Annotated in this window: 43 protein-coding genes, 1 tRNA gene and 1 pseudogene; 22 read left to right on the forward strand and 23 right to left on the reverse strand. The window is 70.6% G+C overall.

Features of this window, described 5'->3' with window-relative positions; all coding sequences use genetic code 11:
- Positions 1-353, reverse strand: a pseudogene (locus tag RR3_RS23870) (RNA-guided endonuclease TnpB family protein); the annotation flags it as partial.
- Positions 354-614: 261 nt separating this feature from the next.
- Here RR3_RS23870 and RR3_RS23875 point away from each other — a divergent pair.
- Positions 615-1,451 (forward strand): mycofactocin-coupled SDR family oxidoreductase, encoded by an 837-nt coding sequence (locus tag RR3_RS23875; protein ID WP_010596776.1) that lies wholly within the window; start codon positions 615-617, stop codon positions 1,449-1,451.
- Positions 1,452-1,491: 40 nt separating this feature from the next.
- Here the strand turns inward: RR3_RS23875 and RR3_RS23880 are convergent, their stop codons facing one another.
- The gene (locus RR3_RS23880) at positions 1,492-2,259 is read right to left on the reverse strand and encodes a L,D-transpeptidase (protein WP_010596775.1); all 768 of its coding nucleotides are present in this window, start codon (positions 2,257-2,259) and stop codon (positions 1,492-1,494) included.
- A 220-nt stretch (positions 2,260-2,479) separates the two neighbouring features.
- Complete coding sequence (locus RR3_RS23885) at positions 2,480-2,701, reverse strand: DUF3618 domain-containing protein (RefSeq protein ID WP_003938940.1); 222 nt, start codon at positions 2,699-2,701, stop codon at positions 2,480-2,482.
- Positions 2,702-2,775: 74 nt separating this feature from the next.
- Here RR3_RS23885 and bcp point away from each other — a divergent pair, with 74 nt between their 5' ends.
- On the forward strand, positions 2,776-3,252 hold the full coding sequence (bcp, locus tag RR3_RS23890; protein ID WP_010596774.1) for a thioredoxin-dependent thiol peroxidase: 477 nt from the start codon (positions 2,776-2,778) through the stop codon (positions 3,250-3,252).
- An 8-nt stretch (positions 3,253-3,260) separates the two neighbouring features.
- Here bcp and RR3_RS23895 read toward each other — a convergent pair whose 3' ends face one another.
- Positions 3,261-4,595 (reverse strand): dipeptidase, encoded by a 1,335-nt coding sequence (locus tag RR3_RS23895; protein WP_040271734.1) that lies wholly within the window; start codon positions 4,593-4,595, stop codon positions 3,261-3,263.
- A gap of 186 nt (positions 4,596-4,781) precedes the next feature.
- Here RR3_RS23895 and RR3_RS23900 point away from each other — a divergent pair, with 186 nt between their 5' ends.
- Positions 4,782-5,657 (forward strand): cyclopropane mycolic acid synthase family methyltransferase, encoded by an 876-nt coding sequence (locus RR3_RS23900; protein ID WP_010596772.1) that lies wholly within the window; start codon positions 4,782-4,784, stop codon positions 5,655-5,657.
- An 87-nt stretch (positions 5,658-5,744) separates the two neighbouring features.
- Positions 5,745-6,542 carry a TetR family transcriptional regulator gene (locus tag RR3_RS23905; protein WP_026137844.1) on the forward strand — a complete coding sequence of 266 codons (798 nt, stop codon included), beginning with the start codon at positions 5,745-5,747 and terminating at the stop codon, positions 6,540-6,542.
- Positions 6,543-6,553: 11 nt separating this feature from the next.
- Here RR3_RS23905 and acpS read toward each other — a convergent pair whose 3' ends face one another.
- Positions 6,554-6,955, reverse strand: a complete 402-nt coding sequence (acpS, locus tag RR3_RS23910; RefSeq protein WP_017681070.1) for a holo-ACP synthase AcpS — start codon at positions 6,953-6,955, stop codon at positions 6,554-6,556.
- A 40-nt stretch (positions 6,956-6,995) separates the two neighbouring features.
- Positions 6,996-16,250 (reverse strand): type I polyketide synthase, encoded by a 9,255-nt coding sequence (locus RR3_RS23915; RefSeq protein ID WP_064066573.1) that lies wholly within the window; start codon positions 16,248-16,250, stop codon positions 6,996-6,998.
- Positions 16,251-16,659: 409 nt separating this feature from the next.
- Between RR3_RS23915 and RR3_RS23920 the strand changes: the two genes are divergently transcribed.
- From RR3_RS23920 to RR3_RS23935, 4 genes are all read left to right on the forward strand, one after another.
- Positions 16,660-17,142, forward strand: coding sequence for an HNH endonuclease (locus tag RR3_RS23920; protein WP_072786585.1), 483 nt, complete (start codon positions 16,660-16,662; stop codon positions 17,140-17,142).
- A 47-nt stretch (positions 17,143-17,189) separates the two neighbouring features.
- Positions 17,190-17,274, forward strand: a tRNA-Leu gene (locus tag RR3_RS23925).
- A gap of 68 nt (positions 17,275-17,342) precedes the next feature.
- The gene (locus RR3_RS23930) at positions 17,343-17,762 is read left to right on the forward strand and encodes a hypothetical protein (protein WP_064066572.1); all 420 of its coding nucleotides are present in this window, start codon (positions 17,343-17,345) and stop codon (positions 17,760-17,762) included.
- On the forward strand, positions 17,759-18,145 hold the full coding sequence (locus tag RR3_RS23935; RefSeq protein WP_064066571.1) for a DUF3817 domain-containing protein: 387 nt from the start codon (positions 17,759-17,761) through the stop codon (positions 18,143-18,145). Before RR3_RS23930 ends, RR3_RS23935 begins: the two co-directional genes overlap by 4 nt.
- Before the next feature lie 141 nt (positions 18,146-18,286).
- On the opposite strand, the gene rdgB is transcribed toward RR3_RS23935, so the two are convergent.
- The 4 genes from rdgB to RR3_RS23955 form a co-directional block, all read right to left on the reverse strand.
- Complete coding sequence (gene rdgB / locus RR3_RS23940) at positions 18,287-18,904, reverse strand: RdgB/HAM1 family non-canonical purine NTP pyrophosphatase (RefSeq protein ID WP_064066570.1); 618 nt, start codon at positions 18,902-18,904, stop codon at positions 18,287-18,289.
- A 1-nt stretch (position 18,905) separates the two neighbouring features.
- Positions 18,906-19,694, reverse strand: a complete 789-nt coding sequence (rph, locus tag RR3_RS23945; RefSeq protein WP_010596763.1) for a ribonuclease PH — start codon at positions 19,692-19,694, stop codon at positions 18,906-18,908.
- Between the two features lie 13 nt (positions 19,695-19,707).
- Positions 19,708-20,469, reverse strand: a complete 762-nt coding sequence (locus RR3_RS23950) for a cyclic nucleotide-degrading phosphodiesterase (RefSeq protein ID WP_010596762.1) — start codon at positions 20,467-20,469, stop codon at positions 19,708-19,710.
- Positions 20,470-20,593: 124 nt separating this feature from the next.
- Positions 20,594-21,220 carry a rhomboid family intramembrane serine protease gene (locus tag RR3_RS23955; protein WP_010596761.1) on the reverse strand — a complete coding sequence of 209 codons (627 nt, stop codon included), beginning with the start codon at positions 21,218-21,220 and terminating at the stop codon, positions 20,594-20,596.
- 156 nt (positions 21,221-21,376) lie between these two features.
- Here RR3_RS23955 and RR3_RS25020 point away from each other — a divergent pair, with 156 nt between their 5' ends.
- The gene (locus RR3_RS25020; protein WP_010596760.1) at positions 21,377-21,529 is read left to right on the forward strand and encodes a hypothetical protein; all 153 of its coding nucleotides are present in this window, start codon (positions 21,377-21,379) and stop codon (positions 21,527-21,529) included.
- 5 nt (positions 21,530-21,534) lie between these two features.
- On the opposite strand, the gene RR3_RS23960 is transcribed toward RR3_RS25020, so the two are convergent.
- The 3 genes from RR3_RS23960 to clpS are packed head-to-tail and all read right to left on the reverse strand — an operon-like array spanning position 21,535 to position 23,655.
- Positions 21,535-22,641 (reverse strand): P1 family peptidase, encoded by a 1,107-nt coding sequence (locus RR3_RS23960; RefSeq protein ID WP_040271615.1) that lies wholly within the window; start codon positions 22,639-22,641, stop codon positions 21,535-21,537.
- A complete protein-coding gene (gene aosR, locus RR3_RS23965; RefSeq protein ID WP_010596757.1) occupies positions 22,638-23,216 on the reverse strand; it encodes an oxidative stress transcriptional regulator AosR in 579 nt (192 codons plus the stop codon). The genes RR3_RS23960 and aosR overlap by 4 nt, the downstream gene beginning before the upstream one ends.
- A 55-nt stretch (positions 23,217-23,271) precedes the next feature.
- Positions 23,272-23,655 carry an ATP-dependent Clp protease adapter ClpS gene (gene clpS, locus RR3_RS23970; protein ID WP_017681065.1) on the reverse strand — a complete coding sequence of 128 codons (384 nt, stop codon included), beginning with the start codon at positions 23,653-23,655 and terminating at the stop codon, positions 23,272-23,274.
- 48 nt (positions 23,656-23,703) lie between these two features.
- Here clpS and RR3_RS23975 point away from each other — a divergent pair, with 48 nt between their 5' ends.
- From RR3_RS23975 to RR3_RS23990, 4 genes are all read left to right on the forward strand, one after another.
- Positions 23,704-25,050: a nicotinate phosphoribosyltransferase gene (locus RR3_RS23975; RefSeq protein ID WP_017681064.1), complete on the forward strand. Its 1,347-nt coding sequence runs from the start codon at positions 23,704-23,706 to the stop codon at positions 25,048-25,050.
- Positions 25,051-25,055: 5 nt separating this feature from the next.
- A complete protein-coding gene (locus tag RR3_RS23980; RefSeq protein WP_017681063.1) occupies positions 25,056-25,634 on the forward strand; it encodes an isochorismatase family protein in 579 nt (192 codons plus the stop codon).
- Between the two features lie 25 nt (positions 25,635-25,659).
- A complete protein-coding gene (locus tag RR3_RS23985; protein WP_040271612.1) occupies positions 25,660-27,690 on the forward strand; it encodes an ATP-dependent DNA helicase in 2,031 nt (676 codons plus the stop codon).
- 127 nt (positions 27,691-27,817) lie between these two features.
- Entirely contained in the window at positions 27,818-28,021 is a 204-nt protein-coding gene (locus RR3_RS23990) for a cold-shock protein (RefSeq protein ID WP_064066569.1), read from the forward strand.
- Between the two features lie 29 nt (positions 28,022-28,050).
- On the opposite strand, the gene RR3_RS23995 is transcribed toward RR3_RS23990, so the two are convergent.
- Positions 28,051-28,752: a GAF and ANTAR domain-containing protein gene (locus RR3_RS23995; RefSeq protein WP_064066568.1), complete on the reverse strand. Its 702-nt coding sequence runs from the start codon at positions 28,750-28,752 to the stop codon at positions 28,051-28,053.
- Between the two features lie 273 nt (positions 28,753-29,025).
- Between RR3_RS23995 and RR3_RS24000 the strand changes: the two genes are divergently transcribed.
- A complete protein-coding gene (locus tag RR3_RS24000; protein WP_225223441.1) occupies positions 29,026-29,220 on the forward strand; it encodes a hypothetical protein in 195 nt (64 codons plus the stop codon).
- Positions 29,221-29,267: 47 nt separating this feature from the next.
- Positions 29,268-29,450, forward strand: coding sequence for a hypothetical protein (locus RR3_RS24005; RefSeq protein ID WP_040271606.1), 183 nt, complete (start codon positions 29,268-29,270; stop codon positions 29,448-29,450).
- Positions 29,451-29,623: 173 nt separating this feature from the next.
- Here RR3_RS24005 and RR3_RS24010 read toward each other — a convergent pair whose 3' ends face one another.
- From RR3_RS24010 to RR3_RS24020, 3 genes are all read right to left on the reverse strand, one after another.
- Positions 29,624-30,082: an ATP-binding protein gene (locus RR3_RS24010; RefSeq protein ID WP_010596748.1), complete on the reverse strand. Its 459-nt coding sequence runs from the start codon at positions 30,080-30,082 to the stop codon at positions 29,624-29,626.
- A gap of 115 nt (positions 30,083-30,197) precedes the next feature.
- The gene (locus RR3_RS24015) at positions 30,198-30,704 is read right to left on the reverse strand and encodes an HPP family protein (RefSeq protein ID WP_017681057.1); all 507 of its coding nucleotides are present in this window, start codon (positions 30,702-30,704) and stop codon (positions 30,198-30,200) included.
- The gene (locus RR3_RS24020; protein ID WP_040271604.1) at positions 30,685-31,608 is read right to left on the reverse strand and encodes an alpha/beta fold hydrolase; all 924 of its coding nucleotides are present in this window, start codon (positions 31,606-31,608) and stop codon (positions 30,685-30,687) included. The genes RR3_RS24015 and RR3_RS24020 overlap by 20 nt, the downstream gene beginning before the upstream one ends.
- Before the next feature lie 92 nt (positions 31,609-31,700).
- On the opposite strand from RR3_RS24020, the gene RR3_RS24025 reads away from it, so the two are divergent.
- Positions 31,701-32,270 (forward strand): TetR/AcrR family transcriptional regulator, encoded by a 570-nt coding sequence (locus tag RR3_RS24025; protein ID WP_010596745.1) that lies wholly within the window; start codon positions 31,701-31,703, stop codon positions 32,268-32,270.
- 7 nt (positions 32,271-32,277) lie between these two features.
- Here the strand turns inward: RR3_RS24025 and glgP are convergent, their stop codons facing one another.
- Positions 32,278-34,857, reverse strand: coding sequence for an alpha-glucan family phosphorylase (gene glgP / locus RR3_RS24030; protein WP_026137841.1), 2,580 nt, complete (start codon positions 34,855-34,857; stop codon positions 32,278-32,280).
- Positions 34,858-35,205: 348 nt separating this feature from the next.
- Here glgP and RR3_RS24035 point away from each other — a divergent pair, with 348 nt between their 5' ends.
- Genes RR3_RS24035 through RR3_RS24045 form a run of 3 tightly spaced genes read left to right on the forward strand, consistent with a single transcriptional unit; the run spans position 35,206 to position 40,914 of the window.
- On the forward strand, positions 35,206-37,248 hold the full coding sequence (locus tag RR3_RS24035) for an alpha-1,4-glucan--maltose-1-phosphate maltosyltransferase (RefSeq protein WP_010596742.1): 2,043 nt from the start codon (positions 35,206-35,208) through the stop codon (positions 37,246-37,248).
- Positions 37,245-39,443, forward strand: coding sequence for a 1,4-alpha-glucan branching protein GlgB (gene glgB, locus RR3_RS24040; protein WP_017681053.1), 2,199 nt, complete (start codon positions 37,245-37,247; stop codon positions 39,441-39,443). The genes RR3_RS24035 and glgB overlap by 4 nt, the downstream gene beginning before the upstream one ends.
- A 31-nt stretch (positions 39,444-39,474) precedes the next feature.
- A complete protein-coding gene (locus tag RR3_RS24045) occupies positions 39,475-40,914 on the forward strand; it encodes a neutral zinc metallopeptidase (protein ID WP_010596740.1) in 1,440 nt (479 codons plus the stop codon).
- 111 nt (positions 40,915-41,025) lie between these two features.
- Here the strand turns inward: RR3_RS24045 and RR3_RS24050 are convergent, their stop codons facing one another.
- The 3 genes from RR3_RS24050 to RR3_RS24060 all read right to left on the reverse strand — a co-directional run bounded on the left by RR3_RS24050 (position 41,026) and on the right by RR3_RS24060 (position 43,674).
- Positions 41,026-41,919 (reverse strand): tetratricopeptide repeat protein, encoded by an 894-nt coding sequence (locus tag RR3_RS24050; RefSeq protein ID WP_010596739.1) that lies wholly within the window; start codon positions 41,917-41,919, stop codon positions 41,026-41,028.
- 96 nt (positions 41,920-42,015) lie between these two features.
- Positions 42,016-42,387 carry a DUF3817 domain-containing protein gene (locus tag RR3_RS24055; protein ID WP_017681051.1) on the reverse strand — a complete coding sequence of 124 codons (372 nt, stop codon included), beginning with the start codon at positions 42,385-42,387 and terminating at the stop codon, positions 42,016-42,018.
- Between the two features lie 96 nt (positions 42,388-42,483).
- On the reverse strand, positions 42,484-43,674 hold the full coding sequence (locus RR3_RS24060; RefSeq protein WP_061064912.1) for an acetyl-CoA C-acetyltransferase: 1,191 nt from the start codon (positions 43,672-43,674) through the stop codon (positions 42,484-42,486).
- A 105-nt stretch (positions 43,675-43,779) separates the two neighbouring features.
- On the opposite strand from RR3_RS24060, the gene mce reads away from it, so the two are divergent.
- Together mce and RR3_RS24070 are read left to right on the forward strand one after the other, a co-directional pair.
- Positions 43,780-44,262, forward strand: a complete 483-nt coding sequence (gene mce / locus RR3_RS24065; protein WP_026138156.1) for a methylmalonyl-CoA epimerase — start codon at positions 43,780-43,782, stop codon at positions 44,260-44,262.
- A gap of 107 nt (positions 44,263-44,369) precedes the next feature.
- Positions 44,370-45,458, forward strand: coding sequence for a coiled-coil domain-containing protein (locus RR3_RS24070; protein ID WP_010596965.1), 1,089 nt, complete (start codon positions 44,370-44,372; stop codon positions 45,456-45,458).
- A 51-nt stretch (positions 45,459-45,509) separates the two neighbouring features.
- On the opposite strand, the gene RR3_RS25255 is transcribed toward RR3_RS24070, so the two are convergent.
- Together RR3_RS25255 and nucS are read right to left on the reverse strand one after the other, a co-directional pair.
- Complete coding sequence (locus tag RR3_RS25255; RefSeq protein ID WP_072786587.1) at positions 45,510-45,830, reverse strand: Rv1322 family protein; 321 nt, start codon at positions 45,828-45,830, stop codon at positions 45,510-45,512.
- Position 45,831: 1 nt separating this feature from the next.
- On the reverse strand, positions 45,832-46,506 hold the full coding sequence (gene nucS, locus RR3_RS24080) for an endonuclease NucS (protein ID WP_010596964.1): 675 nt from the start codon (positions 46,504-46,506) through the stop codon (positions 45,832-45,834).
- A gap of 43 nt (positions 46,507-46,549) precedes the next feature.
- Here nucS and RR3_RS24085 point away from each other — a divergent pair, with 43 nt between their 5' ends.
- Entirely contained in the window at positions 46,550-48,094 is a 1,545-nt protein-coding gene (locus RR3_RS24085) for an adenylate/guanylate cyclase domain-containing protein (protein WP_026138157.1), read from the forward strand.
- Positions 48,095-48,137 lie beyond the last annotated feature (43 nt).

Consider the following 48,137-nt stretch of genomic DNA (forward strand, 5'->3'; position numbering starts at 1 on the left):
CGGATCCGGAACCCGCGGCGGGTGTACTCGAGCGACGGCAGGGTCTTCCTCCGCGCCTTGAACCGCGGCCGGCCCCGGCCCTCGACCGTGCACGACGCGTCGAGCGCCTGCGCGTAGGTGCGCAGCATCTGCTGCTGGGCGACCTGGGAGCCGTCCCGCAACCACGACGAGCGGGCCCGCGCCTCGGTCAACTGCTTGGCCAGCTTCCCGAACGTCGGCCGGCGACCGGCCTTGTGTTGGTGCACCGCCTCGTTCCACAGGAACCGGCAGCGATGCCACTCCTGCATCAGGGCATGTTCGGCGGTGGTGCCCGGCCGCAACCGGTAGTTGTAGCGCACCACCTCGATCCCCATGCCCGGCACGCTGACCGACCCCACCGACAGGTGTGCCCGACACCACCACTACCCCCGAAAGGAGGACGGCGCTTCCTCTCCCTCGTGAACGAGGCAGTATCCGCGCCGCACATCAGATGACGACGAGGCGTGCGTGTCCGGCTCGCACCGGCATGCCGCGACGACTGAGTGTGCCGAGCCGCCTTGCGATTTCGGTCCGATGCCCGTCGAACCCACCTACTGTGGGACGAACATCACACCGAATGCCGGAGGAGTACCACCATGGGTCAGCTCGAGGGCAAGGTCGCATTCATCACCGGTGCTGCACGCGGGCAGGGCCGCAGTCACGCGGTCCGGCTGGCGGAGGAGGGCGCCGATATCATCGCGGTCGATCTCTGCGCGCAGGTCGACTCCGTGGGCTATCCCCTCGCCACGCCGGACGACCTGGCCGAGACGGTTCGGCAGGTCGAGGCGCTGGACCGGCGGATCGTCGCCGGCCAGGCCGACGTCCGCGACAGTGCCGCCCTGAAGTCGGCGGTCGACGACGGCGTGGCCCAGCTCGGCCGGCTCGACATCGTCCTCGCGAACGCCGGCATCGCCAGCTTCGCGCCCGTCGAGGACCTGACGGACGAGATGTGGGACGACATGATCGACATCAATCTCACGGGGGTGTTCAAGACGGTGCGGGCGGCCGTGCCGCACCTGAAGGCCAACGACGGTGGCGGAGCGATCGTGCTCACCAGTTCCACCGCCGGCATCAAGGGACTGGCGAACCTGGCGCACTACGTCGCGGCCAAGCACGGCGTGGTGGGATTGACGAAGACCCTCGCCAACGAGCTCGCCCCGCACATGATCCGGGTCAACTCGGTGCATCCCACGTCGGTGGACACCGACATGATCCACAACGAGCAGACCTACGCGGTCTTCAACCCGGACAAGAAGCCGTCGGAGATCACCCGGGAGGAAGCGGGCGAGTCGTTCAAGACCATGAACGCCCTGCCGATCGAATGGGTCGAACCGGTCGACATCAGCAACGCGATCCTGTTCCTGGTCAGCGACGCGGGCCGCTACGTCACCGGGGTGCAGCTGCCGATCGACGCGGGCGCAGTGATCAAGTAGCCGTCCCGGGTCCGGTGCGCCGGCGGGCGAAGCCCGCCGGTCAGCCCTCCACGATCACGGGATCGCCGATCTTCACCCGGTCGAAGTACCACTGCGCGTTCTCGGTGCTCAGGTTGATGCACCCGTGGCTGACGTTCGCATACCCCTGCGAGTCCACCGACCACGGCGCGGCATGCACGAAGATGCCGCCCCACGTGAGCCGCACGGCGTACTCGGTGTCGATGCGGTAGCCCTCCGGGGAGTCGATCGGGACGCCGTAGGTGGACGAGTCCATGACGAGGTCGCGGAACTTCTCGAGCACCGAGAACGTGCCGACCGGGGTCTCGTAGCCGGGCTTGCCCATCGACGCCGGCATCGTCCGTACCACCTCGCCGTTGAGGAGGACCGTGAACTGGTGCGTCGAGCGGTTCGCGACGGCGACGAACTCGTCGCCCACCTGGAACTGGGTGCGCGCTCCGGCGACGGCGACGGTCACGGTGGTGTGCCCCGGCCAGAGGTCGTCGGGAACCCACTGCACCCGGCGGTCGTCGAGCCACGCGAAGTGGCCGCTCACCGGCTTCGACGTGGTGATCTCGACGGCACGCTCGGCGACGGCGCGGTCGGCGACGGGGGCGCCGAACCGGATGGTCACCGGGTGCCCCACCCCCACCACCGCGCCGTTCGCCGGCTCGAGCGCCGACGTGGGCAGCCGTGTCGGCGAAGCACCGCCGAGCGTCCCAGCAGTGGCCGCAGCCCCGGAGCCGAGCAGGGCCACGGCGGTCAGGATCGAGACGAGAAGAAGTCGTGCAATCCGCTGTGCGTTCGGCATGGCCGTCAGCCCCCTCCGAGATGGCGCGGTGTGGCTCACTCTCAGTCAATCACGCCATGATCGAACTCGGAACGGTCCAAGGTCACCGATCGGCCCGCGCGCCGACGCCGCCCGGAGACGACGAAGGGCACCGCGGTCCGGTACGCCGGACGACGGTGCCCTTCGGGGCCGGAACTCGGCGCGACAGAACTCGGCGCGACAGAACTCGGCGCGACAGAATTCAGCGCAACAGCTTGCGCAGCACCAGCGCACCGACGACGGCGCCCACCGCGACGAGCGCGTACTTGACGTTGGGCTGGTTCACCTTCTCCATCACGGTCTGCTTGGTGTGCGCCATCACGTTCTTCGGGCTGGCGCGCACACTCAATTCGTCGAGGGTGCTCGCAAGCTGGTTGCGGGCGTTCTCGATGTCCCGTTCGATGGCCTCGGTGTCCCTACCCACGTGATCCTCCAGTTGGTCGCTGCACTGTGCTGCGACCACGGTAGTGGACGCACAGGTCCGTTACCCTCTCGGAGGTGACGGAAAACAGCAGCAGGCTCGCTCCCGGCGACACGGCTCCCGAATTCACCCTCCCCGACGCGGACGGCAACGAGGTATCCCTGTCGGACTACCGCGGACGCAAGGTGATCGTGTACTTCTACCCCGCGGCAAGCACTCCCGGGTGCACCAAGCAAGCCTGCGATTTCCGCGACAGCCTCGCCGACCTGAACGGCGCCGGGCTCGCCGTCGTGGGCATCTCCCCCGACAAGCCGGCCAAGCTCGCGAAGTTCCGGGACGCCGAGCAGCTGACGTTCCCGCTGCTGTCGGATCCGGACAGGACCACGCTGACGGCATGGGGTGCGTTCGGTGAGAAGAAGATGTACGGCAAGACCGTCACGGGCGTGATCCGTTCGACGTTCGTCGTCGACGAGGACGGCCGGATCGAGGTCGCGCAGTACAACGTCCGCGCCACGGGGCACGTCGCGAAACTGCGCCGCGACCTGTCGGTCTGACCTCCGGTTCACCGGCCGAGTGAGGCGAGGACCAGCGCCTCCGCGACGGCCATGTGCTCGAGTTCGGACGGGTCGACGCTCTCGTCGGGCGCGTGGATGCGGGCGCCGGGCTCCTCCACGCCGAGCAGCGCGATCTCCGCGTCCGGCAGCACCTGCTGCAGCACGGTGCACAGCGGGATCGAGCCGCCCTGCCCGACCGTGCCGACCTCGCGTCCGTAGACGGCGCCGAGCGCCCGTTGCAGCGCGGCGTATCCCGGCCCGCCGGTCGCCGCCCGGAACGGTTCGCTCACACCCTCCCGGTCGACCCGCACCCGCACGTTCCAGGGCGCGTGCGCATGCAGGTGCGCGACGAGGGCATCCTGCGCGGCGAGCGGGTCCGTCCCCGGTGGGACCCGCAGGTTCAGCCGCGCGGACGCGCGCGGCACGACCGCGGCCGCCGAGCCGACGACGGGTGGCGCGTCGATCCCGAGGATCGTCACCGCGGGCCGCGCCCACACGGCGTCGGCGACCGTCCCGGACGACAGCAACGAGACTCCCTCGAGCACACCGGCATCCGCGCGGAACGTGGTGTCCGGATAGGGTTCGCCCTCCCACGTGCCGTGGCTGTCGAGGCCGTCGATCACGGTGTCGCCGGCCTCGTCGCGCAGGCTCGACAGCAGGCGCACCAGCGCAGCGAGAGCATCGGGGGCCGCGCCGCCGAACTGCCCCGAGTGGATCTCCCCGGCCAGGGCGTCGACGTGCACGACGACGTTCGCCAGGCCGCGCAGCGACGTCGTGAGGGTCGGCCGTCCCGCCTCCGCGTTGCCGCAGTCCGCGACGAGCACCAGGTCGGCGGCGAACAGCTCGGGACGCGCCCGGGCGAGGTCCTCGAGACCACCGCCGCCGGTCTCCTCCGAGCCGTCGCCGACGATCCGGACCCCGACCGGCAGCGGCCCGAGTTCACGCAGCGCCCGCAGCGCGAGCAGATGCATCACCAGGTTGCCCTTGCAGTCCGCGGCACCGCGGCCGTACCACCGGCCGTCGCGTTCGGTGAGCTCGAACGGCGGGCTGTGCCACAGCGACTCGTCGCCCGGGGGCTGCACGTCGTAGTGGCTGTAGAGCAGCACGGTCGGCGCCCCCGGCGGTGCGGGGGTGTGCCCGAACACCGCGAGGGAGCCGTCGGAGGTCTCGATCAGCCCCGTGCCCTCGATGCCCACGGCGGTGAACGCGTCGCGCACCCATTCCGCGGCCGCGACACACTGTTCGGGCGGGAACAGACGCGGATCCGCCACCGACCGGAAGGCCACGAGTTCCGCGAGGTCCGCGCGCGCTGCCGGCAGGAGCCGGCGCACCCGCTCGCACATCTCCGCGACGTCCACGGCACCTCCCGATCGTTGTGTCTCGTTTTCGGTACGGGTACAGCCCGTCCCGATCGAAGCATGCCCGGCGCGCCGATATCCGGCGTACATTTCGCGATGTCGGGTCGCCAACGGGCGGAACGGTCCACGGGAGGCGGGGGGCCGGCCGACCCTCGAACGGAAGGCACTGCGATGCCACCCAGTCCGCAGACCGCACTCACGCCCTTCTACCGGCAGGTCCAGTCCCACTACGACCTCTCGGACGAGTTCTTCACCCTGTTCCTCGACCCGTCCATGACCTACAGCTGCGCGTACTTCGAGCGGGACGACATGACGCTCGAGCAGGCCCAGGCCGCCAAGGTCGACCTGTCGCTCGGCAAGTGCGACCTGCACCCGGGCATGACACTGCTCGACGTCGGATGCGGCTGGGGCTCGACGATGCTGCGTGCGGCCACGCACTACGACGTGGACACCATCGGGCTCACCCTCAGCCGAAACCAGTACGAGCACGTCCGCGATCTCGCCGCGCGACTGCCCGGCCCCCGCACCGTGGACGTGCGTCTGCAGGGCTGGGAGGAGTTCGACGGGCGGGTGGACCGCATCGTGAGCATCGGCGCGTTCGAGCACTTCCGGAGCGAACGCTACGACCAGTTCTTCACCAAGTGCCACGACATGCTGCCGCCCGACGGCCGGATGCTGCTGCACACCATCGTGGGGCACCGGCTCACCACCCTGCGCGAGCGGGGAATCCCGGTGACCCGCGAGAACGCGCTGTTCCACATCTTCATCAAACGGGAGATCTTCCCCGGCGGGCAGTTGCCGCAGCCGGAGACGGTGGTCGACGGCGCGGAGCGGTCGGGGTTCCGGGTCGACCGCATCCAGGCCCTGGCTCCGCACTACGTCCGCACCCTCGAACACTGGGCCGCGGCCCTGTCGGCCCGCCGCGACGAGGCGGTCGCCCTGTCGTCGGAGGAGATGTACGAGCGGTTCATGAAGTACCTGAACGGTTCCGCCGAGCACTTCCGGACGGGACACATCGACGTCATGCAGTTCACCCTCGTCAAGTGAGCCGACGGCGGCTCCGCGGTGTTAGCTGGGACTCGCCCTCACAGCTAGAAGTTCGGAATTCGGACAACCTCCGGCTAGCCTGGGCGCGTGGAGTCTGCAACGAAGCGCGGCCGTACCCCACGCCGAATCGACCCGGCGCTGGAGGTCCAGGCGGCCCCCCAGGAGCTCGTGCCGCGCCGCCGCCCGACGCAGGAGCGCAGCCGGCGCAAGTTCGACGCGCTGCTCGCCGCGTCCCGCGAACTGCTCACCGAGGTCGGCTTCGAGTCGTTCACCTGCGAAGAGGTGGCCGCCCGGGCCGACGTCCCCATCGGCACCCTCTACCAGTTCTTCGCCAACAAGTACGTCATCGTCTGTGAACTGAACCGGCAGGACCTGGTGGGCGTGCAGGACGAACTCGCCAAGTTCGACGGCGTCGTCCCGTCCGTGGACTGGCTGCGGTTCCTCAACTCCTTCGTCGACCATCTCGCCGGGCTGTGGATGTCGGACCCGTCGCGGCGGGAGGTGTGGCTGGCGATGCAGTCCACCCCGTCGACGCGGGCGACCGGCGCGATCCACGAGAAGGAGTTCGCCGAGCAGATCGCGCGGATGCTGGCTCCGCTGATGCCCGACACCCCCCGCGAGCGCCGCACTCTGATGGCCGAGGTGCTCGTGCACGTCGTGTACTCGATGCTGAACTTCTCCGTGCAGGACGACCAGAGCCACGCCGACGCGGTCGTCGAACTCAAGCGGCTGATGGGCGCATACCTGATGGTGGCCGAGAAGGAGTCGCGGACGAGCGCCAAGCGACGCAAGCGCCGTGAGGAGGCCTCCCGGGCGGAGGAGTCCCGCCGGGCCGACGACCCCGAAACGCGGCAGGCGGAGGAAGTCCGCACTTCCTCCGCCTGAAACCCGGGCCGCTACCCCTGCGGGTCCTCCTCGAGCACGACGAACGCCCCCGCCATGTCTCCGTCGTGCGTGAGCGAGACGTGGATCCGCACCCCGGTCAGGTGCGCGGCGACGTCGCCGTGCAGCCGGATCCCGGGCCGCCCCCACGCGTCGGAGACCACCTCGATCTGCCGGTGCACGGTCTCCGGCAGCACCGGCGGGCTGCCGAACAGCGACGCCGACCACGCCTTGATCAGCGCCTCCTTCGCAGCCCACCGGGCGGCGAAGTGCCGGCCGGGACGGGAGCTGCGGGTGTTCGCGTCCCGACGCTCGCCCGGCGTGAAGTTCGAGAGCATCGCCGTACCTGCGAGGCCCAGCTGCTCCTCGAACTCCGACACCGTGACCAGGTCGAACCCGATCCCCGCAACTCCCATCCGTCCCGTGACCCGCTCTCTGTGACCGTGCGGCCGGCGGCTACTTGCAGCCGGGCAGACCCGAACGGTACACGTCGCCGTCGCCCAGTCGTGCCTGCGGCGAGAGCAGCACGTCCGCTTCGAGCTGGCGTGCCGCGTCGGCTGGCACCGAGTCCCCGCCGAAGCGGCGGTCGGCGGGCCGCTGGTACAGGGCCGCACCCCCGGTCATCGCCTCCGCGAGGCGGCGCTTACCGGCGACGGCGCGGGCCTGAGCCTGCTCGACGTAGGCCTGCCGGCGCTCCGCCGGGATCGCCTCGACGAACGCCTGCGGGTGGACCACCGCGATCAGCCCCGACACGTGGCCGAACCCGAGGCTGGTCAGCAGACCGGCCTTGAGCGCGTACTGCTCGCCGAAGCGGAGCGGGGTGCGCGGCCACACCAGGTGCTCGAACCCGGCCATCTTGTCGTCGACGCAGTCCAGGCTGCGGTTCGGCGGGACGATGCCCTGGCTGAGGACCTGGCACAGGCCGATCAGCTGGAACGCCGCCGCGCCGCCCTTGGCGTGACCGGTCAGCGACTTCTGCGACACCACGAACATCGGCGCACCGTCGCTGCGGCCCAGCGACCCCGCCAGGCGCTCGTGCAGCTCCGCCTCGTTCGGATCGTTGGCCGCTGTGGAGGTGTCGTGCTTGGAGATCACCGCGATGTCGTCGGCGGTGACGCCGAGCTTGCGCAGCTCCCGCGCCAGGCCCGACTCGAGCCCGCCGCGACCCGCGCCGAGGGCACCGATGCCCGGGGCCGGGATCGAAGTGTGCACGCCGTCCGCGAAGGAACCGGCCCAGGCGACCACACCGAGGACGGGCAGGCCCATCTCCAGCGCCAGGTCGCCGCGGGCGAGCAGGACCGTGCCGCCACCGGCGGACTCGACGAACCCGCCGCGCCGGCGATCGTTGGCCCGGGAGAACCGGCGATCGCTGATGCCCTTGGCCGTCATGTCGTCCGACTTCGCGGTGGCCGACATGTCACCGAACCCGACGATCCCCTCGATGCCGAGGTCGTCGAAACCGCCGGCGACGACGAGCTGCGCCTTGCCCAGCTTGATCTTGTCGACACCCTCCTCGACCGAGACCGCGGCCGTCGCGCACGCCGCCACCGGATGCACCATCGCGCCGTAGCCACCGACGTACGACTGCACGACGTGCGCGGCGATGACGTTCGGCAGGGCCTCCTGCAGGATGTCGTTCGCGCGGGACTCGCCGAGCAGCGTGTCGATGTACAGCGACCGCATCGAGGTCATGCCGCCCATGCCGGTGCCCTGGGTGTTCGCCACATACGAGGGGTGCACCCAGCGCATCAGCTCCGACGGGGTGAAACCGCTCGAGAGGAACGCGTCGACCGTGGTCACGATGTTCCACAGGCCCACCCGGTCCACGGACTCGGCCATGTCGGCGGGGATGCCCCACTTGGTGACGTCGAACCCGGTCGGGATCTGGCCACCGACCGTGCGGGTCAGGTTCATCTTGCGGGGCACCCGGATCTCGGTGCCGGCCTTGCGGGTGACGGTCCAGTCACCGCTGTCCGGAACCGACTGCGCGACGGTGTTCTCCGGGTCGGCGTCGACGAACGCGCGGGCCTCGGCCTCGGACCCGACCACGAACGACAGGTCCTTGTCCAGGAACACCGAGGTCAGCAGCGGCGCCGCATTGTCGATCATCGCGCCGTCGTCGCCGTAGCGGCGGATGCCGCAGCGCTCGACCACCGCGTCGTGGTACCGGTCGGCGATCTCCGCCTCGGGCACCAGATCGCCGGTCTCCGCGTCGTACCAGCCCGGCGTGGGATCGTTCTCCCACGCCACCAGGCCGGTGACCCAGGCCAGCTCGAGCACACCGGCGGCCGACAGTTCCTCGTCGACCTCCATCTCGAAGCGGGTGCGGGCCGAGCCGTACGGGCCGAGCTCGCCGGCGCCGACGATGACCACCAGATCGGCGGGATCGACGTCGAGCGCCTTCCATTCCGGCGCGGGCGTCGTCGCGTCCAGGCGCGGCGGCGCGGGCAGCGCCGCAATGGTGACCTCGTCGGACTCGGTCTCGGCCGCGGCGTTCGCCTCGGCCTCCTCCTGGGCCTGCTTGGCCAGAGCCGGCAGGTCGATGTCGGCCTCGGACAGGCCCCCGGTCAGGTCCGCCACCAGCGGTGCGGACGCGGCGGACTCCTTGGACCCGGCGGTGACGAGCTTCAGCAGCTCGACGGCCATCTCGTCGGTCGACCAGGTGCGCACCCCGGCGGCCTCGGCGGCCTCGACCAGCGGATCGTTGCCGCCCATCAGGCCCGTGCCCCGGACCCAGCCGATGAGGGCGTGGGCGAGGGTGACCCGCTCGGCCCACGTGCGCTCGGCGTGCCAGCGGTTGACGATCGCGTCCAGCGCGGCCTTCGCCTCGCCGTACGCACCGTCGCCGCCGAACTTGCCGCGGTTCGGCGAACCCGGCAGCACGACGTGCAGGTGGGTGTCGACGTCGCGGTCGTAGCCGATGTCGGCCAGCCCCGCGATGAGCCGCTCCACCGACCACAGCAGGACCCGCATCTCCATCTCGGCGCGGGCACCGGCGTCGGCCATCGACCCGACCACGCGCGGCGCGGCGAACGGGAACAGCAGCGTCGGGGTCAGGGCCTCCTTGATCAGCTTCTTGGCGCCGCCCGCGGTCTCCACGGTCTCGGTGCCGAGCCACTGCACCAACGCGTCGACGTCGGAGTAGGACGCCATGTTGGCGGGGACCACCCACAGGGCCGCACCGGACCGCGCGTTGCCTGCGTACAGCTCCTTGTAGAAGCCGAGGCGGCTGTCGCTCAGGCTCGAGGTGGTGACCACGACCGTCGCGCCGCCGGCGAGCAGCTTCGCCGCGACCGCGGCCGCGATCCCGCCCTTGCTGGCGCCGGTGACGACGGCGACCTCGCCGGCGTACTCGGCGTCGCCGGTCTGCCGGGCAGCCGTCGCGATCGCCTCGAAGGTCTGCGCGAGCTCCGCGCGGCCGGCCTCGGTGGCCTTACCCGCCCAGAACGTCGCGTGCGCGGCCACCGTGGCGCCCGCACCGGCGAAGCGCTCCGCGGCGATCTCGGCACCGAGCCACACGCGGGCCAGGTCCTCACGAGCCGTCGCCCACCGGTCGTCGATCAGCACGGCCTTGCGGGCGTCGAACGCCGGGGCGACCAGCCGCGGCCAGTCGGAACCGAGCTCCGCCGAGACCAGGTCGACCAGCTCGGTGTCCGCCTTGTCCGCGAGGTCCGAGACCGCGTCGGCCAGGCCCAGCTCGGACAGGATCAGACGCGCGGTCTTGGCGAGCACACCGTTCGAGCCGGTGATGCCCTCGGCGAACTCGCCGAGCGCGGCGGCGTCGACGGTGGCGCCGCCACCGCCACCGGCGGACGGCATCGACACCGCGACGCCGCGGCGACCGGCGACCGACTGCACCGCCGCATCGATCAGCTTGTCGACGGCACCGCCGTCGGACAGCGCGCCGTCGGACAGGCCGCCGAGCGCACCGCCGCGGACGGACGAACCGTCCCGGCTGCCGAGCGCGACCTCCGCGGTCACGTGCGACGCCCAGCCCTCGCCCAGACCCCACACCTTGGTGACGCGGTCGGCGACGTACGCGGGACGCTTGCCCGACGGGCCGAACACCTTGCGCAGGTGGTCGTTGATCGAGTCCGACAGCACCGGGCCGAAGGGCCGGTAGGTGCGGGCCAGGCGATCGACCGTGGCGGCGAGCGCGCCCATGTCGGCGTCGGCCGCACCGTCGATGGCACCGAGCGACAGCTCCGAACCGAGGTCGACGAGCAGCTGGTTGCGCCGCGAGGACACCCCGTCGCACAGCGCCTCGATCGTGTCGGCGGGACCGACCTGATCCGGGCGCAGCTTCGTCCACAGGGCGATGAGCACCTTTGTGGCGTCGGCGGCCTTGAACGCGATGTCGTCCGGACGCGGTCCACCCGCCGGAGCGGCAGGTGCGGCGGCCGGAGCGGCAGCCGCGGCCGGGGCGGCAGCGGACGTCTCGGCCGAGGCCGGCTCGTCGTCCTCCACCGGCGCCGGATCGACGTCCGTCGAGTACACGACCGAGGCCTCGCGCTCGATGTTGAGCACCTCGACCGGCTGCCCGAAGCGGCCCGGCAGCTTCAGCGTCTGCGACGCCAGGTTCGCGACCGTCGGGGCGGCACCGAGGCCGACCTCGACGAACCGCTCCACGCCCAGGCCACCGTCGGCCTCGTCGGCGAACAGCAGGTCCTGCGTCTCGATCCAGCGGACCGGGGACGCGAACTGCCACGCGAGCAGCTCGGCGAGCACCACGCGGCACAGCTTCGAGCGATCGGCCGCCCAGGTGTCGAAGTCCGCGAGGACCTCGGCCAGCGGCTCGGACGGCACCAGGTCGGCGATCTCCTGGACGAACTCCCGGCCCAGGTCGAACGGCTTGGGCACCAGGTTCGGGATGTAGCGGCCGATGAGGATGTCGGGATCGATCTGCTCCGGCAGCAGGTTCAGCAGACGCTCCCGGAAGTCGTCCACGCCGCCGCGCAGGACGGTCGAGTGGAACGGCACGTCGATACCCGGAACCAGGATGAACGCCCGCTTGCCACCGAACTCGGCGACCTTGCGCTCGATCACGGACTCGAGGACCTCGAGACCGGCGACCGTGCCGGCGATCGCGTACTGCGAGCCGCGCAGGTTCAGGTTGACGATCTGCAGGAACTCCCCGGTCTCCTCCGCGACCCCGGCGACGAACGCCTCGAGATCGGCGTCGGCGACACCGAACTGCGACGGACGGATCGCGGCCATGCGGTAGTTCGAGCGGCCGTGCTCGTCGCGCGGCACGAGGGCGTGCATCGCCGAGCCACGGCTGAACACCACCTCGAGCACCGCCTCGAGCGGCAGCACCCCGGCCACCGCGGCGAGGGCGTTGTACTCGCCCACCGAGTGACCGGCCAGGAACGCGCCCTCGACGAAGGCGCCGGCCTCACGCAGTTCCGCGATCTGGGCGACACCCAGGGTCGCCATCGCGACCTGCGTGAACTGGGTCAGGTGCAGCACGCCGTCCGGGTGCTTGTGGGTGACACCGCGGGCCTTGAGCACGGTCGGGTTGTCGCGCACCACGGCCAGGATGGAAAAGCCCAGGGCCTTGCGGGTGTGCTTGTCGGCGCGATCCCAGATCTCCCGGGCGGCCTTGCTGCGGGCACGCGCGTCCAGGCCCATGCCGGGCCGCTGGATGCCCTGGCCGGGGAACGCGTACACCGTGCGCGGGGCAGCGGTGCGGCCGGTGGCGACCATCACCAGGTCGCCGTCCACGCGGCAGCCCACCTCGACGATCTCGGCGCCGCGGTCGGTCGCGATGCGGTCGACTCGCACGTCGATCTGCGCGCCGGGGCGCACCATGCCGAGGAACCGCGCGGTCCACGCCGTCAGGCGGCGGGCCGGCAGCTTGGCGTCGGCCTCGAGGGCGGTGACGACCTGCTGGGCGGCGGCCGAGAGCCACATGCCGTGCACGATCGGGGTGCCCAGGCCGGCCAGCAGGGCGGCATTGTCCGAGGTATGGATCGGGTTGTGGTCGCCCGAGACACGCGCGAAGGCGCTCATGTCGATCGGGGCGACGATCACGGCGTCGCGGCGACGACGACGCGGGGTCTCCACCGCGTCCTCGCTCACGGCACCGCCGGCGCGGACCGGATCGGCCAGCTCCGCCTTGCCGATGCGGCCACGGATCGCGAAGCGCTCGATCAGCGTCGCGACCGTGGCGTCGCCGGAACCGTTGCCGTTGTCGGCGGTGATCTCCACGTGCACCTCGACCACCCGGCCGAGGTCGGTGTCGACCACGTCCTGCACCTCGGCCTTGACACCCAGGATGGACGGATCGGTCGGCAGACCGTCCTTCACGTCCACGGCGTGGTCGAGGTGGACCAGGTCCAGCATGCCCTCGATCACCGACAGGCTGGCGTCGGTCTGCGCGGCGCCGAGCGCGGCGAACACCGCCGGCCAGCACGCGCCGACGAGGACGTCGGGGACACCGTGGGCACTGGGGGTCAGGGTCGACGGCAGTCCCGAACCCGTGACACCGGCATGGTCGGCGATCTTCTCCGGCAGCCAGCCGAGGGTGATGCGGGCCGCGCCCTTCTTCACGGCGGGCAGCTCCTGGCCCGCGGCGACACCGAGCAGCGCCGACATGGACGCCGACGCGTCCTCCGCGGTGACCACAGGAGCGCCACCGGTGTGCACGGCGGCCGGAACGGTCAGGCGGATCTCGACGGTCTTGTCCCCCGCGAGCGGCACCGTCAGGCCCACGTGCTCGGCGTCGAGGACGCTCAGGGTGGCGCCCGTCGCGGCGTGCACGGCGGCCGTGTCGGACTCGACGGACCACTCGTCCAGGTCGCCGAGGCGGTGCACCGGGTTCACGGTCTGCCGGCCGGCCCAGTTCACATCCGGAGCCGACAGCACGGCGTCGAGCAGACCGGACGCAAGGTCCTGGTGACGACGAGCCGCGATCTGCACCGGCTCGACACCGGCCGCGACCAACTCGTCGACGGTGGCCTTCTCGAACCGGTCGAGCAGCTCACCGACGGGCTCGTCGGCGCGGGTGATGCCCGCGACGGCGACGGTGCCCGGGATGATGCAGACCTGATCGGCGCTGTAGCGCGGATCGTGGGCCTGCCACAGGGAATCGGACCGCCACCAGCGACGCACGTCCTGGTCGACCACCGGCACGAAGTTCACCGGCTTGCCCGGGGTGCGGCACAGCGCGACGAAGAACGGAACGTCGGCCGGGTGCAGGACCACCGACTCGGCGTCCGGGAACTGCCCGGTCAGCGCCGCCAGCGCCGCGTACGGCCGGTCGAGGGCCGCATCGTCGGCGAACAGCGTCGGGATCGGGCCACGATCGGCCGGGTGCAGCCGGGACTCGGCGCGCTGCAGCATCTCGCGGAAACGCTCACGCCAGGTGACGTCGATCCACGGGTTCTCGGCCGCGTCGGCCACCTCCTGCGAGCCGACGGCGAGCTCGAGGTAGCGGGTGAGCCACTGTCCGTAGGTCATCTCCGCGACGTCGCCGAAGTACGGCTTCGCGGTGACGTCCAGCGCGGCGATGATCTCGTCGCGGCGTGCGGCCACGGCCTCGGCATCGCCCGCGACCTCGTCGAGCAGGCGGCCCGTGCGGGACGCCGCGTTGTCGATCTCGTGGATGTCCGCGCCCAGCTGGCTCCGGCCGGAGGCCATGCCGCCGGAGGCGGTGCCGGCGCCGACCCAGTCCGGAGTGCCGGGGGTCTCGACGAGCATCCGCTTGACCTCGGGCGACGTGGTCGCCTCGAGGGTCGCCATCGCCGCGGTGCCGACCAGGATGCCGTCGAGCGGCATCGCCGGGAAGCCGTGGGCGGTGGACCAGCGGCCGGTCAGGTAGTCGGCAGCCCGCTCGGGGGTACCGATGCCACCGCCGACGCACAGCACCAGGTTGGACCGGGTGCGCAGCTCGGCGTAGGTGGCGAGCAGCAGGTCGTCGAGGTCCTCCCACGAGTGGTGGCCACCGGCGCGGCCGCCCTCGATGTGGACGATGACCGGGTAGTTCGGCACCTCGTTCGCGATGCGGATCACCGAGCGGATCTGCGCGACGGTGCCCGGCTTGAACGCGACGTAGCTGATGCCGGCCTCGGTCAGCTCCTCGATGATCGAGACGGCTTCCTCGAGTTCGGGGATGCCGGCGGTGACGACCACACCGTCGAACGGTGCGCCCGCGGCGCGGGCCCGCGGCACGAGCCGCTTGCCGCCCACGTGCAGCTTCCACAGGTACGGGTCGAGGAACATCGAGTTGAACTGCACGGCACGGCCCGGCTCGAGCAGCCCCTTCAGCTCCTCGACGTGGTCGGCGAAGATCTGCTCGGTGACCTGACCGCCACCGGCGAGCTCGGCCCAGTGGCCGGCGTTGGCCGCGGCGGCGACGATCTTCGGATCGACGGTGGTCGGCGTCATGCCGGCCAGCAGGATCGGCGAACGGCCGGTCAGGCGCGTGAACGCCGTCTCGACACCCTGACGGCCGTCGGGCAGGGTGACCGGCTTCGGCGCGAATGCGGACCACGGCTGCGGCACCTCGGGCTCCGCGCCCGGGGTCAGCAGGTTGCGCTGACCGCCGCGGGTCGCGGCGGCGATAATGCCCACACCCTGGCCCCGCAGGCCCGAGCTGGTCATCCGCGTCAGCAGCTCACCGGGACCCAGATCCAGGATCCACGAGGCACCGGCCGCGACGGCGTCGTCGACGAGGGCGACCCAGTCGACCGGGTCGACGAGCACTTCCTGCGCCAGCGAACGGGCGAGGTCGGCGTCCAGGCCGCAGCGCGACGCCCAGTCGGCGACCTGCTCGACAGCGTCGGCCAGCGCGGGGTGGTGGAAACCGATCTCGGCCGAGACCGGCTCGAAGGTCGGGGCGAACACGGCACCGCCGCGCTTCTTCGCCTCCCGCTCGCGGGTCTCCGCGGCGGCGATCTCCTCGCAGCGCTGCTGCACGCGCGCCAGTGCGGCCGGCGGACCGGACAGCACGACGCGGCGACGGGCGTTGCGGATGGCGACGACGGCGGACCGCTGCGGATCCTGGTCGGCGAAGACCTCGGCGACGACGGCGCGCAGGCGCTCGGGGTCGACGTTGGCGACGGCGAGCATCGGGAAGCGCTCGGCGCCGGAGATGATGCCGCGGCGACGGCCGACGAGGGTGGCAGCGGAACCGATGAGCTGGGCGATCGCGAGGATCTGCCCGTCCTTGGCGCCGGCGGCCTCGGTGGCCGCGACGGCGAGCACGCCCTGGGAGTGGCCGATCACGGCGGCCGGGGCCTGCGCGGTCACGTCGAGGCCCTGGTTCGCCAGCGCGCGCAGCGCGGCCACCTGGGTCAGGAACACGCCGGGCAGCGACACCGCGGCGGAGGTCAGTGTGGTCTCGGAGGGACCGGCGACGGGCGTCTCGTCCTCGTCGGCGACTTCCTGCTCGAGCATCCAGGCGATGGGGTCGAAGCCGCTCGGGCGCACCACGACGAGGTCGTGTGCGACGGGCGCGAGCAGCGCGTCGGCCTCGTTGACCAGTTCGGTCAGGACCGGCTCGAGTCCGTTGTCGCGGCTGAGTTCCTCGAGGGAGCTGAGCCACGGGGCACCCTGGCCGCCGAAGGCGAGGGCGTACGACTCCCCGGCGAGGAGCTTGTCGACCAGCGCGCCCTTTCGGGAGGCGGGGCCGATCCCCCGGTCGCCGGTGCGTCGTGATGCCTTCGAGTTCCGTCCGTTGTCGGCTGGTGTGGTCTCGTCGATCGTCACGCGTGTAGTTCCTCTCCTGAACACCTCGAGGGCGTGGTTCTCTCGTTGGCCGCCCGCGCCGCCGTTAGCGTTCTGATGGCTCTGATCTGCTCGTTCGGGCTACCCAAGAGTGACACAAAATCATGAGGGGTTCCTCATGTTTTGTTCCGTGCGGGTTACCGGGTACGGAAGGGCGCGTGAGATCACTCACAGCAGGTCGGAGAAGTGACTCACCGGTAGGGAGAGTCGGCGCAGGCTGCGCGGCTACGAGGACGTCCATCAACCTGAGGAATCCCTCACGTTTATCGTTACACAATCGTTACCATCTTGACGGGCCGCGAAACGCGTGCATGAGGGCGTTTTCCGCGGTTTGTCAGAACCGTCGGATACAGTCTTCGTATCGAACACACATTCGATCCAGGGGGGGGCGATGGGGCGGTCGACGAAGTACACATTGGAAATCCTCGAGGAGGCGGTCCGAAACTCGACGAGCGTGGCGGGGGTCATGCGCTACCTCGGTCTCGTTCCGAGCGGGGGTTCGCACCACCACCTGAGCCGGCGGATCAAGAAGCTGGGCATCGACACGTCCCACTTCACTGGATCGGCGCACACCAGGGGTGGGCGTGCACTGAACCGTCTCGAATGGAAAGAAGTCCTGGTCCGCAAACCGATTGACGCTCCCCGACAGAAACCGCCTCTACTCCGCCGCGCCCTCGTCGAGTCCGGCCGCGCGTACAAGTGCGAGAGATGCGGCCTCGGGGATCAGTGGTGCGATTATCCGATCACGCTCCATGTCGATCACATCGATGGGAATCCGAACGACTCCCGTCCGGAGAACATCCGATTCCTGTGCCCCAACTGCCATAGTCAAACCCCGACGTGGGCCGCGAGAAAGCGCTTCGGAGCCCCCTAGGTCGAGCGAAGAAGCACCGATGTGATCGCGTAAAGTGACGCTGGTACGCGCGAGTGGCGGAACAGGCAGACGCGCGGCGCTTAGGACGCCGTGTCTTCGGACGTGGGGGTTCAAGTCCCCCCTCGCGCACCACGTGACCTCTCCCACGGCCCTCGACCGCTCTTGGCAGGTCGAGGGGCCGCTCGGGTACTTTTGATGACGTGTCCGAGAACCGTCCGCCGCGTCGCCTTGCCCTCGTCGTACTGGTGACGGTGGCCGCGGCCGGTTGTCTCGGTCTGGGCTTCTGGCAGTGGACCCGGTTCGAGGCCGTGGGCGGCACGTTCCAGAACCTCGGCTACGCACTCCAGTGGCCCGCGTTCGCCTTCTTCTGTGTCTACGCCTACCGCCGGTTCGTGAAGCTCGAGTCCGAGGACGCCGAGAGTCAGGCCACGGGGGCGCCGCGCGCGTCGGAACCGAAGGAACCCACCGAGATTCCCGAGGATCTCCTCCCCCAGCGGCCCCGCGTGCAGTTCGATCCGAACGCGGACGTCGATCCGGACGACCCGGAGGCCCGGCAGATGCTGGAGTACAACGATTACCTCGCGCAGCTGGCGCGCAGGTCCGATAGGAGCGCTCAGTGAGCACGACCCCCGAGCAGGCACCCGACCAGACGAGCGGTTCGACCACGCCGCAGTCCCGCCCGGAAGCCGACCAGAAGAAGATCGCCTCGGCCCTGACCCGGTATCGCGCGCTCGCGTGGATCACCGGCGTGTGGCTGCTCGTGCTCACCGGCGAGATGGTCGCGAAGTACATCCTGAAGGTCGAGAACGTTCCCGGCTGGATCGCCGTGGTCCACGGCTGGGTCTACGCGGTGTATCTCGTGCTCACGCTCGACCTGGCGATCAAGGTGCGCTGGCCCGCGGGCCGCACGATCGGCACCCTCCTCGCCGGGACGATCCCGTTCCTGTCGTTCTTCGTCGAGCACCAGCGCACGAAACAGGTCAAGGCCGATTTCGGCGTCTGACGCCGGCCCACATCCACGCGATCGACCGGAATCCGCCCACGCCACGGCGTGGGCGGATTCCGTTTATCCGCTCGAATCCCCAGCCCTCGAATCCCAGCCTTCGAATCCTCAGCGCTCGAATCCTCGGCTCGGTGCGGCGGTCTAGCGCGCGAGCGCGGCGAGGTCCGGCACGAGCTGTGCCAGCGCCCGCCCGCGGTGCGACGACGCGTCCTTCTCCTCGGCGCTGAGTTCGGCCGCGGTGCGGTCCTCGCCTTCCGGCCGGAACACCGGGTCGTAGCCGAACCCGTTGGCGCCTCGGGGGCTGTGGACGATGGTGCCGCGCCACTCCCCGCGCACGACGTGCACCGCGATCTCGCCGTCGTCACCGGGGACGGCGAGGGCGCAGGCGGAGACGAACGCCGCCCCGCGTCGCTCGTCGGGGACGTCCTGCAGCTGCCCGAGCAGCAGTTCGGTGTTGGCGTGGTCGTCGCCGTGCCGTCCCGACCAGCGCGCGGACAGCACCCCGGGCATCGCGTTGAGGGCATCGACTTCGAGACCGGAATCGTCTGCGACGCAAGCCATTCCGGTCGCGGCTGCGCCGTCGCGCGCCTTGGCGGCCGCGTTCTCCTCGAACGTCGCGCCGGTCTCGGGCGCCTCGTCGTAGGGCGGCACCGCGTCGAGGCCGACGAGGTCGATCCCGGCGATCCCGGCGGAGTCGAGGACGCGCTGCAGCTCGCGCAGCTTCTTCGCGTTGCGACTCGCCACGAGCACCCGCACCATCTCAGACACCGAACTTCTTCCGGGTGCGCTCGGGTGTCACGGGCTGCGGGAGCGTGCCCGGGTAGGGCGCTTCGAGCGCCTGCTTCTGGATCTCGCACAGTTCGGCGATGCCGGCGAGCGCGGAGTCGAGCATCTTGTCGAGGGTGGAGCGGGCGAACGTCGCACCTTCCCCGGTGCCCTGGACCTCGACGAGGGTGCCGGTGTCGGTGGCGATGACGTTCATATCGACCTCGGCACGCACGTCCTCCTCGTAGGGCAGGTCGAGACGGACGCGGCCGTCGACGACGCCGACGCTCACGGCGGCGATGGCACACGAGATGGGCTGCGGATCGGTGAGGCGGCCCGCGGCGCTGAGCCACGTGACGGCGTCGGCGAGCGCGACGTAGGCGCCGGTGATGGCGGCGGTGCGGGTGCCGCCGTCGGCCTGCAGGACGTCGCAGTCGATGGCGATGGTGTTCTCGCCGAGCGCGGCGAGGTCGATGCAGGCGCGCAGGGCGCGGCCGACGAGGCGGCTGATCTCCTGGGTGCGCCCGCCGAGCTTGCCTTTGACGGATTCGCGGCCGCTGCGGGTGTGTGTGGCGGCGGGGAGCATCGCGTATTCGGCGGTGAGCCAGCCGAGACCGGAACCCTTGCGCCAGCGCGGTACGCCTTCTTCGACGCTGGCCGTGCACATGACGCGGGTCTGGCCGAATTCCACGAGCACCGAGCCCGCGGGGTGGTTGGTGAATCCTCGGGTGATCCGGATGGGGCGGAGTTCGTCGTCCGCTCTGCCGTCTTCTCGTGTGGTCACCCGGACGAGCCTATTAGATGCGGTAGACGTCCCCGGCGGACACCGCGTGGACGGGCCCGGAATACTGCTCCTTGGCTTCGGCGATGACGTCCTCGCGCGAGGTCCACGGCGGGATGTGGGTGAGCAGCAACTCCCCCACCCCGGCACGCGCGGCGACCAGGCCGGCTTCGGTGCCGGAGAGGTGGATGCCGCCGGGCCGGTCGTCGGGCGCATGGGTCCAGGAGGCTTCGGACAGCAGGACGTCGGCACCGCGCGCGAGGTCGACGACCTCGTCGCACATGCCGGTGTCGCCGGTGTAGACGACGGTGCGTCCGGAGTCGCTGGTGATGCGGAATCCGTAGGCCTCGGGCGGGTGGTCGACCCGGCCGGGGCGGATGGTGAGTGCGCCGAAGCGGAAGGCTTCTCCGTCGGCGAGGGGACGCACGTCCAGGGTGTCGCTGACGTCGTCCATCTCGCCGGCGATCTCGGCGGAGGCGGCTCCGATGCGGACGCTGGTGTCCGAGGGGCCGTAGACGAGGGTGCGTCCGGTGGGGCGGTTCGGGGAGTAGCGCCGCCAGACGAGCAGGCCCGGGATGTCGAGGCAGTGGTCGGCGTGCAGGTGCGAGAGCAACAGCGAGACCTCGCCGGGATCGGCGTACCGCTGCAATGCCCCGAGGACCCCGGGGCCGAAGTCGATCACCAGGGGCGGGGTGCCCGGGGCGGTGATCAGGTAGCCCGACGCGGCGGAATCCGGACCGGCCACGCTGCCGGAACACCCCAGGACGGTCATGCGCATGGGGCTCATGCTGCCACGTCCCTGTGGTTGCGACGAAGCCAACACGGGTATTGATCGAGAGATGTCACAGTCGCGCCGACGCTGTGATCCTACCGATCGGTCAGTTGCCGGGAGGGGGTGCGTCTCACCGGTACGGCGAGGTCGGCACGGCCGGCGAACGCCGCCGGCGACGCTCGTCGGCGGAGAGCAGCCACGCGGCCAGAACGCCGCCCACGGCGCCGAAGAGGTGTCCCTGCCAGGAGACCCGCGGGTCGCTGGGCAGCACGCCCCACAGGATGCTGCCGTAGACGAACAGCACGATCACGCCGATGACGATCTGGTTCGCCTGCCGGGTGAAGATGCCGCGCGTGATCAGGTAGGTGAGCCAGCCGAAGACGAGGATCGACGCACCGATGTGCACGAAGCCGGCACCGGCGGTGAGCCAGGTACCGAGTCCCCCGACGATCCAGATGATCGCGGTGGCGGCCAGACCGCGGCCGATCCCGGAGACGAGCACGAGGAATCCGAGCACGAGCAGCGGAATGGTGTTGGCGCTCAGGTGCGCCCAGTCGGCGTGGAGCACGGGGGCGAACACCACTCCCCACAGTCCGTCGGCGCTTCTCGGTTCGATGCCCGCGGAGTCGAGTTCGGCGGGCGCGGCGGCGTCGACGGCCTCGATTGCGTAGAGCAGGGCGACGAATCCGGCGATCAGGAGCGCGGCGCGCTGCCAGACGGGCCGGAGCCCGGGACGGGAACCGTCGGGTACGGTCATGCGCTCGCCCTTCGCGTGTGTCCTGCGTGGTGTTCCTGGCCTTCGAGCCTACCGGCGTGCGCCCCGCTCGGCACCGGGCGCGAGCCCCGGGAAAGCGCAGTATTCCGGCGGTGCGGTGGCTACCGTGGAACTCACCGTCCACCCGGGGAGGCAGTCGTGCCCAGAAGCGTCGGAGATCGCTACGCCTGCGAGAAGTGCGGTGCGCAGCTCGTCTACGAGAAGTCGTGCCCGTGCAACGAGGAGATGGCGCATTCGGAGATCTGTTGCGGTGACCAGATGAAGCGTGTGCCGGAGGGTGCGCCGGGCTGAGCCCGTCAGCGCGACGTGGCGCCCCCGGTCGTGAAGGCGGACGGGAACAGGTCGCGGTAGGCGGGGATGCCCGCGACCGCGGTCGCGTGCAGCACCGCGTCGACGACGGCATGCTGGACGACCTCGGCGGCCACCTCGCACACGGCGGCCAGCACGGGTAGTTCGGGGGCGAAGGCGTCGGGGATCGGGCGCGCCGGCGCGGGCACCGTCGCGGTCCCGGTGGCCAGGGCGAAGAGGGTGTCGCCGTCGAGCGGCGAGTGCGCGGGGCGGACGGCCCGCGCGAGTCCATCGTGCCCGGCGACGGCGACGCGGCGGCAGGCGGCGGCGGTCAGGTCGGCATCGGTGGCGACGACGCCGATGGTGGTGTTGAGGGCGGTGCCCTTCGGTGTGAGGGCGTTGGCGGCGGCGATCTCGGTGGCGGCCGGGGCGACGAGTCCGAGCCGGGCGGCCCGGGTGGGCCCGAGGCCCCACGGCAGGCCCGTCTCGGGATCGAACACGGCCCCGACGGGGTTGGCGACGACGAGGGCGGCGACGGTGACGCCGGCGGCGGGGCCGTCGGTCAGGGTCAGGCTCGCGGTGCCGATGCCGCCCTTGAGGGTGCCGGCGCGTGCACCGACCCCGGCGCCGACGGTGCCGCGCGCGACGGTCGTGCCGGCCGCCGCGGCGGCCCGGTATCCGCTGTCGGCGGTGGGGCGGGCGGTCCATGCCCCCACGGGCAGGTCGAAGACGACTGCGCCGGGCACGATGGGCACGACGGCGCCCGGCGGCCCCATCGCGATGCCGCGTCCCTGTTCCTCGAGCCACCGCATCACGCCGTCGGCGGCGGCGAGACCGTAGGCGCTGCCGCCGGTGAGGAGCACGGCGTCGACGCGCTGCACGGAGTGGCTGGGGTCGAGCAGGTCGGTTTCCCGGGTGCCGGGACCGCCGCCGCGGACGTCGACGGCGGCCGTGACGGCGCGGTCGGGGACGACGACGGTGCATCCGGTGGCCCGTCCCGTGCCGTAGGTGTCGTCGGAGCCGAGGGTGACCTCGGCGTCGAGGGCGTGCCAGTGCCCCACGCGGATGCCGGCGACGTCGGTGAGCGAGTCGGTGGGTCCGGGCGCGGCCGTCACGGCATCAGCGCCTGGACGAGGGAGTCCTGCATCCAGGTCAGCCAGTGGTAGACGTCGAGGTGGGGGGCACGCGGGTCGTCTTCGTCGAGCGCCTCGGGGGTGTCGTCGTCGATGCCGAGGGTGGTGCCGAGCGCGAGCCGCAGGTCGTTGAGCCCGTACAGCCAGGCATCGGCCTGTTCGGGGGTGAGCACCACCTTCCCGCCCGATTCGGGGACGGTGCGCAGGATGACGGCTCCGGCGGCGAGCTTGGCGTCGATGATGTCGGGTTCGTGCAGGCTGCGCAGGGCGCCGTTGAGGTCGGCCGATTCGTCGTCGGGATGCACGGTGGCGTCGGCGTCGGGCCGGTGGAAGTCGGGCAGCAACCGTCGCAGGGCGGGGACGTCCGGCGGGGCGGAGTTGCCGGTGCGCAGGCCGGTGAGCGCGGCGAGGTCGTCCTGGGGTGCGCCGGCGGCGCGTTCTTCGAGCATGCCGAGTACGGATGCGACGAGCGAACGCAGCACCGACGCCTCGTGTGCGTCCATCTCGGATCGCAGCTTCACGCCTCCGAGCGAGTTCTTCCTGCTCCACTGCCGCACGTCGGTCGGCTCCTCCTGGCTCCGCGGTCGGAATTGTCGGCGAACGGGCGGCCGGTCACTCGGCCCGCTGCATCGTCGCCCACAGCCCCGCGGCGTGCAGGCGTTGCACGTCGTGTTCCATCTTGTCACGCGAACCGCTCGAGACGACCGCCTTGCCTTCGTTGTGCACCTTGAGCATCAGTTCGGTGGCTTTGGCCTTGCTGTACCCGAACAGCTTCTGGAAGATGTACGCCACGTAGTGCATCAGGTTGACCGGGTCGTCCCACACGACGGTGACCCAGGGCCGGTCGACGGCTTCGATCTCCTCGACGGCTTCGGCTTCCGCCGGCATTGCCTGCCCTGCCGCCAGGGTGACCGTGGGGAACGAAGCCACGATGACTGCGTCGGACGGATCCGTGGGGGCGGTGTCGAACGGGCTTGTCGAGGAACACATCGCCATGGCTCCAGGGTACGGCGTCCGCGCCTGCCGATACAGCGGCATCCCACCGTGCCCCTCTACAGTGATCGGGTGCCCGATTCCCTTCTCCGACCGACCGCGACGGCGAGCACCGCCCTGTTCACGGACGTCTACGAGCTGACGATGCTCGAGGCTGCCCTTGCGGACGGCACCGGTTCCCGCCCTTGCACGTTCGAGGTGTTCGCGAGGCGTCTGCCGCCCGGGCGCCGGTACGGCGTGGTCGGTGGGACCGGCCGGCTGATCGATGCGCTCGGGACGTTCCGCTTCGGCGAGGCGGAACTCGCGGTCGCGGGACGATTCCTCGACGCGTCGACCGTGGAGTGGCTGCGGGACTACCGGTTCTCCGGCGACATCGAGGGCTACCGCGAGGGCGACTTCTACTTTCCCGGTTCGCCGGTGCTCGCGGTGCGCGGCACGTTCGCCGAGTGCGTGCTGCTCGAGACGTTGATCCTGTCGATCCTCAACCACGACAGCGCGGTGGCCTCGGCGGCGGCCCGGATGGTCAGCGCCGCGGACGGCCGCACACTGATCGAGATGGGGTCGCGCCGCACCCACGAGGAGGCGGCGGTCGCGTGTGCGCGGGCCGCGTATCTGGCGGGCTTCGATGCGACGTCGAATCTCGAGGCGGTACGCCGGTACGGGGTGCCGGGCACGGGTACTGCGGCGCACGCGTTCACGTTGGTGCACACGACGGGTGCGGGTCGCGACGAGGCGGCGGCGTTCCGCAGTCAGGTCGAGACGCTCGGGGTGGGAACCACGCTCCTGGTGGACACGTACGACATCACCAACGGGGTGCGCACGGCCGTCGAGGTGGCCGGCACCGGCCTCGGGGCCGTCCGGATCGATTCGGGTGATCTCGGCGTGCTGGCCCGGCAGGTGCGCGATCAGCTCGACGAGCTGGGCGCGACGAACACGAAGATCGTGTTGTCGGGTGACCTGGACGAGTACGCGATCGCGGGTCTGCGCGCCGAGCCGGTCGACGTGTACGGCGTGGGTACGTCGCTGGTGACCGGGTCGGGCGCGCCGACGGCCGGGATGGTCTACAAGCTGGTCGAGGTCGACGGCATTCCGGTGGAGAAGCGCAGTGCCCACAAGGAGTCCCGGGGCGGCGCCAAGCGGGCGGTGCGGTTCGCGCGCCCGACCGGCACGTTGGTGGAAGAGGTGATCTACCCGGCGGACGCCCCGGTCCCGGAGGGCGACGGCGAGGTGGTGCACGAGCTGATGGTTCCTCTGATCTGTGACGGCGAGCGCGTCGACGACGTGGCTACGCTGGAGGAGAGCCGGGCGTTGCTCGCCCACGGGCTGATCAGTCTTCCCTGGGAGGGTCTGACCCTGTCGGCGGGTGACGCGGCGGTGCCGACCCGATTCGTGAGGTGAGGACGATGTCGCGGGCGTTGATCGTCGTCGACGTACAGAACGACTTCTGCGAGGGCGGGTCGCTGGCCGTGGCCGGCGGTGCCGCGGTCGCCGCCGATATCAGCCGGTATCTGACGGCGCACGCGCGGGACTACGCGCACGTGGTCGCCACCCGGGATCACCACGTCGATCCGGGTGCGCACTTCTCCGACGAGCCGGACTTCGTCGACTCGTGGCCACCGCACTGCCGCGTGGGAACGCCGGGTGCGGAGTTCCATCCGGCGCTCGACACCGCCCGCGTGGAGGCGGTCTTCTCCAAGGGGAGGTTCGAGGCCGCGTACTCGGGCTTCGAGGGCAGTCACGACACGGGTGAGTCGCTCGACGAGTGGTTGCGCCGGCACGGCGTCACCGAAGTCGACATCGTGGGCATCGCGACCGATCACTGCGTGCGGGCGACCGCGCTCGATGCGGCGGCCGCGGGGTTCGAGACCCGGGTGCTGCTGCCGTACACCGCGGGGGTGAGCGCGACGACCGTCGAGTCGGCCCTCTCGTCGCTCCAGGCGGCGGGTGTGGACCTGGTCGGACAGGTCGGCCCGCGAAGCTGACGGTGGTGCCCAGTACCCTGGCGCGGTGCCCGAACTCCCGAATGTGCCCGACCTGCTGCGCACCGCGGTGCACGCGCTGGGCGGCAAGGAACGGCGCAACCAGCTGACGATGGCGTCGGCCGTGGCGCATTCGCTGGACACCGGTGAGCACCTGGCCGTCCAGGCCGGCACCGGCACCGGTAAGTCGCTGGCCTATCTCGTGCCGGCGGTGCGGTATGCGGTGCAGACGGGCCGGACCGTGGTGGTCTCCACCGCGACGATCGCGCTGCAGCGTCAGCTGGTGGACCGGGACCTGCCGCGATTGGCCGACGCGCTGGCGACGGCGCTGGGTCGGCGTCCCCGGTTCGCGATTCTCAAGGGCCGCGGTAACTACCTGTGCCTGAACAAGATTCACACCGGTCTGGCGGAGGAGCCCCCGGCCGACGACCAGCTGTTCGATGCGTTCGCGCTGTCGCGGATCGGCCGGGAGGTGCGGCGGGTCACGGAGTGGTCGTCGACGACCGACACCGGCGACCGCGACGACCTCGTGCCGGGCGTGTCGGACCAGGCGTGGCGTCAGGTGAGTGTGAGCGCACGCGAGTGCCTGGGCAAGTCGCGGTGCCCGGTCGGTGAGGACTGCTTCGCGGAGATCGCCCGGGCCGAGGCCGGGCAGGTCGACGTGGTCGTCACCAACCACGCCCTGCTGGCGATCGACGCGATCAGCGGGCTGTCGATCCTCCCCGAGCACGACGTGGTGGTGGTCGACGAGGCGCACGAACTCGTGGACCGCGTCACCGGCGTCGCGACGGCCGAATTGTCCGGCGGCACCGTCTCGGCAGCTGCGCGGCGCTGCGTGAAATTGGTCGAGGACGCGGACGTGGACCGTCTCGAGGGGGCCGCGGAGAACTGGGAGGCGCTGCTCGAGGAGCTGCCGCCGGGACGGTGGGACGAGTTGCCCGACGGTGCGGGCGCGGCGCTGGCCGCGATCCGGGACGCGGCGTGGGCCGTGCGCACCGCACTGGGTCCGCCCAAGCCGGGGCTCGACGCCGAGGCCGCCGCCGCCCGCAACCAGGCGCTCGCGGACGTCGACGAGGTGCACGACTGCGCGGTGCGGGTGCTGACCGCCTTCGAGGAGACCGATCCCGCCGCGCGTCGGGACGTCGTCTGGCATGCCGCCGACGAGTTCCGCGGCAACACTCGGCACACGGTGCGGATGGCGCCGCTGTCCGTCGGCGGACTGCTGCGCTCCCGGCTGTTCGCCGAGGCGACGGTCGTGCTGACCTCGGCGACGTTGACGGTCGGCGGTTCGTTCGACGCGCTCGCCGTCAACTGGGGGCTGCCCCCGGAGTCTCCGGCCCGCAGCGACACGGGCGCAGCGTCGGGGACCGAACCGCCGTCCGACGACGGGGACCTGCGGTGGAACTCCCTGGATGTGGGATCACCGTTCGACCACGCCAAGTCCGGCATCCTGTACGTCGCCAGGCACCTGCCGCCGCCGGGCCGCGACGGGCTCTCCCCCGCGTACCTGGACGAGATCGCGGAGCTGGTCGCCGCGGCCGGCGGGCGCACGCTCGGACTCTTCTCGTCGATGCGCGCCGCGAAGGCGGCCGCGGAGGCGATGCGGGAGCGTCTGGACACACCCGTCCTGTGCCAGGGCGAGGACGCAACCGGCGCCTTGGTGGACAAGTTCGCGGCCGACGAACCGACGTCACTGTTCGGGACTCTGTCGCTGTGGCAGGGCGTGGACGTCCCGGGGCCGTCGCTCTCGCTCGTGATCCTGGACCGGATTCCGTTCCCGCGGCCGGACGACCCGCTGCTGGTGGCGCGGCAACGGGCCGTGGAGGCGCGCGGGGGCAACGGCTTCCTGTCGGTGGCGGCCACCCATGCGGCGTTGCTGCTCGCGCAGGGCGTCGGGCGGCTGCTGCGCAGCACGGATGACCGGGGGGTCGTGGCGGTGCTCGATCCCCGCCTGGCGACCGCCCGGTACGGCGGATACCTGCGCGCGTCGCTGCCACCGTTCTGGGAGACCGCGGACCCCGAGGTGGTGCGCAAGGCGCTCACCCGGCTGCGCGGCTGACCGAGCCGCGACGCGTCGGTTCCCGATACGTTCCCGGGATTCCCGGAATTTCCGGCTGTTTCGCGGCAGCATCGAAGCAGGCGCAGCGGCCGGATTCGAAGGCCGCAGGGACAGGGGGCTTTCGGATATGCCACAGGGCATCGTCAAGTGGTTCGACGAGGAGAAGGGGTTCGGGTTCATCGCCCAGGACGGAGGTGGTCCCGACATCTTCGTCCACTACTCGGAGATCGCCGGCACGGGCTTCCGCTCGCTGACGGAGGGCCAGCGCGTGGAGTTCGAGGTCGGGCTGGGCGTGAAGGGACCTCAGGCGGAGAACGTCCGCCCGGTGTGAGAACCGGCGCCGCCGCCGCGGCGCGGCATTCAGACCCGCAGACCTACGTCGACGATGGCCTTGGCGACCGACCGCACGGGCGCCTGATTCCTGCGGGCGTGGCCGCGGATCAGCCGGAACGCCTCGTCCGGGGTGATTTTCCGGGCCTGCGCGATGACGCCCTTCGCCTGTTCGATGACGATGCGCGAATCGAGAGCGGTCTGCAGTTGCGCGTTCAACTGCTCGTGCTGCCGAAGCTTGTTGGCGTTGACGATGTAACCGGTGGCCATGTCGGCACACACCTGCGCCGCCGCGATCTCACGATCCGCCCAGTCGCGTGGTTCGCCCGCGTACATGTCGAGGGCGCCGATCTTCTCGTCCGCGAGCTGCATCGGGATCCCGGCCACCGCCGCGATCCCGTACTCGCGCGCCTTCTCTGCGAACTCCGGCCACAGGTCCTGGCGTTGCCGCACGTCGGCGACCGCGATGGGTTGCCCACGATCGAACGCGTACCGGCACGGTCCCACGCCGGTGTCCTCCTGGCAGCGTTCCATCTTCCCTACCACCTCCGCGGCCGCGGTGACGAACTGCAGCCGGCCCTCGCACTGCAGGCTCACCCCGCAACCGAGGAGGCCCAGAACGCCGGTCACTCCGTCGACGAGTTCGTCGAGCGCTGCCCCGACGTCGTAGGAGGTGGGCAGCCGGCGCGCGAATCGAGACAGTACCGCCATGAATTCGTCCTGGTCGAACACGCTGCGGTCCCTTCATCAGTACCCACAAATAGTGACATACATCACAGTGATCGGCTGGCGCCGTTCGGGTCACATGACATATCCTGATACACAGAGCGTCCGCCCCAGATCCCGGCGACGCTCTAATCGGAGCCGCCCCGACCCCCGGTGCTCCCCCTCTCGCTCTCCACGAATCGTGTGGACAAGTTCTCGGGAGAACACCGCGACACGTCGGCTGCTCGTCGTTCCACGTCGGTGTACCTCCTGGACACGATCCGCGAAGAAGGAACACCCATGGTTCACGTCGCCCCTTCCGCCACCCCCGCCGATGGCTCGCCGCTGCTCTCGGTGCCGGCGATCGTCGCCGGCGCGGGCACCCTCTCGTGCGGGCTCGTCGTCGCAATCAGCCATTCTCTCGCCCTCGGCGCCCTGGCGGCGCTCCTCACGGTCGCGACGGTCGCGGGCGCGGCCCTGATGATCCGCCCCTGACCACCCGATCCGACCGGCTCTGCCGAGCCCACCCGAGCAAGGAACCGATGAACCACCCCGATCACCTCGCCCACCGGAGCACCATCCCGGGTTCGGCGATGAGCACGGCCGAGATCAAGGCTCGTATCGACGCGATGTTCGCGGACGACCACACACGCGTCGACCGCACACCCGCCGCGACCCGGCGGCGCCCGGGATGGGCGTCGAGCCGGCGCGGCCCCAGAAGCTGACCACCGACGTTCTCCCGGCGTCGGTGGTCTCCGACCGGATCGCCGGCTTCCGGACAGCGCCGCAGGGGGGCGCTTCCGGAAGCCGGTGATCCGTCACTGTCGGGTCACGGTGCCGCGCACTGTCGGGTCACGGTGCCGCGCACTCTCGGGTCACGGTGCCGCGCACTCTCGGGTCACGGTGCCGCGACGAGCGCGGGGTGATCCGCCACGTCCCACCTCATCGAGACCGAGGTGCCGTCGGGGACGGAGACGACATCGGTGTGCGACGTCAGAGTCCGGATCAGCGCGAGCCCATGGCCGCGGCAACTGTCGCCGGACGCCGGGGTCCGCCATCGGCCGTGATCGGTGACGACCACCTCGACGGAGTGCTCGTCGGGTCGGTACACGGCCTCCAGGTCGACCGCACCGCGGTGATCTCCGGGTCCGTCGGCGTACGCGTGCTCGACGACGTTGGCCAGCGCTTCGTAGCTGGCGAGCAGCACGTCCTGTCCGAGTTCGGCCTCGAGGTGGAGGCGGTCCAGCCACCGGTCCAGGGCCTGCCGGAGCATCGTCACCTGGCCCGGCTCGGCGCGGACCCCACGGTAGAACATCCCGGTCGATGTGAACGCCTGAGAGGCGTGTCGCGAGTGCATCCTCCTCCTCGAATTTCGATGCGTCCTCGGTCGGACGCATCCGGTGTATACCCACGGCGGCGCGGTCCCATACCTCGAAGCGAGCATGTGCGCACAGCGACGGCGACCGTCCCGGTCAGGCGGCAGGGGCGACCCGCGCCGGATAGACGAATCCGGGCAGTACCCGCCCGGCCACGGTCGCGACGCCGAGGACGACGAGGAGCGCCGGGACCAGCGTGGTTCCCACGTAGCCGATCCCCGGGTCAGTGAGCCCGATCGCGCCGGCACACACGGCGGCGGGCACGTGCGGCGCCCGCAGCAGCGCCATGGCGACGACCGCGAGGCCCGCCGAGACGGCGGCTCCGGCCTGCGACGGACCGGCAACGGCCGCGACGACGAGCGCCGCGGCCGCGGCCGCGGGGTAGGCGCGCACGATCGCTCCGGGCCGGGCGGCCGGGGTGCCGGGTGCGAGAGCGATGAGGGCTGCGGACGCGACGTACGGCAGCCCGAACACCGCCCAGTGTGCGAAATTCTCGAGGGCGGCGAGCGCGCCGGCCGCGCCGAGCGCGACCGCCCCCGGCGCGAGGGCGGCCGCCAGAGCACGGCCGGACCCGTCCGGTGCATCATCGAGCAGCGCGGGCATCCGACCAGGCTCCTTCCGCCTCGGGGGTGCGTCCGGGCAGAGTGCGTCCCAGGAATCCGCGGACGAGGTTCGCGATCTCCGGCCCGTGCGTCTCGAGGGCGAAGTGGCCTGCGTCGAGCAGGTGGATCTCCGCATCGGGGAGGTCGCGGGCGAATGCTTCCGCACCCGCGGGACCGAAGATTTCGTCGCCCCGACCCCACGTCACCAGGGTCGGCGGCCGCCAGGCGCGGAAGTACTCCTGGAACGCCGGGTACGCGTCGAGGTTGAACTGGTAGTCCCAGAACAACTGGAGCTGGATCTCCTTGTTGCCGGGTCGATCGAGGCCCATCTGGTCGAGCAGCCAGGCTTCCGGGGCGACCCGGTCGAGGCGGTCCTCGGGCACGCCGTGGACGTACTGCCACCGGGTCGCCTCCGGCTCGAGGAGGGCACGGACGGCGGGTTCGTGGGCGGTGCGGTCCTGCGCATGGGCGAAGAGGGGCTCCCAGAACGGGGTGAACCCTTCGCGGTAGGCGTTGCCGCTCTGGGTGATCAGCGCGGTGACGCGCTCGGGGTTCCCGGCCGCGATCCGCAGGCCGATCGGGGCGCCGTAGTCGTGGAGGTAGAGGGCGAAGCGGGTCAGCCCGATCCGGTCGAGCAGCGCGGCGGTGACCTGCGCGAGACGGTCGAAGCTGTAGTCGAACTCGTGGACAGGGGGCATCGCCGATCGCCCGAAGCCGATGTGGTCGGGGGCGACGAGGTGATACTCGTCGGCGAGCTCGCCGAGCAGATGCCGGAACATGTGCGAGCTGGACGGGAAGCCGTGCAGCAGAACGAGTGCGGGGGCGCCCGGGTCCCCGGCCTCGCGGTAGGAGACGTCGAGCCCGTCGATGGTTTCGGTGCGGTGACGGACGGCGGAAGCGGACATGAGTCCTCCTCGGATCGGTCGGAGAACGATCGTTCTCCAGTACGGGGTGTAGCGTAGAGAACGATGGTTCTCTACGCAAGAGGAGGGGCTCGATGGACGCGGACACCGCGCAGACCCGGCTGCTCGATGCCGCCGAGGAACTGTTCAACGAGCACGGCATCCAGGCCGTCGGCATGGACACGATCCGGTCCCGCTCCGGGGTGTCGCTCAAGCGGCTCTATCAGCTCTACCCCGCCAAGGACCGGCTCGTGGCGGCCGTACTGACCCGGCGTGATCACACCGTGCTGACGGATCTGCGCCGGTATGTCGACGCCCGCGCCGATCCGCGCGAGCGGGTTCTCGCGGTGTTCGACTTTCTCGAGGAATGGTTCGCCTGCAGCGACTTCCGCGGCTGCACGTTCATCAACACGTTCGGCGAACTCGGCGGCATCTCCGGCGACGTCGCCGAGATCGCCCGCGCGCACAAGGACGCGTTCCGGCGCTACCTGCGCGGACTCGTCGCGGACGCGGGTAGCCCCCCGGCACTGGGCGACCAGCTGGCGATCCTGGCCAACGGGGCCATGGCGACGGCGGCGATCTCCGGTTCCCCCGCCGTCGCCCGGCAGGCCCGCGACGCCGCACGCGTCCTGCTCGACGCGAGCGGCCCCCGAACCCCGAGCTGAGGACCAGCTAGGCGAGCACGACCTTGCCGAGTTCGACGTCCGACGCGAGCAGCTCGTGGTGCGGAAGCACCCGCACCGTGTAGCCGACCGACCCGGCCATCGGCAGCGCGACCTCGACCTCGAAGACCTCGCCCAGCGGATCCGTGCCCGTGTGCCGCATCGGCACCGTCACCACGTCGGACAGGGTGTCGTCGGGTCCGACCCGGCCGACGACCGCCTGCACGACCACGTCGCCGGCACGGAGACCACCGAGGTACACGTGGGCGGTCAGGGCCAGCTTGGACCCGATCTCCGGGATGTCCGGCAGTCCGGCGCTGTCGACCTGGGCCACCCGCACGGCCGGCCATGCGGCCTCGGCGCGGCGCCGGTAGTGGGCGAGCTGCCGCGCCCCGGCGAAGCCGTCGGCGACCGCCTCGCGTGCGGCGGCAGCGGCCGGCGCGTAGTACTGCACGGTGTAGTCCCGGACCATGCGGGAGGCGAGCACCTTCGGACCGAGGTTCTGGAGCGTGTGCCGCACCATTTCGATCCATCGCCTGGGTACACCGCTGCCGTCCCGGTCGTAGAACCGCGGCAGGACCGACCGCTCGAGCAACTCGTACAGGGCGCTGGCCTCGAGATCGTCCCGGCGATGTTCGTCCATCACCCCGTCCGCGGTGGGGATGGCCCAGCCGTTCTCACCGTCGTACATCTCGTCCCACCAGCCGTCGCGGATGGAGAGGTTGAGCCCGCCGTTGAGAGCCGACTTCATCCCGGACGTCCCGCATGCCTCGAGCGGACGCAGCGGATTGTTCAGCCACACGTCGCAGCCCCAGTAGAGATACCGGGCCATGGACATGTCGTAGTCCGGCAGGAAGACGATGCGGTGACGCACGTCGGCCGCATCGGCGAACCGCACCACCTGCTGGATCAGTGCCTTCCCGCCGTCGTCGGCGGGGTGACTCTTGCCGGCGACGACGAGTTGCACGGGACGGTCCTCGTCGAGCAGCAGGGCCCGCAGTCGTTCCGGGTCGCGCAGCATCAGGGTGAGCCGCTTGTAGGTCGGCACCCGGCGCGCGAACCCGACGGTGAGAACGTGCGGGTCGAACACCCCGTCCACCCAGCCGAGTTCGGCCTCGGTGGCGCCGCGCTGGAGCCAGGACCGGCGCAGCCGCCGGCGGATCTCCTCCACCAGTTGCGCACGCAACGTGTTACGGGTGACCCACAGCTCGCGCGGTTCGACCGTCTGCAGCAGTTCCCAGCCCTTGGCTTCCTCCACCCGGTCGGGACCGGCGAGGCGGTTGGCGAACTCGAGCCACTCCCGGGCGGCCCACGTGTGCGCGTGCACGCCGTTGGTCACCGACCCGATCGGGACTTCGCCTGCGTCGAAGCCGGGCCACAGGTCGACGAACATCTCGCGGCTGACCCGGCCGTGCAGCTTCGACACGCCGTTGCAGCGCTGGCCGAGCCGCAGACCGAGATGAGCCATGTTGAACACCCGCGAGTCCGATTCCCGGCCGAGGGCGAGGATGCGGTCCACTCCCAGGCCGGGCAGCAGCGCCGACTCGTTCTCGCCGTTCGGCCCGGAGAAGTAGTGCCGGACGAGTTCCGCCGGGAACCGGTCGATGCCCGCGGGCACCGGGGTGTGGGTGGTGAAGACGGTGCCGGCGCGTACGGCGGCGAGCGCCTCGTCGAAGTCCAGACCGGCGCCCGTGACCAGTTCGCGAATGCGTTCGGCACCCAGGAACCCGGCGTGTCCCTCGTTCATGTGGAACACCTCGGGATCGGGCAGTCCCGCGATGCGGGTGTAGGCCCGGACGGCGCGTACTCCGCCGACCCCGGCCAGGATCTCCTGCTTGATGCGATGGTCCTGGTCGCCGCCGTAGAGACGGTCGGTAACCCCGCGCAGTTCCTCGTCGTTCTCGGCGATGTCCGAGTCGAGCAGCAGCAACGGAACGCGACCGACCTGGGCGATCCACACTCGGGCGGTGAGGGTGCGATGGCCGGGCATCGCGGCCTGGATCAGCGCGGGGGTGCCGTCCGCCTCGGTCAGCAGCCGCAACGGCAGCCCCTGCGGGTCGTAGTTCGGGTAGTGCTCGCTCTGCCATCCGTCGGCGGTCAGGGACTGCCGGAAGTAGCCGGAACGGTAGAGCAGGCCGACACCGATGAGCGGCAGTCCGAGGTCCGAGGCCGCCTTGAGGTGGTCACCGGCCAGGATGCCGAGTCCGCCGGAGTAGTTCGGCAGGACCTCGGAAACACCGAACTCCATGGAGAAGTAGGCGATGCCGGACGGCAGCCGGGTGCCCTCGTTCTGTTCGTGCTGGTACCAGCGCGGTCTCGCGAGATAGTCGTCGAGATCGGCCGACTCGGCGTCGAGCCGTGCGAGGAACTCCTCGTCCGCGGCGAGCGCGTCGAGACGGGCCGGCGGCACTTCGCCGAGCATCCGCACCGGGTCCTGCTCGACGCGACGCCACAGGCCGGGATCGATCGAGGCGAACAGGTCCTGCGTGGGTGTGTGCCACGACCAGCGCAGGTTGACGGCGAGCGGGCCCAGGCCGGCCAGCCGCTGGGGAAGGTGGGCTCGTACGGTGAACCGACGCAAGGCTCTCACCCCGGGAAGACTACCGACAATCCGCCGTCCGCGAAGACCGGCAAATGCGGCAGACGTCCGGGGGCCGGGCCGGGTGGCCGGCGAACAGGCCGGGGACGTTTCCGTGCCGCGCCTCGAAGGGGCGGTTCGTGTCGGCGGCAGGACTCGGACGAGGGCGCCGATGCCCCTCCCGTTTAGTCGCGTCGGCGCCGGGTAACAGCTGTCTGGGAGCTCCGGCGACGTTACGCGTCGCACGAGGGGACGGCGGTGCGCCCCTCCATTACGGTTGGAGACGGGCCGCGTCCGACGGGCTCGTCAGCAGTCCGTGCAAGGGAACGGAGCCAGCGTGACAGACGGAACGGAGCGAGCGTGACAGGTCGAATCGGAGCCAGCGCAACAGGACGGCTCGGCATCGACGATGTCCGTCCCGACATCTCGGGCGGGCGACATCCGGTCAAGGCCGTCGTCGGGGAGGTGCTTCCCGTGTCGGCGGTCGTGTGGCGCGAGGGTCACGACGCCGTCGCCGCCACCCTGGCCGTGCGCGGGCCGGGCTCGGACCCGGAAAGCGAGGGAAAGCTGATCCGGATTCCGATGGTTCCCGGCGAAGCACCCGACACCTTCCACGCCGTATTCACCCCCACCAGTCCGGGACTGTGGACCTACCGCGTCGAGGCCTGGAGCGACCCGGTCACCACGTGGCGGCACGCGGTGGACGCGAAGGTCGCCGCCGGGCAGGGCCCGGAAGACCTGGCGAACGACATCGAGATCGGCGCCCGGCTGTTCGAGAAGGCCGCCAAGACCGCGCCGCGCCCCAACCGGCCGGCCCTGCTCGCCGTCGCCGCGGCGCTGCGTTCGGAGCGGCCGCTGGCCGACCGGATCGCGCCCGCCTTCGCCGCCGACATCACCGAGATCCTGCGGGCCAATCCCCTGCGCGAGCTGGTCACCCGCGGGAAGGCATACACCGCCGTCGTCGACCGGGAACGGGCACTGTTCGGTTCCTGGTACGAATTCTTTCCCCGCTCGACGGGCGGCTGGAACGAGGACGGCACACCCCGGCACGGCACCTTCGCCACCGCCGCGGCGGAGCTGCCGCGGGTCGCCGCGATGGGATTCGACGTGGTGTATCTGCCGCCCATCCATCCCATCGGCAAGATCAACCGGAAGGGACCGAACAACACCCTCACCGCCGGCCCGGACGACGTGGGCTCGCCCTGGGCCATCGGTTCCGACGAGGGCGGCCACGACGCGATCCACCCCCAGCTCGGCACGGAGGACGACTTCCGCGCCTTCGTCGCCCGTGCGCGCGAACTGGATCTCGAGGTCGCTCTCGACCTGGCGTTGCAGTGCGCCCCGGACCACCCGTGGGCGAAGGAGCACCCCGAGTGGTTCACGGTCCTGCCGGACGGCACGATCGCCTATGCGGAGAACCCGCCCAAGAAGTACCAGGACATCTATCCGGTCAACTTCGACAACGATCCGGACGGCATCTACGCCGAGGTACTGCGCGTGGTGCGGCACTGGATCAGCTTCGGCGTCAAGATCTTCCGCGTCGACAACCCGCACACCAAGCCACCGAACTTCTGGGAGTGGCTGATCGCCGAGGTCAAGCGCACCGACCCCGACGTGCTGTTCCTGTCCGAGGCGTTCACCCGGCCCGCCCGCATGTACGGGCTCGCCCGACGCGGGTTCACGCAGTCCTACACGTACTTCACGTGGCGCGTCGCCAAGTGGGAGCTGACCGAGTTCGGCCAGGAGATCGCGGCGAAGGCGGACGAGGCGCGTCCGAACCTGTTCGTCAACACCCCCGACATCCTCCACGAGACCCTGCAGCACGGCGGCCCCGGGATGTTCGCGCTGCGCGCGGCACTGGCCGCCACGCTCGCACCGTCGTGGGGGGTGTACTCCGGTTACGAACTCTACGAGCACATCCCGCTGCGACCGGGCAGCGAGGAGTATCTCGACTCGGAGAAGTACCAGCTACGTCCGCGACGGTTCGACGAGGCCCGCCGTCGCGGTGAATCGCTCGAGCCGTGGATCGCCACGCTCAACCGCATCCGGCGGGCCCACCCGGCTCTGCAGCAGCTGCGCAACATCCACTTCCACCACATCGACAACGACGCCCTGATCGCGTATTCGAAATTCGATCCCCGGACCGGGGATTCGGTCCTCGCCGTGATCAACCTCAATCCCTTCGGGGCCGAGCAGGGCACCATCTGGCTGGACATGCCGGCGCTCGGTCACGAATGGCACGACCAGCTCACGGTGTTCGACGAGGTGTCCGGCGCGCAGTACTCGTGGGGTCAGGCCAACTTCGTCCGGCTCGAACCCTGGCGCGCCGTCGCGCACATTCTGGCGTTGCCGCCGATCGGGGTGCCGACGCGAACCACCCTCGCCTACAGGAGGAACTCGTGACCGTGCCCCCGATTCGTCGCCACTCCCCCACCCCGCACGACCTGGCCCGGCTGACGGCCGGCGAGCACCACGATCCGCACTCGGTGCTCGGCGCCCATCCACACCCCGAAGGCACGATCATCCGGGCTCTGCGCCCGCAGGCGGAGAAGGTGGCGGTGCGCATCGGCGGCATCGATCATCCCCTCGAGCCCCTCGGTCACGATGTCTTCAGCGCGCTCGTCCCGGTGCACGACCTGTCGGACTACCGCCTCGTGGTGACCTACCCGTTCGAGCACACCGTCGTCGTCGCGGACCCGTACCGCTTCCTGCCCACGCTCGGGGAGTTGGACCTGCACCTGTTCGCCGAGGGCCGGCACGAGCGGCTGTGGGAGATCCTCGGGGCGCATCAGCGTTCGTACGAGACCCCCGACGGCCCGGTCCGGGGCACGTCGTTCGCGGTGTGGGCGCCCGGCGCGCGGGGCGTCACGGTCGTCGGCGACTTCGACGGCTGGGGCGGCCGGCTCGCGCCGATGCGGGTCCTCGGTTCCAGCGGCGTGTGGGAACTGTTCCTGCCCGACGTGGAGCCGGGTGCGCTGTACAAGTTCCGGATCCACGGCCGCGACGGCTCGGTCCAGGACAAGGCCGACCCGATGGCGTTCGCCACCGAGGTACCCCCGGCGACGGCCTCGGTGGTGCACCGGAGCAGCTACGAGTGGGGCGACGACGCCTGGCTCGCCGCCCGGGCCGAATCCCGCCCGTGGCAGGAGCCGATGAGCGTCTACGAGGTGCACCTCGGCTCGTGGCGGCCCGGTCTCGGGTACCGCGAGCTGGCCGACCAGCTCGCCGAGTACGTCGCGGCGGCCGGTTTCACCCATGTCGAGCTGCTGCCGGTCGCCGAGCACCCCTTCGGCGGCTCGTGGGGCTACCAGGTCACGTCGTACTACGCACCCACTGCGCGATTCGGCACGCCCGACGAGTTCCGTGCGTTCGTCGACCGGCTGCACGCCGCCGGCATCGGCGTGATCGTGGACTGGGTGCCCGCCCACTTCCCGAAGGACGAGTGGGCGCTGGCCCGGTTCGACGGCAGCGCCCTCTACGAACATCCGGATCCGCACCGCGGCGAACAGCTGGACTGGGGCACGTACGTGTTCGACTTCGGTCGCCGGGAGGTGCGCAACTTCCTCGTCGCCAACGCGCTGTACTGGATCGACGAGTTCCACATCGACGGCCTGCGCGTCGACGCGGTCGCCTCGATGCTCTACCTCGACTACTCGCGGCCCGAGGGCGGCTGGACCCCCAACGTGTACGGCGGCCGGGAGAATCTCGAAGCGGTGGCCTTCCTGCAGGAGATGAACGCGACCGTGCACAAGCTCCACCCCGGCGTCGTCACGGTCGCCGAGGAGTCCACGGCCTGGCCCGGCGTCACCCGGCCGACCCATGCGGGCGGTCTCGGGTTCTCCATGAAATGGAACATGGGCTGGATGCACGACACTCTCGGATACATCGGCCGGGACCCGGTGCATCGCACGTACCACCACCACGAGATCACCTTCTCCCTGGTGTACGCCTGGAGTGAGAACTTCGTCCTGCCCATCAGCCACGACGAGGTCGTGCACGGCAAGGGCACGCTCTGGACCCGGATGCCGGGCGGCGACCGGGAACAGGCCGCCGGCCTGCGCGGACTGCTCGCATACATGTGGGCGCACCCCGGCAAGCAACTGCTGTTCATGGGACAGGAGTTCGGCCAGACCGCGGAGTGGTCCGAGGAACGGGGCCTGGACTGGTGGCAGCTCGACGATCCGCACAACGGGCCGCTGCACCAGGGCGTCCACCAGCTCGTCACCGACCTCAACCGGATCTACCGGGAACACCCCGCCCTCTGGACGCTGGACACCTCACCGAGCGGGTACTCGTGGATCGACGCCAACGACTCGGCGAACAACGTGCTGAGTTTCCTCCGGCACGGGAGCGACGGTTCGGTCGTGGCGTGCTTGTTCAACTTCTCCGGATCGACCCATTCGGACTATCGTGTCGGACTACCCGAAACAGGACAGTGGTCGGAGATCCTCAACACGGATTCGACGGCTTACCAGGGCAACGGCATCGGCAACCTCGGTGCCGTGACGGCCACGGCACGCTCCTGGCACGGGCGCCCGGCGTCGGCGGAGGTGACGCTGCCTGCTTACGGTGCGATCTGGCTGACGCTGCAGCGGTGACCGCCGTCCTCGGACGACAGGAGAAGACCAGGTGACTCGGACGCGGCTGCCGTTCCGCCTCGCGGTACCGGCGCTGGCCGTGATGGTGCTCGCCGGATGTGCCGCTCGTATCGAGGGCACCGCCGTCTCCATCTACGACAACCCGTTCTCCGTGGCCGGTCTGCCGGTCTCCTCGGGCCCCAGTGGTCCGCGGCCCGGCGCCACGGATGCGCCGGTGACGATCGAGAACTCGGACGGCGGGGACGTCGACGTGCTCGCCGGCAACGCCGTCGCCGACATCGAGGCCTACTGGACCGAGGAGTTCCCCCGCATCGCGCGAGGAGCGTTCGAGCCCGTCGGCACGATCGTCTCGTGGGATCCCGACGAGCGCGGCCCGAGATTCTGCGGGGAATCCACGTTCGAATTCGTCAACGCCGCATACTGCAACCGCGACGACGTCATCGGCTGGGACCGCACCTACCTGATGCCGCAGCTCATCGAGACGTTCGGTCCCATGGCGGCCGTGACGGTGCTCGCCCACGAGTACGGTCACGCCGTGCAGTTCAAGGCCGGAACGGTTGCCGAGGACGATCCGGGCATCGTGTTCGAACAGCAGGCGGACTGCTTCGCGGGCGCCTTCATGCGGCACGTCGCCGCCGGCAACTCGGAGCACTTCCGGCTCAACACCTCGGACGGGCTGAACTCGGTGCTGGCGTCGATGGTGTCCTTCCGCGACAGCGATCCCAACGACCCGGGTGCGATCCACGGGTCGGCATTCGAACGTGTCACCGCGTTCCAGATCGGCTTCACCGACGGTGCGGGATCGTGCACCCGCATCGACGCCGCCGAGATCGAGTCCCGGCGCGCCGATCTACCGCAGTTCTTCGACAGCTCCGACGACGGCGAACTCCCCGTGACCGAGGAGTCGGTGGAGGCGCTGATGGCGTCGTTCCGCCGGGTGTTCGATCTGCCGCGGCAACCGGAACTGGACCTGACCGGGGCCGACCTCGGCTGCCCGGATGCGAAGCCCACGTCCCCGGTGTCGTACTGTCCCGCCACCAACACCATCGGCGTCGACGTCGAGGAACTTGCGGACCGCGGCACTCCGCTGCAGACCGGCGCCGGGGGCATCACGACCGACGTGCGAGGCGACTACGCCGCGTACGTCCTGCTCGCATCGCGCTATGCGCTGGCCGTGCAGAACGCCGCCGGTCAGGCGCTCGTCGAGCCTCGGACGGCGCTGCAGGCGGCCTGTCTCGCCGGTGTGATCAGCGCCGAACTGAGCCCCGACAGCACCGGCTCGCAACCGGCCGAGGACATGGTGTGGCTGTCACCGGGGGACCTGGACGAGGCCGTCTCCGGTCTGCTGGCCGACGGTCTCGCCGCCAGCGATGTCAACGGCAACACCGTGCCGAGCGGGTTCTCCCGGGTCGACGCGTTCCGGACGGGGGTTCTCGGCGGGGAGGCCGCCTGTTCCGGGCGCTACCACTGAGCCGCCACCGCCGAGCCGCCACCGCCGAGCCGCCGCCACCGAGCCGCCGCCACCGAACAGTGTGCGGTGGGCGATCCGGAAAGCCGGAGCGCCCACCGCACGGGGGAGAATTCAGTACAGCGCCGACGCCAGCTTGCGCCGCGCCGCGACAACGAACGGCTCTGCCGGGTCGAACAGCTCGAACAATTCGAGCAGCCGCGCACGGGCCGCGTTCCTCTCGTCACCCGCGCTGCGGGCCACGAACCCGATCAGCCGCGCGAACGCAGCCTCGGGCTGCTGCGCGAACAGTTCCGCGTCGGCCGCAGCGAGCTGTGCATCGAGATCGGCCGGGGCGGCATCCGCCCGGGCGATCGCGTCGGCCGGCACAGTCTGCGCCCGGGCGAGGAACCGGACCTGCCGCAACGCGGCCAGAGCGTCGGCATTGGCGGGCTCGGAATTGAGGATCAGCTCGTACGCCGCTTCGGCACCCGCCAGGTCCCCCGCATCGAGGGCCTGCTCGGCCGCGACGAATCGCGGGTCCTCCGCCGGTTCCTCCGCGACCTCCCCTCCGGGCGGGCCGGACAGCTTGCCGGCGACCGCGTCCTGGATGGCGGCAAGCCATTGCCGGAGCTGCGGTTCGGGCTGGACGCCCTGGAAGTCGGCGAGGGGTTGTCCCGCGGCGATGGCGACGACGGTCGGCACGGACTGCACGCCGAACGCCTGAGCGATCCGCGGGTTGGCGTCCACGTCGACCTTCGCGAGAACCCAGTTGCCGCCGCCCTCGTGCGCCAGCTTCTCGAGAACCGGTGAGAGCTGCTTGCACGGGCCACACCAGGTGGCCCACAGGTCCACGATGACCGGGACCTGCATCGAGCGCTGCAGCACCTCGGCCTCGAACGTGGCCTCGGTGACGTCGACGACGGGCGCGAGGCCGGTCGCGACGGCGGCGCCGGAGTCGGACTGCGGCGGAGGTGGGGGGGCGGCGGCCCGCTCCTTGAGGGGCGCGAGATCCACCGCGCCGGACATTGCCGCGGCGGTCGCGGCGGAACGTGCTGACGGACGGGAACCTGGTCGAGTCACGGTGTCCAGTCTGTCACGTTCCGCGCGACAGGTGACAGCAGGTCAGGCGAGTGCGGGCGCGTCGGCCGGACGCGCCTGCGTGGACAACTCCGCGAGACGGCCGGTGCGCGCAGCCCACCACTCGAAGACGATCGTGCCGAACGGCGGGATGGAGGAGATCAGGGCCAGGCCGGTGGTGACCAGGTTCCACTTCAGCGCCCGTGCGGTGAGGAGAGCGACGAGGACGAAGGCGACGAACACGCCGCCGTGCAGCGGCCCGAAGATTTTCACGCCGATCTCGTTGCCGTTCTCCGGCAGGTACTTGAACGCCATACCGACGAGCAGGCCGGCCCAGGTGAAGGCCTCGAGGATTGCGACGAAGCGGAACCGCTTGGCCGGGGTGCTGAGATCGAAGAAGTTCGCCATGCACACCATTGTGCCGATCGCCTACGACGACCCGTCGTTGCTGTGAGAGACGTCACGGCCCCGACGCACTGCGTCGAGGCCGTGACAGGAGTAAGGAGCGGCGGGTTACGCCTTGGGGACGCGGACGATGAGGGCGTCGCCCTGGCCGCCGCCGCCGCACAGGGCCGCGGCCCCGACCCCGCCGCCGCGGCGGGCCAGCTCGAGGGCCAGGTGCAGCACGATCCGGGCCCCGGACATCCCCAGCGGGTGCCCCAGCGCGATCGCCCCGCCGTTGACGTTGACCCGCTCCGGGTCCAGGCCCAGCTCGCGGGTCGAGGCGATCCCCACCGCGGCGAACGCCTCGTTGATCTCCACCAGGTCCAGATCCTTCGGGTCGATGCCCTCCCGCTCACAGGCACGCGCGATCGCCCGCGCCGGCTGGGACTGCAGCGTCGAGTCCGGACCGGCGACCACCCCGTGCCGGCCGATCTCGGCGAGCCAGGACAGGCCGAGCTGCTCGGCCTTGGCCTTGGACATCACCACCACCGCGGCCGCGCCGTCGGAGATCTGCGAGGCCGAGCCGGCGGTGACGGTGCCGTCGGGGGCGAACGCCGGCCGCAGCTTCGCCAGGGACTCGGCGGTGGTGTCCGGGCGGATGCCCTCGTCGGCGGTGACCACGACCGGGTCGCCCTTGCGCTGCGGGATCGACACCGGCACGATCTCGTCGTCGAACAGCCCGTCCTTCTGCGCGCGGGCCGCCCGCTGGTGGCTGGCGGCGGCGAACGCGTCCTGCTCGGCGCGGGAGACGGCCGCCGCGCCGGTGTTGGCGGCCTCGGTGAGGGCACCCATGGCCTGGTCGGTGAAGATGTCGTGCAGCCCGTCGAAGGCCAGGTGGTCGCGCAGGGTCACATCGCCGTACTTGAACCCGGCGCGGGACTTCTCGAGCAGGTGCGGGGCCCGGCTCATCGACTCCTGGCCGCCGGCGACGACGACGTCGAACTCGCCGGCGCGGATGAGCTGGTCGGCCAGCGCGATGGCGTCGATGCCGGACAGGCACACCTTGTTCACGGTCAGGGCGGGCACATCCATCGGGATGCCGGCGGCGACGGCGGCCTGGCGGGCCGGGATCTGCCCGGCCCCGGCGGTGAGCACCTGCCCCATGATCACGTACTCGACCTGCTCGGGGGCGACCCCGGCCTTGGCCAGGGCCCCGGCGATGGCGACCCCGCCGAGGTCCGAGCCGGAGAAGTCCTTCAGGGCGCCCTGCAGACGCCCCATCGGGGTCCGGGCTCCGGCAACGATGACAGAACTGGTCACGAGGGTTCCTCCGGTGGTGGGGTCACGGCTCCTGCGCGGGGCTGCGGGCGGACGAGCCCCATCCCGGCGCATACTGATCTAACGTTAGCGCTAACGTCTTTATTCATGACTGAGACCTCCCCCACTTCGACTCCGCTCGCGGCTCTGAGCTCCGGGCTCGTGACTGCCATCGACCACGTCGGTATCGCCGTTCCCGACCTCGACGCCGCCCTCACCTGGTACGCCGAGAACCTCGGACTCGTCTCGACCCACGAGGAGGTCAACGAGGAGCAGGGCGTGCGCGAGGCGATGCTGTCGGTTCCCGGCTCGCCCGAGGGCGCGACCGCGATCCAGCTGCTCGCCCCGCTGAACGAGAACTCGACGATCGCGAAATTCATCGACCGCAGCGGCCCGGGCCTGCAGCAGCTCGCCTACCGCGTCAGCGACATCGATGCCGTGTCCACCGAGCTCCGTGCCCGGGGCGTGCGCCTGCTGTACGACGCCCCGCGACGTGGCACCGCCGATTCGCGCATCAACTTCCTCCACCCCAAGGACGCCGGCGGCGTGCTCGTCGAACTCGTCGAACCCGCCGCACACGGATCGCACTGACAACCCGCGTCCCGCCCGGTCGACCCGCCCGGTGTGCGCTGCCGCAGCATTAGCACAGGGAGGCGGCACGCGCAGCTCCGGCTGCCGCGAGCAGGTAGATTGGCGCCATGGTCTTCGATCGCGATCGCACCCCCAGCCACCTGCCCTTCTCGATCGTGCGCAAGGGATTCGACCGCGACGAGGTGACCAACTACTTCGCCAGATTCGAAGCCGAGCTGCGCGTGACCGCGACGGACCGGGATGCGGCCGCCGCCCAGGCGCGCGACCTGGCGAGACAGTTGGAGAACGCTCGCAACGAGATCGACGAGTTGCGCAAGGATGTCGATCGTCTCTCGGTGCCGCCCACCACGGCCGAGGGTATGAGCGACCGAATCTCCCGCATGCTGCGCCTCGCCTCCGACGAGGCGTCCGAGCTGCGGGCCCGGGCCGAGGCCGATGCCGCCGAGATGATCTCCCTGGCCGAACAGGAAGGCATCCGGCTGCGCGGCGACTACGAGGCGATGATCGCCGAACTCGCCGAGCGGCGTAAGGCGTTCGAAGCCGAGCACGCCCGGACGATGTCCGAGGCACGTGCCCAGGCCGCCCGGATCGTCGCCGCCGCCGAAGCCGAGCGCGATCGTCTCGCGGCGGAGGCGGAGGCCAAGCGGGACCAGGTTCAGCAGGATTTCGAGATCGCCATGAGCGAGCGCCGCAGCAAGGTCCTCGGCGCTCTCGACGAACTCGAACGATCCAGCAAGGCCGAGGCCGAACAGCGTCTCGAGATCGCATCACGCGAGGCGGCACGCCGGCTCGAGATCGCCACCGAACAGTCCGAACGGAAGATCGCCAACGCCCGCGATCTGACCGAGGAACTGCGGGTGCTGCGTGGCCGCATCCTCAGCCAGCTGGACGGTGTGCGCGGTCAGCTCGAGGCGGTGCCCTCGATGCTGGCTGCCGTGACGCGCGAAGGTGAGCTGCTCGACCGCGACCGGGACGCGTCCACCACCGACGGCGACACCGATGCGACCACGGAGATCGCCACCGAAGAATCCGAGAAGGAACCGGCCACCAAGGAACTGCCGGCGACGGCCGGCACGTCCGAGGACAGCGACCGGAAGAGCGGGCCGGGCGAACAGGGGAAGCGGTCCGGCAACGAAGCACCTGCGACCGACCGGCTCGGCCGGTCACCCGCGGTGGCCAGCAAGGTCCGCAACTGAGCCGACGTCAGGACCGCGACGGCGAGCCGTCAGGACCACGACGGCGAGCCGTCAGGACCACCGTCGGGTCGGTCCGCGGGTGCCGCGGCCGGACCAGCAGCCGTTGTGCCAGTGCCGGCGTTCGTCTGCTCCCCCTATGTCGTCGGCGGGCCAGGCAACCACGTGCGGCGTTCCCGGCGCGATCTCGTGATCGCATCCGGGGCACCGGTACGCCTTCGTTGCTCGCGAGCCGGGGACGGTGCGCACGGTGTAACGCTCGGATTCCGCACCCCACGGGCCCGATTCGGTGCGGGACGTCGCCCCGGAGAACGCCGACGCGCCGGTCTCGGGCCGGCGCCTGCGCTGTGATCGGGGGGTATTGCGGCGCGGCATCTCAGAACAGCCGGAACTCGTTGCTCTCGGTGCCGCGCAGCGCCTCGTAGTCGAGCACGAGGCAGCGGATACCGCGGTCGGTGGCCAGGGTCTTGGCCTGCGGCTTGATCTGTTGTGCCGCGAAGACACCGCTGACCGGCGCGAGCAGCGGGTCCCGGTTGAGCAGCTCGAGATACCGCGTGAGCTGTTCGACGCCGTCGATCTCGCCTCGCCTCTTGATCTCGACGGCCACCGTGCCGCCGTCCGCGTCCCGGCACAGCAGGTCCACCGGACCGATGGCCGTCGGGTACTCACGCCGGACGAGGGTGTAGCCGCGCCCGAGGGTTTCGACGTGCTCGGCGAGCAGTTCCTGCAAGTGCGCCTCCACACCGTCCTTGATCAGGCCGGGATCCACGCCCAGCTCGTGGCTGGAATCGTGCTCGATCTCCTCGATGGTGATGCGCAGCTGCTCACCCGCCTTGTTGGTCACCACCCACAGAGCGTTCGCATCTTCCGCGGACTCCTCGACCAGCCAACACGGCGGACTCATCCAGTTCAGGGGCTTGTAGGCGCGGTCGTCGGCGTGCACACTGACCGATCCGTCGGCTTTGACCAGGAGCAGCCGACGCGCCATCGGCAGGTGTGCCGTCAGACGTCCGATGTAGTCGACTCGACAGCGGGCAATCACAAGGCGCACGTTGCCACCCTAGAGGATCGCCCCGGACTACTCTCGAACGACCATGCCTCGCACTCGTCGCATCTCGCCACTCGGCTCACCGCTGCTCGGCGCACCCGCGGAATCCGTCCAGCGCCAACGTGTTCGCGTGCAGACGTTGCTCACCCTGCTGTTGCTGGGCACGAACATCGCGGGTGCTGCGATCACGGCGGTACTGATCAATGTCGTCATCCCGGGTCCCTCGGTGCTGCGCCCGGAGTTCGTCGTCGTCACCGGTGTCGTCGCGCCGGTGTACGTCGTGGGGGCGATCGTCCTTGGAACGATCGTCGGGACGCGACGCGGGCTCGCACAACTGCGCTGGATCCTCGAGGACCGGGATCCCTCGCCGGAGGAACGTCGCGCCACGATGCGGTTACCGATGCGGCTCACCGCCCAGCAGGGCGCGTTCTGGGCCCTGGGACTGGTGCTGTTCGCGACCGCCTTCGGGGTGCTCGATCCGCGCACCATCCCGAAGGTCGCGTTCACCATTGCTCTCGCGGGACTGACGGTCTGTGGCTTCGTCTTCCTCTTCAGCGAGTTCGCACTGCGACCGATCGCCGCCCGGGCCCTCGAGGCCGGCGCGACCCCGCGGCGCCGTCTCACCGGCACCAGCGGACGCATCATGGTGGCGTGGGTGCTGGGCAGCGCCGTTCCCGTCATCGGGTTGATGCTCGTCGCGGTCTTCAGCTTCGTCCGTCCCGTGTCGCCCGTCCGCTTCGCGGTGACGATCCTGACGATCGGCGGACTGGCGTTGGTGTTGGGATCGCTGCTGATGTTCCTCACCGCCCGGCGAAGCATCGCGCCGATCGAGTCCGTGCGGGCGGGCATGGCCCGCATCGAGGGGGGCGACCTCGATGCGGAGGTCGTCGTCTACGACGGGACGGAACTGGGCGAATTGCAGGCCGGATTCAATCGCATGGCCGACGGCCTGCGTGAGCGCGAACGGATCCGCGACGTCTTCGGCCGGCACGTCGGGCAGGACGTCGCCCGGGCGGCGCTGGCCTCGTCACCGCGGCTCGGCGGCGAAGAACGTGATGTCGCGGTGCTGTTCATCGACATCATCGGTTCGACGGCAATGGCTGCAGATCGTCCGCCGACCGAGGTCGTACAGTTGCTCAACCGCTTCTTCGAAGTCGTGGTCGAGGAGGTCCACCGCGTCGGCGGTTTCGTCAACAAGTTCGAGGGCGACGCGGCACTGGCCATTTTCGGCGCCCCGGTGGCAATGGACGATCCGCCGGGCAACGCCCTGGTGGCCGCCCGGACGATGGCACATCGACTGCGCACCGACGTCCCCGAGTGCGAGGCGGGGATCGGGGTCGCAGCCGGACTCGCAGTGGCCGGAAACGTAGGGGCTCACGAGAGGTTCGAGTACACGGTCATCGGCGATCCGGTGAACGAAGCTGCGCGACTCTCGGATCTGGCCAAGACGATCCCCGGCCACGTCGTCGCCTCGTCCCGGGCAGTAGAGGCGGCCGCCGATCACGAGCGCACGAGATGGGCGCCGAAAGGTGAAGTGACCCTGCGCGGGCGGTCGGAAGTGACCCGACTGGCGGTGCCGTCGGCGGACTGACCCCGCCGGCATTTCCAGGGCTTTCGGTGGTCCCGGCGGACCC

Source organism: Rhodococcus ruber NBRC 15591, from assembly GCF_001894945.1.
GTDB classification, from domain to species: Bacteria; Actinomycetota; Actinomycetes; order Mycobacteriales; family Mycobacteriaceae; genus Rhodococcus; species Rhodococcus ruber.

Bases quoted from the DNA above. Each gene is read 5' to 3' on its own strand.
- RR3_RS23875 (WP_010596776.1), top strand. From the start codon at position 615: ATGGGTCAGCTCGAGGGCAAGGTCGCATTCATCACCGGTGCTGCACGC.
- RR3_RS23880 (WP_010596775.1), bottom strand. From the start codon at position 2,259: ATGCCGAACGCACAGCGGATTGCACGACTTCTTCTCGTCTCGATCCTG.
- RR3_RS23895 (WP_040271734.1), bottom strand. From the start codon at position 4,595: ATGTGCGAGCGGGTGCGCCGGCTCCTGCCGGCAGCGCGCGCGGACCTC.
- RR3_RS23900 (WP_010596772.1), top strand. From the start codon at position 4,782: ATGCCACCCAGTCCGCAGACCGCACTCACGCCCTTCTACCGGCAGGTC.
- acpS (WP_017681070.1), bottom strand. From the start codon at position 6,955: ATGGGAGTTGCGGGGATCGGGTTCGACCTGGTCACGGTGTCGGAGTTC.
- RR3_RS23920 (WP_072786585.1), top strand. From the start codon at position 16,660: ATGGGGCGGTCGACGAAGTACACATTGGAAATCCTCGAGGAGGCGGTC.
- rdgB (WP_064066570.1), bottom strand. From the start codon at position 18,904: ATGGTGCGGGTGCTCGTGGCGAGTCGCAACGCGAAGAAGCTGCGCGAG.
- RR3_RS23950 (WP_010596762.1), bottom strand. From the start codon at position 20,469: ATGCGCATGACCGTCCTGGGGTGTTCCGGCAGCGTGGCCGGTCCGGAT.
- RR3_RS23955 (WP_010596761.1), bottom strand. From the start codon at position 21,220: ATGACCGTACCCGACGGTTCCCGTCCCGGGCTCCGGCCCGTCTGGCAG.
- clpS (WP_017681065.1), bottom strand. From the start codon at position 23,655: ATGGCGATGTGTTCCTCGACAAGCCCGTTCGACACCGCCCCCACGGAT.
- RR3_RS23980 (WP_017681063.1), top strand. From the start codon at position 25,056: ATGTCGCGGGCGTTGATCGTCGTCGACGTACAGAACGACTTCTGCGAG.
- RR3_RS23990 (WP_064066569.1), top strand. From the start codon at position 27,818: ATGCCACAGGGCATCGTCAAGTGGTTCGACGAGGAGAAGGGGTTCGGG.
- RR3_RS24000 (WP_225223441.1), top strand. From the start codon at position 29,026: ATGGTTCACGTCGCCCCTTCCGCCACCCCCGCCGATGGCTCGCCGCTG.
- RR3_RS24005 (WP_040271606.1), top strand. From the start codon at position 29,268: ATGAACCACCCCGATCACCTCGCCCACCGGAGCACCATCCCGGGTTCG.
- RR3_RS24010 (WP_010596748.1), bottom strand. From the start codon at position 30,082: ATGCACTCGCGACACGCCTCTCAGGCGTTCACATCGACCGGGATGTTC.
- RR3_RS24015 (WP_017681057.1), bottom strand. From the start codon at position 30,704: ATGCCCGCGCTGCTCGATGATGCACCGGACGGGTCCGGCCGTGCTCTG.
- RR3_RS24020 (WP_040271604.1), bottom strand. From the start codon at position 31,608: ATGTCCGCTTCCGCCGTCCGTCACCGCACCGAAACCATCGACGGGCTC.
- RR3_RS24025 (WP_010596745.1), top strand. From the start codon at position 31,701: ATGGACGCGGACACCGCGCAGACCCGGCTGCTCGATGCCGCCGAGGAA.
- RR3_RS24050 (WP_010596739.1), bottom strand. From the start codon at position 41,919: ATGTCCGGCGCGGTGGATCTCGCGCCCCTCAAGGAGCGGGCCGCCGCC.
- RR3_RS24055 (WP_017681051.1), bottom strand. From the start codon at position 42,387: ATGGTGTGCATGGCGAACTTCTTCGATCTCAGCACCCCGGCCAAGCGG.
- mce (WP_026138156.1), top strand. From the start codon at position 43,780: ATGACTGAGACCTCCCCCACTTCGACTCCGCTCGCGGCTCTGAGCTCC.
- RR3_RS24070 (WP_010596965.1), top strand. From the start codon at position 44,370: ATGGTCTTCGATCGCGATCGCACCCCCAGCCACCTGCCCTTCTCGATC.
- RR3_RS25255 (WP_072786587.1), bottom strand. From the start codon at position 45,830: ATGCCGCGCCGCAATACCCCCCGATCACAGCGCAGGCGCCGGCCCGAG.
- RR3_RS24085 (WP_026138157.1), top strand. From the start codon at position 46,550: ATGCCTCGCACTCGTCGCATCTCGCCACTCGGCTCACCGCTGCTCGGC.